Raw genomic sequence first — 57,671 nt, 5'->3', positions numbered from 1 at the left:
TCGGCGTCGGCGGCGCCTTTGCCATCGCCTGGCTGGCGAAGGGCGGGCGTTCCGGCCGGCGCTTCGTCATCGCCGCGATCCTGTGCGGCCTCGTCGCGGCGCCGTTATCGCTCGGCTTGCAGGGACTGGACGCGCTCGGCGCACCGTTCGTCCGGCTGGCGCAGCCAGGCGTCTGGCAGGCCGGGCTCGGCACCAGCTTCGGCTGGACAGTGCTGGTCGCGCTGGTGGCGCTCGGGCTTGGCCTGCTGTCGCTGGTCGGGCCGCGCGGCGGCGCAAAGCTGTTTGCCTTTGCCGGCCTGGCCGGTGTCGGCGCCGCCCTTGCCGCCAGCGGACATGCAAGTGCTGCCGAACCGCAATGGCTGACAAGGCCGATGGTGTTTCTGCACGGCGCCGGCATCGCGTTCTGGGCCGGGGCGCTTGCGCCGCTCGGTCTCACTATCAGGCGGAAGCCGGCCGAGGCCGCACCTTTCCTGCATCGGTTTTCCCAGGCGATCCTACCTGTCGTGGCCGTGCTTGCGACCACCGGCTTCGTGCTGGCTGTCATCCAGGTACAGGCGCCCGCAGCTTTGCTCGAGACCGCCTATGGCCGGCTGCTGCTGGTCAAGCTGGCGCTGCTGTTGTTTCTGTTCATTCTGGCCGCCATCAACCGCTGGAAGCTGACCGGTCCCGCGGAAGCGGGAGAGACGGAAGTACAGAAGAGGCTGGTCCGCTCGATCGGCATTGAGATGCTGATCGTTCTGGCGATATTCGGCGTTGCCGCCGGCTGGCGCTTCACGCCGCCGCCACGCGCCCTGGCGATCGCAGCGGCGCAGCCGGCTTCGGTGCATATCCACACGCCGAAGGCGATGGCCCACCTCAGCATCACACCCGGCCATGTTGGGCCGGTTGCCGCCTCGATCGTCATCATGACCGGAGATTTCGGCCCGCTCGACGCTGAACAAGTGACGCTGGTGCTGTCAAAACCCGATGCCGGGATCGAGCCGATCAAGCGCGCGGCGAAAAAACCAGGCGACGGCACCTGGCGCGTCGACGGTCTCGTCGTCCCGGTTCCCGGCCGATGGACAGCACGGCTCGATATTCTCGTCTCGGATTTCGAGATCGTGAAGATAGAGGCGCCGATCGACATCAGGCCTTGAGGACCAGCCGGCAGTCTGCGCAACACATTTCGGCGAGGCGGTTGACGCGGCCTTGAAGGCCCGTCATTCATTTCGGCAAGATTGGCATCTCGACAAGAATGGCATCCCAAGAAGAATGGGCACCGCTACAAATCGCGCCTCAACAAAAGATCCGAAAGCAGGGAAGAAACGATGGAAAAAGCCGAAATCGGCCTGATCGGCCTCGGCACGATGGGCTCCAACCTGGCGCTCAACATCGCCGAGAAGGGGCACCGCATAGCCGTTTTCAACCGCACCGCGGCACGTACCGACGCCTTCGTCGAGAATGCCGGCGCGCTGAAGGACATGGTTGTTCCCTGCTACAGCCTGGAGGAACTCGCCGCCGCCATCCGGCCGCCGCGACCGATCATCATCATGGTGCTGGCCGGCAAGCCGGTCGATGAGCAGATCGCGGCACTGCGCGGCGTGCTGTCGGCCAACGACATCGTCATCGATGCCGGCAACGCCAATTTTCGCGACACGATGCGGCGCTTCTCCGAGCTTTCCGATTCGGGTCTCACCTTCATCGGCATGGGCGTGTCCGGTGGCGAGGAGGGCGCGCGCCATGGACCGTCGATCATGGTCGGCGGCACGGAACAGTCCTGGAAACGCGTCGAAAAGGTGCTGACCGCAATTTCGGCCAAGTTCAGGGATGAGCCCTGTGCCGCATGGCTTGGCACCGATGGCGCCGGGCATTTCGTCAAGACCATCCATAACGGCATCGAATATGCCGACATGCAGATGATCGCCGAGATCTACGGCATCTTGCGCGACGGGTTAGGCATGGGGCCGAAGGAGATCGCACAGGTGTTTGCCGGCTGGAACAAGGGCCGGCTCAACTCCTACCTGATCGAGATCACCGCCAAGGTGCTGGCCGCCGACGATCCGAAGACAGGCAAGCCGGTGGTCGATATCATCCTCGACCGCGCCGGCCAGAAGGGCACCGGCAAATGGTCGGTCATCGAAGCGCAGCAGCTCGGCATTCCGGCCACCGCGATTGAGGCCGCGGTGGCGGCGCGCGTGCTGTCGTCGATCAAGGACGAGCGGCTGGCCGCCGAAAACGCCTATGGCAAAGGCGGCGTGACCACCATTTCCGGAGACAAGGACGCGCTTCTTGGCGATCTCGAACTGGCGCTGTTCGCCGGCAAGATATCAGCCTATGCGCAAGGCTTCGCGGTGATGAGCGGCGCGTCGAAGGAATTCAACTGGAACCTGCCGATGCCGACCATCGCCAAGATCTGGCGGGCAGGCTGCATCATCCGCTCGCAATTGCTGGACACGATGGCGGAAGCCTTCGGCACCGGCGGGGCGGCCACCAATCTTTTGATGGCGCCGGCTTTCATTGCAATGATGCAGGAAGCGCATCCATCGCTGCGGCGCATCGTGGCAGGGGCGTCGGAAGCCGGCTCACCCGTGCCGGCGCTGTCGTCGGCGCTTGCCTATTTCGACAGCTACCGCCAGGGCCGCGGCACCTCGAACCTGATCCAGGCGCAACGCGATTTCTTCGGCGCGCACGGCTTCGAACGCATCGATGGGCCGGGCGCTTTCCATGGCCCGTGGGGCAGCGGAGCGGCAGGTTAGCGCCGCATGCCAGTCGTAGAAACGAGACTCTCCGTGGTCTCAAAGCAGACGTCCCGGTTCAGCGGCAATCGCTCTAATTGGCACCTCAGCTTTACTTCGATAGACGCGGCTCAAGGGTCTCATTCCAGGGACACGTCAAGCCGACTACTTTTCCATCGAATACCGATATTCGCCCCAAGCGTCGACCAAAGTGAACTCGCCGGCCGCCTTCGATGTTTCGTTCCTGCTGCGGAAGACGGCCGCACAGTTGGGTCCCGTGTCTTTCCAGCGATAGCAGATCAAGGAGTTGCCAAGATACTGGATGGTCGCGGTATCCTGGCCAAAGTCCCCCGAAGATTGGATCGTCCCGTTACTGGCTATCACGTCCGTGAAGGATGAGCCGGACCGCATGTCCTTTGCGCGGAGCGTATGCCCGAAGGTCATCGCCTTGATCTCCTCCAAATTCAGCCGATCTACCAACTCGCCATCATATCCAAATGGTAGTTCCGGCAGTCCTGCAGCGGCGAGGTCCTCGAGCTGGCGCTCGAAGACAGCCGAATCCTTGTAAGGTCTTTCAAGATGATTATTCCGTTCGTTCAGTTGGCTCCATTGCGGTTCAGCCTCGAGCGCTTGCTTGAGCGCCCCCCGCGCATCCTCCATGCGGCCGAGGCGGACATAGCTGGTAACCATGTAAAAGCTGGCATCATCACCGAACTGGCGGCTCAGTTCCTGATGTTTTTTTGCGGCCTCTACCGATTTCTCGTACTCGCCAGTCAAGTAGTAAATCCAGGCCAATATGCGTGTGGTCCTTTGGACGGTCGGCTCGATGCGCACGGATTCTTGCACCCATTCCAAGGCCCGGGTCGTGTTGCCTGACGCGGCCTGCACCCGAGACAGGAAGGATAAGGTGTCGGCATCGTAGGGGGCGAGGGCAACGGCGGCTTCGGCGTCCGCAACAGCCCGCTCGAAGTTGCCTTCGAGCCAATGGATGTAGGCCATGAGCTTGCGGCCGCTCCATTGGACACGCGGCGACGTATTCTGTTCGGCAAGAGCTTCTCGTGCGAGTTCCCCGGCTCGCCGATAGTCTGCCGCCCTTTTGTCGGTGTTGAAATTCCAGGGGCGGAAGAAATGATACCAAGCCAGCGAGACGCGCAGCAGCCCGGAGGTCGGGAACTTCTCAAGTCCTTCCCGCCAAATCGCTCCCGCGCGGTCGTGCTCTTCTATGCTTGCAAACCGAGCGAAAATCTCGTGACCGCTGAGGAAGTAGTCGTATTCGCTGAAGTCGGTTTTGTCCTTGCCTTCGGTCCGCTTGTATTCGTATCTCCTGATTGCTCCGCCTTCGCTCGCCAGCGCGTTTGCGATCCTTCCAATGGCCCCGTCCTGAAGGTCGGAGGCTTCGCGTCCGTCGTACCGCTCTGCCCATACGTGGGCATCGGTAGAAACATCGGTCAACTGGGCATTGATGGCCAGCCCACTCCCCTTCTTCTGCACGCTGCCTTCAACTATGTAGTCGACCTTCAAGTCCTGCCCCGGAGTCACGTCGGTAGCATCAAAGCCAAAGCTCGAGTTTTGTGAGAGCACCGTTATGTCGGGAAATCGGGACATTGCGGTAGTGAGGTCCTCGGCGATGACGCGGCCATATGAATCGAGCCCAGGGTCGCCGCTGAAGTTTTGGAAGGCCAGCACCGCTACGGACGGAAAGCCGTCCCGGGCCGGCCCACTCCGTTGCCACTGCCAAAACGCCAGACTGGAAATGACCGCCAACAGCACCGCGCCGATAGCGGCGACGCGGCTGGACCTTCGCGCCAGTGCGTAAAGCCGGCTGGTGATCGGCCGCGGCTTGGCCGCGTCGCCGACGAGAACGCGGTAAACAGAGATTGGCGATGCGATATTCTTAACCCGATGCTCGCCCATAGACTCCAATTTGAAACTGACCTTGCTCGTAAGCTGATCGTAAACGTTGCGCGAGACACAGATCCCGCCAGCCGCCGCAAGCTTCTGAACACGGTCCGCTATATTGACGCCATCGCCAAACAAATTGCCGCCCTCGGAGACGACGTCACCGATGTGGATGCCAATGCGAAACTGTAGCTGCTTATCCAAGGGGACGAGCTCGTTGCGTTGGGCCATATCCTGTTGGATTTGGACGGCGCAAAGGCTCGCTTCAACGGCACTTGGGAATTCGGCGACGACACTGTCCCCGGCACTGTTGAACACCCTTCCTCGGTGGGCTCCAATCAGTGCGTCAATGATCTCGCGATGCGAACGGAGCGCCTCCAGCGTGGCGTCCTCGTCGGCACCCATCAGACGGCTGTAGCCGACAACATCGGCAGAGAGGATTGCAGCCAGTTTGCGTTCCATGGAAGCCTGTCGCCCGCCAACGGCCTGGAAGATAACCCTAAAGATATCATACAAGCAGGGGATGAGCACCGCTGAAGCGGATGACTATGCTCCTTTGGAGTACGGAGCGAGCCGCTCACCCACGGCAAGACCACCCCGCTCAAGCAAGTCCGCCGTGACCCCGCACGACTTACGTGGGGCAATTCGCGACCTGTGGCCGAGCAGGTTGAACGTCTAGATCCTGGTTGCGAAGCCAGAAGCTGGCAGTCCGCTCTCGGCCCCAAACTGGAACGGCTATAAGGCTCCACCCGGGGGGCGAAGCTGACGCTATAGTTACCTTCCCCGTCAGATCAGGCGAGTATTCTTGTATCAGGCTTGCCTCGGATACCTGGTCAGTCTTCCTTCAAATCTTCGGCTTCGTCCTTCAGCTTCTGCCAGTCGGCACCGTGCTTGCGAAGCAGTGTTCGCGCCTGTTTCGGTGTCACGTCTGACACTTCCGTCAGGTGCTCAACTTCAAGATCGGCCCCCTTCTTAACCCGGCTCGTTTTGGTCGATTTTTTTCGGGCCATCTCTGCGTCTCCTCACCAATCGATCATAGGCAACGGGCACTGTCCATTGCGGTTCCCGTCCCTTGGAACAAACCGCCGTCCGTCGGGTTACTGAGCCGAAGCAGACCCCTATGCTTAGATTCTTGATCGGCCTTGGCGCGCTGTTCGCGGCATTTCAAATCGGCCGTGAGTTCGGTCGCACCGAGGCGGAGGTTATGCAGCTTCCGCCTATCGATGACGAGCGTCGCCCGACGGCAAGAAACGAAGCAGAATTGGGCGAGCCGACCTAGGCGTTTGCTCATTGTCATTCACCGGCTTCAGGTCAGGCCGAATCTTCCACAGTTCGGCCCAACTGATGCGGCGCTTCTGTTTCTGCGGCTTTGCGGCACCTTGAATTTCTCTACACACGGCAGCGTGCGGCACTTACCCCACAAGGAAGGAGATTGGAGGTTTCTATGTAGCCGTTTCCACGGTCCGCATTATAATTTTCCACGCTGACGCACACGCCTGCTTCCATACCCCTGGCCGATGACAGCCTCGAAGAAGTCTTTCGAGGGCAGGAACATTTCGAATCGTCAATCATCACCGACTCGAGGCAGGGCGCCTCTGGGCAGCGCAATGCCGCTGCGCGGTCTTTTGGCCGCGGCCGGCGCTACGACCGCGATGGCATTCGGATTTGGCAGCCTAGCTCTGACATCCGTCTTCATCAGACCGCTTGAGGCGGAGTTTGGCTGGTCGAGAGCCGACATCAGCCTTGCCTACACGCTGTCAAGCATCGGCATGGCGGTGGGCGGGCTGCTCTGGGGCCGGCTGTCGGATCGCGTGAGTATCAAAACCCTGCTATTCATCGGCTCGGCCGGCATGGTGATCGCGCTCGCCGCGCTTTCCTTCGCCTGTTCGCTCTGGCAGATCTATGCGGCCAATTTCGTCTTGGGCGGGATAGGCTTTGCGTGTCTCTACGCGCCGGTACTTGCCGTAACCGGGCACTGGTTCGACCGCCGCCGCGGCCTGGCGATAGGGATCGTCACAGCAGGCGGAGCCTTGGGTCAGGGCATAATGCCCTACGCCGCAAATGCCCTGATCGACGGCGTCGGCTGGCGCCTCGCATACGCGATCATGGCGGCGGCGACGCTGGCCGCGCTGGCGATCTCCATGCCGGCGGTGCAGGCGCCGCCCGTCGATCGTGTGGTTGCCGCACCGGTGCAGTCTTCAGCAAGACCAGGTTTCCAAGGTGGCCGGCTTTCTCCGATGACGCTGCTATCTGCCGCAGCCTTTCTCTGCTGCGCCTGCATGGGCTTCCCGCTGATACACCTCACAAGTTTCGTCACGGCCGTGTGCGGGTCTTCGGACGTCGGATCGCTTAGTCTGCTGATCGCCATGCTGTTCGGCGGCATCGGGCGGATCGCATTCGGGCTCCTCGCCGACCGGGCAGGCAATCTTGCCGCCTATGCCCTCGCGTCCTTCATTCAGACGGCATGCGTTGCGATTTTTCCAGCGCTGGACCAGCAGCTGAGCCTACTGGCGCTGTCGTCGGTTTTCGGCTTCGGCTTTGCCGGAAACATGACGTGCCTGATCCTTTGCGTGCGCCAATTTGCGCCAGCCGAACGCTTTGGCCAGTCACTCGGCATCGTCATGCTGATCGGCTGGGTGGGCATGGGCGTGGCCGGTTATTTCGGCGGCTTCGTCTATGACAGCTTCGGCAGCTATGGCCCCGCGTTCCTGGGGGCATTTGTCGCAGGCGCGGCCAATCTCGTGATTTTGGGCGTATTGGCAGCGTCATCCGGCGCGAGAGCGCAGATACCATGCGGCCGACTTCCGAACCCTGCGATGAGCCTTTGATTCAAACGTCGAAATCCACTTAATTCCACGGTGGTTCGAACGCTGCAGACCACGGTCGTCCTGCCAACCTCAGAGATCGATGAGACTGGCGGAGCAGCGTCGTCACCAATCAAGGACCAGCTGAGATGAGCAGTATCTACGACAGCATTCTCGACACGATCGGCGATACGCCGGTCGTTCGCCTTTCCCGCATCAACAACGGCACCGCTTCGCTCTATGCCAAGATCGAGGCGTTCAATCCTGGCGGCTCGATCAAGGACCGTTTTGCCGCCGCGGTCATCGAAGAGGCGGAGGGTTCCGGTGCACTTCGGCCTGGCCAGACGGTGATCGAGGCGACGAGCGGCAACACGGGCATAGGACTTGCCATGGTTTGTGCGAGGAAAGGCTACCCGCTCGTCATCGTCATGCCGGAAAACGCCAGCGTCGAACGCCGCAAGCTGATGCGTTTCTTCGGTGCCAAGGTCGTGTTAACCCCTGCCGTCGAGCGCGGCAGCGGCATGCTTGCCAAGGCGGTCGAGTTGGCCGGATTGCACGGCTGGTTCCTCTGCCGGCAATTCGAGACGCCCGTCAACGCCGATATCCATGCCCGCACGACTGCGCTCGAAATCCTCGCGGCATTCCAAGACCGTCCACTCGACTACTGGGTTACCGGCACCGGGACCGGCGGAACGCTTGCCGGTGTGGCGCGAGTGCTCAAGCGCGAGCGCCCGGAAACGCGGATCATCGTCTGCGAGCCTGACAATTCGGCGCTGCTGTCGAGTGGCATTCCGCAAAGCTTCGACGAACAAGGACTGCCGACACGGGCGCATACTCGCTTCCGGCCGCACCCGATGCAGGGGTGGAGCCCTGATTTCATTCCGCAGATCGTAGGCAAAGCTATGGCTGACGATCTCGTGGACGAAATCCTGCCCGTTTCAGGCGCCAGCGCTCTGAAAGCCGCGCGCCGGCTTGCGACGGAAGAAGGAATACTGGCTGGCATCTCCGGCGGGGCAACCTTGAGCGGGGCACTGGAAATCGCTCGACGCGTCGGCCCGGACCGGAACGTGCTGTGTATGTTGCCTGATACGGGGGAGCGGTATCTCAGTACGATCCTCTTCGATAACATCAGCGAGGAAATGTCGGCAGCCGAAGAGGCGATCTCTCACTCCACACCCGGCTACCGCTTCGACCGGCCGCCGTCCTTCGTCCTTTCATCGGCACCCGTGAACGAAATCCAAATCGAACCGTCGGCGCATGCGCTAGTCGATGAGGCGATCCATGATCCGGAGCGTCCGGTGGTCATGTTCGCTCTGACATGGTGCGAATTCTGCTGGACGGTAAGAAAGCTCTTCGACCGTGCCGGAATCGCCTACAGGTCCATCGAAATCGATACTCCGGAATTCCAGAAGAACGGCCTGGACGGGGAAATCCGCAAGGCCCTGAGGGCCCGGATCGGTTCGCCCACAATCCCGCAGGTCTTCGTCGGCGGCGAGCATATCGGTGGCTGCATGGATACGCTTGCGGCCTGGCGGGACGGCACGCTCGCCGCCCGGCTGGAGTTCGTCGGCGCACACTACACGTCCGGCGCATGCGCAAATCCCGAGAGCCTGCTGCCCCGATGGGTGCGCGCGGCAGCGTGAGATCCCGCCTCCCGGCTGTTTGGAGCGTCGTCGTCATCACCAAAGCGAGTCGAAACGGGCGTGATCCCGTTCGGCTCGGCTTCACCTGCACTTGTCGGTGTCGGCTTCCCCACAAACAAAAGAGCAAATCAGAGCGCAAGCGGAAACCTCGCGCTTCTGAAACGAACGCTCTCTGCAGCGGCACGGACTTGATACAATCCATCGCTAATTTAGCAGGCGCACTGGGATTGGCAAAGTGTCGCTCGAAATTCGCGTTCTTGGAGATCTGACCGTCCTTCGCCATGGCGAGGTCGTTTCCTTGCCGCCTTCGAAAAAGACGCGGGCGCTGCTGGCCTATCTTGCGCTCGTAGAGCGCCCGCAGCGGCGCGAGCGCCTTTGCGAAATGTTCTGGGAGGTACCGGACGATCCTCGCGGCGCCCTGCGCTGGAGTCTCTCCAAGATAAGGCAGGTCGTCGACTTCGGGAACAGCGGAATTCTGGAAGCCGACCGCAGCGTAGTTCGCCTGAACACCAGCGAAATCGTGCTGGACATCGCGCCGCTCCGCGGCCTCAATGTTCGTGACATAGAGGCTCTCGATCGGGAGAAACTGGAGGCCCTCGCTGGGGCGTTCCGCGGATGTTTCCTGGATGATCTCTCACTGCCGCGCTGTCCGGAATTCGAAGCTTGGCGCATTGCGACCGCCGACGAACTGCACGTGACGCATCTGCGCATCCTTCGGGTGCTCGTCGACAGGCTGGCGGATGAGCCGGCGCGTGCTCTTACGCACGCGCATGTCCTGCATGGGTTGGAGCCCGAGGACGAGGCTCTTCGGGCGGACATCCGCCGGCTGAGCGAGGCAGCACGGCAATCCGCCATGGTCCAGAGCCGCGCTTTGAGAACCGACACCGGGACCGCTCCCACCGGTAAGACCGTCACTCCGCCGGTTTGGCCGGCGGCGGAGATGGATCTCTCCCCTTTGCCGGAGCGGGCCCTCGCGCAGGAGATCCGCCGGTGCACCACTCCGGACGGCGCGCGCCTGGCCTATTCCTTGAGTGGTCAAGGCCCTCCTTTGGTAAGGGCAGCCCACTGGATGTCCCATCTCGAGCTCGAATGGGACAGTCCGGTGTGGAAGCATTGGATCGAGGGCCTTTCCTCGCACTACCAGCTGATACGCTACGACCAGCGCGGCAACGGCCTGTCGGACCGGTATCCGGCCGACCTATCCTTTGATGCCATGGTCGCCGACCTGGAGAGCATCATCGATGCGGCCGGTCTGCGCCGCGTTTCCCTGCTCGGCATTTCCCAGGGGTGCGCCGTTTCGATAGCCTATGCCGCCCGGCATCCCGAGCGCGTCGCGGGGATGGTGCTGTATGGCGGATTTGCCAAAGGCTGGCGCAAACGGGGCAGTCAGCGCGAAATAGCGCGCCGCGAGGCCATGGGAGCGCTGATACAGGAGGGCTGGGGCCAAGACGACCCGGTGTTCCGGCAGATGTTCACCTCCCTCTTCATTCCGGAAGCAACGCCGGAACAGAGGAACTGGTATAACGAACTGCAACGCAACACCGTCTCGCCGGAGATTGCCCATCGCATCTTCGAGGAAGGCGCAGTAATCGACGTGGACGAGCTGTTACCGCGGATTCGCGTTCCAACCCTGGTGATGCATGCCACGAGGGACGCGGTCATTCCGTTCGATCACGGCCAGGCGATGGCCGGCAAAATCCCCGGCGCCCGTTTCGTCGCGCTCGACAGCGTCAACCACGTGTTACTTGGCCATGAACCGGCATTCGCAACCTTCGTGGACGAAACGCGTCGTTTCCTTGCCGACCCCGAACAGACGCAGCAACTGGCAGGCCCTCCGGCGTCCTTGGGGATCAACCGCTCGCGGCAGTACATCACAGTGCTGGCCACGGAAGTGATCAGTCCCATGCATCTCCTCGAAACGGAGGACCCAGAAGTGGCAATCCGCGAATTCCAGCCCGTCGAGGATCGCGTGATACAAGTCGTGGAGAGCCATGGCGGCGTCGTCACGTCGGCTGCTGACGGGACAATCACCGCAGCATTCGGCCTCGCTCGCGCCACCGAGGACCACGCTTATCTTGCATGCCGCGCCGCGCTTGCGGCCAAGCTAGCTGTGGAGGAGCTTTCCCAGGGCGGGATCCAGTTGAGGGCCGGAATAGACACCGGCGAGGTGATCGTACGGCAGCAATGGACGACCGAAGCCAGCAAGGTTGAACTGGCCGGAGCCGCGCCGCGTGCAGCCAACCGGCTGATGCGTGCCTTGCACCGTGCGACGATCGCCGCAACAGGCCGGGCGCGCGCCGCCGCCGGGGGCTATGTGCAGATGCACCGCTTAGCGCATTCGGAGTATCCGCAACTTGGCCGCGACGAACGCATTTACGAGCTTTTGGGCGAAAATCACGCTCTGTCGCGCTGGCACCTGAGGGCCAACCGCGGCCTTACCGGACTGGTGGCGCGCGAGCTCGAGCTCAAAATCCTCCTTGCAACCTGGCGCCGCGTCCGGGAGGGCCACGGCCAGGTCGTCGGGATCGTCGCCGACCCCGGCATCGGCAAGTCGAGGCTTGCCCATGAATCTCTCTCCCTCGACGAGGTGGCCGGTTTTACTGTGCTTGAATGCGGCGGTCTGGAGTTTGATTCGTCAGTTACTCTGGGCGCCGTAAAGAAGCTGCTGCTCTCGGCTTGTGGCATTCGCGGCGAAGACGGCTTGGCGGAAGCCCAGCGCCTGTTTGCCTTCAAACAGGCGGAACTGGACCTGGATCCACGTCATACGGCGCCGCTTTGCTTCCTCGCGGACCTGCCGATCAACGATTCTTCCTGGCCGCATCTCGATGCGCGGGAGCGGACCTCACGGGTATCCGAGGCGATGAGCGCTTTCCTCGTTGCCTTGAGTCAGGCCTCGCCCGTGGCCGTTCTTATCGAGGATCTGCACTGGATCGATGCCGAGAGCGAGGCCGTAATGAACAGGCTGGTCGAGGTCATGGGCGCCAACCGTATCATGCTGCTCGCCACCTACAGGCCGCAGTACCGGCACGAATGGAACCGCCGCGGCTATTTCCAGCAGGTAAGGCTGGAGCGGTTCGCGCGGGACGAAATGGAGCAATTCCTTACCGAATTGCTGGGATCCGATCCTAGCCTCGGGGAACTTCGGCAATCGCTTGCCGAGCGGGCCGAGGGCACGCCGCTGTTTCTGGAGGAAATGGTGCGCGGACTGGTTGCGGATGGTGTCCTTGCCGGCCAGTCGGGCTGCTACGAGCTCAAGAGACCCGTGGAATCCATCACCATCCCGTCGACGGTTCAATCGCTCATCGCCGCACGCATCCAGCAGCTGGGTGACTCGGAAAGGCAGATACTCCAAGTCGCTTCGGTTATCGGCAAGAATGTTCCGTATCCGCTGCTGAGGGCGCTCTCGCCGCTACCGGCGGCCGAGCTGGAGGCATGTCTGGCCAAACTGCAGAGTTTGGAATTCCTGTTCGAGGTCCAGAGCTATCCTCACGTGGAATATACGTTCAAGCACGCGTTGACGCTCAAGGTGACCTACGAATCGCTGCTGGCGGAGGACCGAAAAAGGCTGCATCGGGCTGCATTGGTTGCAATGGACAGACTCTATGCCGGATCGCTGAATCACCACATCGAGGAACTGGCCGAACACGCGCTTCGTGCCGAGGCATGGGAACCTGCCGCGGATTATCTGCTGCAAGCGGCGGGTCGGGCTGAGGAACGCTCGGCCTATTCCGCCGCGGTCCAGTTCCTCGAAAACGCCCGCAAAGCAGTCACCGCATTGCCCCGGAATCCCAAAACTCTCGCCCAGGCGATCAACCTGCGGGTGCGGATGCGGCCCGCCTACGGCGCGCTTGGTGCCTACCGGAAGGCGCTGCCGCAGCTGTTGGAAGCGCGCGAACTGGCCATGGAACTGGGCGACCCGCAACTCATCTCCGACGTGTTGCTCCACTTGAGCTATCTAAACAGCTCCCACGGCCGCTACGAGGAGGCGCTGGAACCGGCCGACACACTCAAGCGCGGCGCGATGGCAAATGGCGTGCAGCGCTGCATAAGCGAGTCGGATCTGGCCACCTCACAGGCGCTTCTGATCCGCAGCGAGGCGCGGCAGGTGCTGGAGCGCCTTGTTCCGCATGAGGAGAGGTTCACCAAAGCCTGGCGTCTGGAGCGTTTCGGACAGCTCGGTGCGCGTGCGGTTTGGTATCTGGGGCATCGCGCGCAGGCGGAAGCGCGCCTTGGCCGGTTCGACGATGCGGAGCGTTCGCTTGCGGGATTGCAGAAGGTCGCCGCCGAAGTGGCGCGCCCGATCGACAGCTGCGCGGCCGCCTATTTTACCGGTGTGGTGGGCGTCCTGCGCGGGCCCGATCCGGCGCTTGTCGAGGCGCTGCAGTTTTGGTCCTCCGAAGCCGCGACCAGCGCATTTATCCTACTCCGGCCATGGCTGTTGACTGTGCTCGGGCATGCGGAATTCCTGCTCGGCCGCAACTACGACGCGGGCGCCACCTTGGAAATGGCAGTGACCGAGGCTGAGCGGCTCGATCTTGCCCATTTCGAATGTCACGCGCGCGCGGTGCTCGCATGCGTGCGTACGCGCCTCTGTGAGCCGGAAGCTGCGGCCAATCTCGGCCATGCGCTCGAGCTTGCGCGCGGACGCGGCGACCCGTGGAGCGAGGTCATGGTACTGCGCGGCCTTGCGGAACTCAAACCTTCCAGATCTGCCATTAACTGGCTCGAACAGGCCTGCGATCTTGCCCGGCGGGTTGAATTACGGCCGGAGCTTGCCCGCTCCTTGCTAGCTCTCGGGCTGGCGAAGCGGCGCGGTAAAATCGCTGGTGCGGATGCCACTCTCGCGGAAGCGAGCAAGCTATACGCCGAAATGCAGATGCGGGAAGATTTCTCTGACACGGAGGACCCGGCCGGAAATATCGTGCGCGATCGCATAGCCGCTACGGTGTGATTCCTCCGCATCCAAGGATCTGCTTCGAAGGTTTGCGCTGCCTAGGCGAGCAAGCCGCGGTCACGCAGCTCGCGATCCTGCGGTATCATGGAACAATATCTGCCGGACCAAACGATCCGCCACCAGGTCTGCGTGGGTCAGCGGCCCCATGTGTCCGGCGCCAGGAACAATCGCCCCGATCGCGGCCGGAACGCGAGAAACCAGTTCGCAGGCGATGAGCCGCGTCGGAACTGGTGCAAATTCGCCACGCAGTATCAAGACCGGAAAGCCAAATCGGGCATATTCGCTCGCCGGCGTCGACTCGTGGATCAACGCGTGGAAGTCGAGGCTGGCCTTCGGCAGAAACCGCACGAGTGCCGCCTGAAGTTCCGGCTTCATCGCGTCGAAGGTGCCGGCTCCGCTCCAGTAGTCGATGAAACGAGCTGTCGCGGCCAGGTAGCTACCGTTGATCAAGCTGTCGTGTATCGCGCCTGCGATCGACGAGATTTCGCCGAGCGCCTCGTGGCCCTCAGAGTCCAGCTGGCGCAGCAGGTGAAAGGCAGACGGTTCATAAAGGGAGAGGCTGGCCAGTCTGTCTGGACGCATCGCTGCTATATGCAGGGCCAATCCACCACCATAGGAATGGCCAACAAGATGCACAGGCCCGTCATGGTGGTCGATCATCTCCAGGATCCCGGCGGCTTCGTCGGCCAAACGGAAAGTGCCGGCACCATTACAGGTGCCGGCGCCCGGTGCCCCGATCAAATCGGGTGCGATGAACCGGTAGCTGTCATCGAGCCGCTCCGCCAGGTTGCGCCACTGCCGTCCGCTGCCGCCGGAGCAGTGCAGGGCGATGACAAGCGGTGCGTGGCACGCTTTATGCGAGACGCAGAACGTCGATGCGGCGCTCATCGGACGACCTCCTTCGTGCCGGCTCAAGGCCGGGTGCGGCGGCTGGGATCACGCCCGGCAAAGGAGGTGATCGAGTTGATCTCGGAGCGGGTGATGCCGACGTCGCGCAGGATGTAGTCCGGCAACTCATAAAGCTGTCGACGGTCCCGCTGGATGCGAATGGAACGCCAGACTGCGGCCAGCATTGTTCCGCCAGCCCAGCGCAAACCTCGCGTTGTGGTGAGGGACAGGGATGGGTTCACCATTGCACTCATTTGATTTTCTCCATGGTTGCGGGCGCTGACTGCGGCGCCAGTGGAGCCCCTTGTCGTGGTCTGCCGTGAGCGTCACCGTTGAAGGCAACGTCGATTTTTGCCGCGCCAGCGTTGTATTCGGCGGTCAGGCCGCGGCTCGGCGGGAGGCGTTGAGAAACATTGCCACGTGGGCCGCCAGCGCCTCCGCATCGCGGCCGACGCCGTCAAGGAAGCTGGAGCTTCGATGGCGCATGAAATTGAGGCCGAGCACGTAAAGTCCCGGATACGCGCAGACGCCACCATCGTTCTGAATTTCGCCCCGGCCATCGAACACATCCAGTTTCAGCCATGGGTATTCCCGGCGATAGCCGGTGGCCCATATGACGGTCTCGATACCTTGGTCGATGAGATCGATTTCGGTCGGTTCGGCGCTCAGGATCAGGCTCGGAATGGAACCGGGACCGATGGAGTAGCGGCCCTCGCCGGCGGCCGCGCGGTCTATATTGGCCAGCACGCGCCTCAGCGTACGTTCCGCCGCCATGGTCGTGTCGGCGAGATCGCCATTGAACCGAATGCGTGTATCGTAAGCGGCAACCGCTCGACCAACAAGACGAACGCCTTGCTCCCGAAGGCCGGCGAGGTCGAGCGACCTGCGCTCGGGTGTACCTATTAGCTGCAGCGACGGCTGCCGCCGTGCCGCAGCTAGATCCGAAACTTCGGCGACGGGCTTGGCAAGCATTCCCAGCCGGTCGAGCCACCACAGGATGTCGTGCCCGTGGTAAAGCCTCGGCAGGCGTGTATGACTGCCGACCGACAGGGTTACCGGGCGCCCGGAGCGATGGATCTCCTCCGCGAGTTGTATTCCCGTCGCGGAGGCCCCGGCCACGAGAACGCCGCCCTGAGCCAGCTGCCGAGGATTGCGATAGTCCCGCGGCACGATCTGCCTGACACGGGAGGAGATCTGCTTTGCGATTGGCGGAATCCGCGGCCTGTCACTGTATCCGGTCGCAACTACCACCGCACGCACGCTCCATTGACCGCGATCGGTCAGCAGCCGGAAGCCTCCGTCGATCCTTTCGGTCGAAAGCACCTCTACACCGTCCACTACCGGCGCGGTGATCGAGCATGCGTAATTCTCCAAGAACCCGACGGTCTCAGCCATTGTCATGAAACCGTCGGGATCGGCCCCGCGATAGCCGCCGCCGGGCAGGCGCGTCATCCAGTTGGGCGTCAGCAGGCGGAGGGAATCCCACCGTTCGCTGCGCCAGCGCTCCGCGATCCGGCCACGCTCCAGCACGACGTGGCAGACCCCGCGCTCTGACAGGCACCGGCTCATGGCTAGACCCGCCTGTCCGGCACCAATAATGGCCACGTCTGTACATTGCATTGAATTCGCGCCTTGTAAGCAGGGGGCAACAGATCGCCGGCGCCATCCTTTCCAGGACAAGGCCGGCGATATTGCACTTCCGACCAAAGTCAGCCTTTCACGGCAACCGAGACCGGCACGCCGTTGGTCAGCACGTCGAACACCGCGGAACGGGCGCGCGACTGCATTACGATTTCCTCGAGCTTCTCAGCCGGAGCATCGCCCTTGATCTTGAAGGAGATACGGATGCCTTGGTAGCCGTTGCGGACCTCGTTGGAGATGCCGAGGATGCCGCGAAGGTCGATGTCGCCTTCGACGGTCGATTCCACCTCATGCAGCGTAACCCCGCGCACGGCCGCGATGTTCGCGATGCCGGCCGTGAGGCAGGAAGCAAGCGCGTGGAGGAGGTATTCGACCGGCGTCGGGCCGTTGTCTGTGCCGCACAGGACCGCTGGATGGTCGCTGTCGGCCTGGTAGGCCATCATGTGAGACTGCTCCGCGCCGGCGCCGAAGAAGTTGGCCATCGTGCTGCTGCTGTGGGTGCCGGCAATCCAGCGGCTCTTGGCACGGAATTTGAACTGGGCAAGCTCCGGCTGCCCCGCGACGGCGTTGATGGTGGCCAGAAGGGTGGGCGTGTCGACGCCGTTCCTCGGCTCCCGCGGCGCCTTCTTAACGGGAGGCTTTTCCATGATCATTGTATCATCCTGCATGTCATTCACTCCTGGGTTCGAATGTTGCGCGACCGGGATCGCCCCGGACGGCTAAACCTCGGCCGGCAGCGTTTGACGTGCAGTGGGAACGACAGTGTGAAATCGAGAGGTTTTTGCGTCAGAACGGCTGTGGACGCCCTGCCGGTCGGGTCTGACAAAAACAACGGGCGTTCAAACGCTTGCTTCCCTGCGAAGCTGCGATCTCCGCAAGTGCGCCAAGAAGGCGCCACAACCGAAACCACAGGAGATCAGATCATGTCTCGTTCATTTGGGATGGATACCCGCCCGTCGTCGACCGACTGGGCGGTCATAGTTCGCGGGCCAAGCAAGGCCGAGGTGCTTGCCCATACAGCAAAGATTCACACATACGCGAGCACACTGAAGCGGCCCCCGGCGGCGGTGCCGATCAGCCCCGTCTGAAATCTTGCGGGAACGATGTTTCTCGGTTGACTTCCAACCGGGCAAAGAACGGGCAGCGGCCGAAGAACGTACGACGAAGTCGGAGATTTCCGGTCTCGCCCAACGCCCGCTTCGAGGAGCTTATTCCGCACTCGGGAATGTCCGCCTTGGTCAATTTGCGTCGTCCCAGGTCCCGCCCAAAATACCTGGAGATGCTCGGTGCCCAGCCTGAGCTTCCCACCTCTGTCCGGTTTCAACTCCGCCACCCGGATGGAGGCGGCTGTCCCAAACGCCGAGGTCGTTGCATCGGCCCGCACTTGCGGGCCGATGCAAGCGCATCAGCCGCTGTGAGCGCAGCTAACACTGCGGTTGTTGTCCGCCATCATGCCGCTGGGATTGGAGCGCCAGTGCCAGACGTGGAGCTCATAGTATGGATCCACCGGGTGAACACCGACCTTGGACTTGAGCTTCAGCTCCTGACCTAGGAAACTCGGTGCCTCCGAACCCTGCCACTGTGCCTTGAACACGATGTACTCGAGCGCTACCAGATGCATCGATCCGTCGGCCTGCGGCTCGTACATAATCACATCCGGCTGATCCAGAACCAGCTTTCCGTCCATGGCGTAGCCCTTATTGATGTAGTGCTGGCCCATGGCCCCCTCGGCGCCCGCGTCGGTGCAGTCGAAGAGCGGCTCGTAGCCGGCTGCAGTCGCGTCGGCGAGGTCGTAGTAAGCTTCTGCGGCGGCCCGCGATTGGGCAATAGCCGTGGGGTCGCCACGTGAACCCAGTTCGTGAGCCTTAACGGGCTGGCAAACGGCACCAGCCGCGAGGGTGGCGACCAGCAAGGTCGTCTGTGGGAAATTCATTATGTTCCTCCATCTGAGGGGTTGAGGAGCACCCGCGGAGCTATGGCCCCGCGGGGCTAATGGGTCATGCTGCCGCGGCTTCTACAGCCGGGTCAGCCCGCACGATCACGGTGGTGGCGACCGGATAGAATTCCTCGCCGGGCATGCCCACGCGATGGGCATGTTCGCGGATCGCCGCACCGTCCTGCGCCTGGTAGATGCAGAAGGTGCCGATGCGACCGTCGGGCTCATGCACGACGTAGCTGCGGATCCACCTGACCCTGTCAGGCATTTCTTCGTTTCCGATCCGTGCTGACTTGGCGCCGGCGGTTTCCAGTTCGGCGAGCGACGCCCAGGCGCTCGGCCGACGAATAACGTAGAGTTGCATTTCCAATTCTCCCGATTACGGGCGCCCAGGTTCGACGCCCACCATTGCAATGGCCATGCGGGGTTGCATGACTGGGCCAGAGTTAGCGCCGGCTGCCGCAGATCGTCCTTACCGTCGACCTATCCTGCGCTTATCTTTTGCCGATCAAGGGACAGCGAAAGCCGTTAAGTGCCGCTTGGTGCGATCATGAGGTGTTCGCTCTCGCCACGCTGCTTCCCGTGAGCCGGGATCGGTGCTGGAGCCAGACTTGCAGCCATGCTCATGAGCCGAGGCGATCCGATACGCGCGGCGGTGCGCTCGGCAGCTGCCAGTTCCGAGGTGCCGCCGCTAACGTCACCCATGTCGAAGAAGCGACGCGCCAAGTCGATCCGGAGACGTGCCGCGTGATACTCTACGCCGGCACTTGTCCAAAGCTGACGGGCGAGGAGACGAAGCTGCATCGCCTGGGGGTCATCGGCGGGGAGGAGAGCGGCGCGGGTTTCGGCGATCATCGCCCGCACCGCAGGCTGAGGCCAGCGCTCCGGGGAGGCGTCGATTTCCGCGAGGAAACCGGCGGCCAATTCCGGCCGACCGCCCAGGGCGGCTAGGCGAGCGGCATTGACCAAGAGCAGTCCGCGACGCTGCAGGTGAAACCAAGAGAGCCCCTCTAGAGCACGGTGAAGCGTAGCAAGCGCAGCCTCCACGTCGCCTGTCTCAAAGAGCAGAACGGCATTGCCCGGTTCAGCGTCCCATCCAATCGAATACGCCATTGCATAGTCCGACTTCGCCTGGGAGAGGTCGCCAATCATTGCGTGAATGTCCCCTCGGACGCGGTAGCCCTCGCCCAGAGACCAAGCCTCTTCGTCCGCCAGCTTCGGAATCGCTGCCTCAATGTTAGCCAGGGCCTCGCCGAGCGTTCGCTGCGCTCCAACTATTTCCGCACGATGCAAACCGCAGGCGCCTGGGCTTTCCGCGAAACTGGCTTCACACCAGCTCTCGAAGCCTTCGCTCCATTGCCTTGCACGGGGCCAATCGGCGAAAGTGCGACAGCTCCAAAGGATATTGCAGTAGACCAAGCTGCCGGTGATCGGGTCGACCTGACTGGAGAGTGCGATGGCGGCGGCGTGGTTCTGCTGCTCACTGCCCTCGTTCACCCTGCCGAGGGAGAGGTTGTAGAAGCCTTTGTAAACCAGCGTCAGTGCCCGAAGTCCCTGATCGTCGGTCTGCTCGGCCAGCTCGAATGCCTTCGATGCGAGCTCAAGAGCTTCCTTCGGTCGGCCTCCGAAAGTGGCAAGGCGCGACTTCATCCACAAAAGATAACCCATCGTGCCGCTGTCGCTCAAGCCGGTCAGCAACTGGCCGCCCCGTTCCAGCCAGCCGATGGCTGCGTCCGCCGCCCCGCGTTCGAGATGGATTTTTGCCAATGTGATGGCTGCTCGTGCGGCCCGCACCAACTGACCTATCCGCATATGAGCCGCGACCGCACGAGAAAGTATTGGGATCGCCGCGACGGGACGGCCGCAACACTCGACCGCCAGAGCCCAGAGATCAAGATCGCCTGGGTCCAGCTCCCGCGTCCGGGAGATGGCGTCGAACCGCTCGGCCGCGCCCGCCCAGTCCCGCTGGATCGCCAGGTCTCGTGCGGCAGAAATCTCCAGATCGTCGCTAGCCTCAGTCGGCGCAATCTGGCCGAGGAGGGGGTCGTCGATCCCAAAGCGATAGCCATGCTTGACGAAGCTGCGGATGGAATTCGCCAACCCTCCGGCTGCAAGCGCGCGACGGGCCAAGCTCACGGCGCGCTGCAGGGAAGCTTCGGTAACCGTAAGGTCCGGCCAAAGAGCATCCATGAGCTCGTCCTTCGGCACTACCCGACCTGCATTCCTTACCAAGTAGGCCAAAAGGTCAAAGACGCGCGGCTGAATCTTCTGTGCCGCTCCACGCAGCCTCAGCGAGCGCGCCTCCTCATCGAGTTGGAATGGTCCAAAGTTTTGCAACATCGCGGCTCTGGGAGAAATCGAAACGGCGACCATAAGCGAAAGATCAGCAGATGGTAAGGACCGGCCTAGTGCAGGGCCGTATTACGAAGCGCTCCCGGCTACACGGCCGCGGGGACAGCGCCGCGGCGCCCTAAGGGCTGCACTCAAAGCTATAGCAGAAGGACCAGCGCCTGCCATGCCCGCCATAAACAAGGCAAGCTCAACGCCCTGACCCGCGTGCTCGCGGCAGAGCGCATCGTCTGAGCCGAGACCTTGCCGAACTATGGCCCGACCGGCGGCTTCTTCCGCGACGGCCAACGGCTTGCGTGGTGACAACGGCTGCTCGACTCTGCATTTCTGGCCGCTTCGCGCCTGATATCGGCCCCTAAAGTCAGCTTTGCCACCGCCTGAAAGCCGACATTGTCAGCGGCCACGGTGGAAATCGTGGTTGCGCCATATGGAGCAGCAGGCCAGGTTGATGCCAGCGCAACGGCGCCCGAGCCGCGGCGATCGAGGATTTGCATTCGCGGCAAGCGGACGCGATACCTGAACAGCATGCGCCGCTCTTGTAGATACCGCGCCGTGATGAAAGCGCCGGGGTGGCGCCTCGTCGCCGTCCAAACATTCGCGCGACCCAGCGAAATGTCGCTTCAATCGAGGCTGGCCGGCGACGAGAACGGCCGATTGGCATCCACCACGAAGATGGCCAACTGATCGAGATCGGTTGTTCCGGCGTTGAACACTTCCATAGGAGTATCGGCGCCATGCCCGACCATGATCGTTTCGGCTTCGGCATAAGCCACGCCGTGGGACGTCCTCTGGCCGAGCTTGCCGGCCAGGACATAGAAGGCCTCCGGTCCCGGATGTGAATGGATCGACGACTTGGCGCCGGGCGCGCCGCCGGCACGGTTGATGCGCAGCAAGTATTCGCTCGCGCTGACCGATGGGAGGGGACCAATCTCAGTTACCTTGGTTCCGCCGGCAGTGGCGCCGTCCTTCGGCCCAAGCGTGAACAGCCAGACCTTGCCTGCGACCTCCGCCGCAAGCGAGGTGGAGCCCGCAGCGCCCTGGGCCTGGGCCAGGGTGGGGAAATTCTCCAACCGCCAGAACAATGGTCCGGGTGGCAGTTCCTTCACCTTTTTCTCGACCACCGGCTCGACGACCAATTTGGCATCCGCGGCCATCGGCGCTGAGGGAATGAGCCCGAGAGCACACAGTGAGAACACAAGTATGCCGATACGACGTGCGTTGACTGATCGCGGCTTCATGGGTGGGTCCTCCTCTCGATGCAACGAGTTTGTGGTTGGGCGGCTGTTCGGGACAATGCCGAAGACGTTGCCATGAGGGTGAGCCGAAGGGCTTGTCGAGTAACGAATGCCGTACGATCTTTTGCCGAAGAAACGACGATCGGGCGACAGTCCAGGCGCCGAAAACTATGGTAAGAAGCGAGGCAGGCAAGACAGCGACATTGAGATAGCCGATGAACACCCCGGCGCCGACCAGGCTCCTTATCAATGGGGTAGTTGCGGACCTGAGCAACGAAACGCTGAGCGACGGGCCGGGCAATCCGATTGATCTCAGGCCGCAGGCGTTCGCGGTGCTCCGCTATTTGTCGAACAACCCCAACCGACTCGTCACCAAGGGTGAGCTGATGCAGTCGGTGTGGGCGGGAACGGCAGTCACTGACGACAGCTTGGTGCAATGCATCCACGAGATCCGACGCGCACTGAAGGATGACGGACATGCCATCCTGAAGACCAAGTCGCGGCGCGGCTACATGCTGGCGCTGCCGGAGGCGAATGCGGCTGCGATGCCCGCCACGAGCCGGACGAGTAATCGCGCGCTCCAGCGACCGCTCGCCGCCTTTGTGGGGTCGCTACTGATTGTGCTTGCTGTCGCCGCTGCTGCAGGGTGGATGCTGCGGCCCCTCTCCCCTGGCGGCAAGCCTTTGGTCGCGGTGCTGCCCTTCGACGTGTTGGGTGAGGAGACGTCCGCACGCCGACTGGGCAACGGCCTGACCGAAGAAATCATCACCGATCTCGCACGTTTCCCGGAATTTCAAGTAATCGCGCACGACTCGACTGAAACATATGCCGGAAGATCGATCGGTTTGGCCGAGATCGCCAAAACGCTCGGGGTCGGTTTCGTGGTCGAAGGCTCGATCCAGCGCCAGGCCGGCCGGCTGCGCATCACTGCGCAGCTCCTCGACGCGGCAACCGGCAAACATCTATGGTCGGACCGCTGGGACCGGCCCGACGAAGATCTGTTCGCTATCCAGACGGAGATCTCCGAGCAGGTCTCCAACCGCCTCGGCGGCGGGCACGGCGTGATCGAGGTTGCAGGCCGGATTGCGGCGCATCGCAAGCCGCCAAGCGACCTTACTGCCTACGAGCTGTACCTGCTCGGCACGGAAAAGCTTGCGAAGATGAATCGCGCCGATGTCGAGGAGGCCATCAAGCTCCTCAAACGCGCCGTCGAATTCGACCCGGGGCTCGCGCGCGCCTGGGTCGAGCTCTATCACGCGTATGGCGTCATGCCCAGTTTCGGCGCCGATTTCGAGGCCAACTTCCGACTGGCCGCCGAGGCTGCCGAACGTGCGGTCATGCTCGACCCGAGCGACGCGGAGGCGCACGCCGTGCTGGGCTTCAGTTTCGGCGACAGGAATGATCTTGCACGTGCCAAGATGGAATTCGACACGGCGCTACGCATGGCGCCGAACCAGTTCGAAATTCTGAGCTTCTACGCTTTCTTGGCATCCAGCTTCGGCGAGCCGCAGCGCGGTGCCGAGATGGCCGATCGGGCAATCCGCCTTAACCCGAACTACCCGATGGCGAGTACGAGGCTTTTTGCTGCTGCCTATTTCATGGCCGGACGCTATGAAGACGCGCTTCGCATGCAGAAGCAAATGGGTCCGGAGAACTACGGTCGACGGATGTGGGTATATCGCCCAGCTGCGCTGGCCGCCTCCGGCCGAACGGCGGAAGCGAAAACCGCGCTTGCGGAAGCACTGAAATGGTTTCCCGATCTTACCATAGAGGGATTTGTTAGCCTTCCTGACACAAATGAAGACGACAGGCGGCGGCTCATCGAGACCATGCGGCTCGCCGGTTTCCCGCCCTGTGCAAAGGCAGAGGCGGTGGCCCGTTTCGAAAAGCCTGTGCACCTGCCAGAATGCGTCGAGCGCTGAGTGAATCTTGAGCCCGTAGGGCGGGAGCGGCAACGTCGAAGTGTCCTTGCGGCCGCGCGTCTCACGACGATGCCCGCGCCCAACGTATATGTCCGCTCTGGACGATTTGCAGACCGAAGCTGCCGGTCTGTTTTCGGCCCAAGGCTGCCAGTCAGCAGCGCGCATTTTGCAGCCAAGTGGAATCACTCGGCGTCGCAGAAATGCGGCTAAGACAAATAGATGGAGCGGGATGGCCCAGCTCAATTTGACCGCATCCGCTCTAGTCGGGACGGCGATAGGCCATAACCCCGGTCGGCTTGCTCAGGCTCTGCAAGGAGCCGGGTGCCGCGCCGCCGATCCAGCCCAGCACCGAGCGGGCGAGCTCCGCGCCGGCCAGCCGGAAGTTCTCGTTGACGGCCAGCAATTCCCTGCGGAACAGGTGCAGCAGGTCGGACGACTGCTTGGACACCGCGTCGACGTCCCGGCCGAGCCTGAACCTGGTCATTCCTCGACCGCCTTGGTCGTAGCGAAGAAGTGCCAGCGCAGTCCACTGCCGGATTGCCTTCAAGGAGACAACCGGCAGTGGTCTGCGGAGTCGGAGAGAAACACTCTCGAAACAAAACCGCCGGATGAGCCATCCGGCGGCCGTATTTTCGTTTATGACAGCTTAAAGCTCGAAATGTCCGCACACGGCGCGTGGCCGAACTATTGCGCCTCGACAGATCCCTTGCGGGCAGCTTCGTCGATCACGTCAGCGACGACCTTTGGCTGAGTCATAAAGACCGCATGGCTTGCCGCGACCTCCGTGATTGTCGCCCCGATGCGCTTCGCCATCGCTTGCAACATACGCTGATCGAAGGCTTTGTCGTCGGTAGCAATCACTGCCCAGCTCGGCTTGCTTCGCCAGGCGGCATGCTCGAGCCTGGTTGCGAAGGCGGACATGTTTATCGGCACCTGAGAGTCCCGCATGAAAGCGGCATCCGCGTCCGTCGTGTCGTTAGCGAAGCCAATCTTGAACCGGTCGGGAGAAACGAAGCCGAAGCCGTCCGCGGTAGTTTCGATGACGAATTCAGGCGGGCTCTGATAGCCTTCGTACTGCTGCGCAGTCGTCTCTCCGGCATCTGGCGACAACGCCGATACGTAAACCAGGCCTGTGACGTTTGAGTGGGTACCTGCTTCCGTTATCACGGTGCCGCCCCAGGAATGTCCCACAAGGACCGCAGGTCCATCCTGACGGTCAAGAATGCGTTTGGTTGCGGCAACGTCGTCCGCAAGCGAGGTAAGCGGGTTCTGGACGATCGACACACGGTAGCCGCGGGCGGTCAGTTCGTCATAGACGCCGCGCCAACCCGATCCATCAGCGAACGCGCCGTGCACCAGCACCACGTTCCGGACGGTCTGGTTGTCGGGAATTATCTCGGCAGAGTGAGTGGCCGTGGCTGCGGCAATTCCTGCGACGGCGGCGGTTGCGGCCAGAAGATTGGTCGTCCTGGAAGTCATGCTGATCTCCTCTTATTCACCCGATAACAATTATCGCGATATCTTTCTCTACGGTTCCAGCCGCGATATGTCCAGCATAATTTTTATCGCGATATTCTTTTTTGGGATCGGGTACGCTATATCGGGGTCCAAGGAGAGCACCCATGCCAGCGAAAAAATTCAACGACCCATTGCCGCTCGACGATCAGCTCTGTTACGCGATCTACTCTGCCGGCATGGCGATCCAGAGGGTGTACAAGCCACTGCTGGACGATTTGGGCCTGACTTATCCCCAATACCTCGTACTCAATGTCCTCTGGCGCGAGGACAAGCTGACCGTTGGCAGCATCGCCGAAAGGCTCGCGCTGGAGTCGAGCACTCTGACGCCCTTGCTCAAACGGCTCGAAGCGGCAGGACTTCTGCGCCGGACGCGGAATCCCGCGAACGAGAGGCAGGTCGTGGTTGCACTGACTGATAAGGGACGCGAACTCAGATCTCGTGCAGGCTGCCTTGCTGACGCTCTGCTTTCCTCCTCAGGACAAAGCCCAGCGCATCTCAACCAGATCAACCGTGACGTCAGGGAGCTACGTGACGCGATCTATGAACATACGGGGGTCTGGAGGAGCACGGCCTAAGCCGGCAAGCATGGGCCTTTTTTACACTGTAGGCACGGTTCCTCCGTCGATTGTGTACTCCGCACCCGTGATCGAAGAGGCACGATCGGAAGACAGAAAGGCGACGAGATTGGCGATCTCGGCAGGGCTTGAGGGGCGACCGAGGGGGATTCCACCGAGGGAGTCCATTATGATGTTCATGCCGCCTTCGACGTCGGTGCCTGCCTCATCCGCGAGACGTCGGGCGAGCTCGACGGAGGCCTCGGTTTCAATCCAGCCTGGTGACACGCGAACGACACGCACGCCTTTCGGCGACACCTCCTTGGAGAGGCTTTTGCTGTAGGTCGACAACGCCGCCTTCGCCGCGGCGTACGCGGTCGTGGCTTCCGGCAGGGGAAGCAGCCTCTGGATGGAAGAGACGTGGATCACCACGCCGCTTCCCTGCGCGATCATTCCCGGTATCAGTTCTCGGTCGAGCCGCACGGCGCGCCCAGCGCCGAGAAGCCGCCTGCCGGCGAGGAAGAACCGCCGAGCATGTGAACGATAATGTCGACGCCGCCCAACTTACCCCTGACAGCTTCGGCCACCGTGAAGCAGCCTTCGCTGGTGGAAAGATCGGCAGCCACGAAAAGCTCCGCCGAAGAGTTCGCGGGGAACGAGCGGGCCGTCGTCAGCACACGCGCGCCGAGTTTGCGGAACAGGTCGACGGTTGCGGCACCGGCTCCCTTTGTGCCGGAAGTGATCAGGGCGCGCTTGCCTGACAGGTTCAGGAAGTCGCTCATGCGCCGATCTCCAAGGCTGCGATCTTGTCGCCCATCAGACGGAAGATGTAGGTGAGATTTGCAGGGCTGCCGGGAAACTCGCCAGTGACTTTGGCGATCACCTTCGTCCCGTGCTCGTCAGTGAGGGCTTCGAGCGGATCGGCGACGTGCCGATACCTGGCTTTCGACCATTCCCACCAATTGCCGATGGCATAGTGCCCGGAGTGGGAGCGGCCCTCGTCATGGATAGCGGCGCTCGGCGCGAAACAGGCCAGCAGAGCCTCGCAGTTGTTCTTCCGATCCGCTTCGAAATAAGCCTGGATCGCCTGAGGCAGTTGCATCTCTCATCTCCTCTGGGGAATTGTTCGCTCCACAAGTAGGCGTATTTCGATGTTCGGATAATTGGGATAAGTATGGATGTCGAATTGCGGAAAGTGGGATAATGGCGAGACCAGGCCTTCACGATCTGGAAGCTGTCGTAGCCGTTGCTCGCAGATCCTCTTTCCGCGGCGCGGCGCTTGAACTGGGAATGTCGACGACTGCCCTTAGCAATGCCGTCGGCAAGCTGGAGGCCCACCTTGGCGTTCGCTTGCTCAACCGAACCACCCGCAGCGTATCTCTGTCGGATGCCGGTCGCCTGTTCGTCGAGAGCGTCCGTCCAGCGTTGCAGGACATCCATGGTGCCATGGATGAAGCGCGCTCAAAGCAGGCAAACCCCACGGGAACGCTCCGCATCAATTCCTATGCCACTGCCGCGCGAGAAATCCTTTCACCCCTGCTTCTGGAGTTCATCAGGCGTTACCCGCAGGTCCATATCGATCTGGTCACCGAGGGACGGCTCTTGGACATCGTCGCGGAAGGATTCGACCTGGGCGTGCGTCGCGCCACCCTCGTGCCGAGTGACATGATTGCGATCTCGCTGGGTCGGCCGCAGAGAAATGTGGTCATAGGCTCGCCCGACTATTTCAAAAGCTATGGTACGCCTTCCACACCGACTGACCTCCTTCAACATCGGTGTATCCGTATCCGGCTGCCGAATGGCGCGCTCTTTCGCTGGCGCTTCGAGAAGGATGGGGAACCGCTATTGATCGATGTGAACGGACCGATGACTTTGGATGAGGCAAGCCTGTCCCGCGGCACAGTGCTCGAAGGCGTGGCGCTGGGCTACGTAATGGAACGTGACGTGCGCGAGGATATTGAGGCAGGGCGGTTGATCAGCGTTCTGAAGGAATGGCTGCCGCCTTCCGACGAACTCTGCATCTATTACCCGGGACGACGGAATCCATCCGCGGCGCACAGAGCATTCGTTGAGCTAGCACGGGAACTCGGATCAAAAGCCCGAAACACGGCTTAAGCGCCGTTCCGCTTTGCGCCGCAATGGGCGTCGTTCGAGCTGTCGATCGCCTTCCAAAAGCAGACATAGTTGTGTTGCCGAAGTTCAGCCGAATATTTCGGCGCATGCGTTCGAACACTCCGTCCGCCACTGACAAACCAACCTACACCACCTTCCGTCAGCTGGCGCGCGAGAACTTGTTCGCCGCCGCCTTCAGCGCAGCGGGATCGACTCCCATGCAGCGCAACGCACGTGCCGCCACTCCCTGCTCCATCGCTGCGACTATAGCCACGACATGCGCACCCAGCAGTGGACGGTGATCGTTTCGGTTGGCCGCCAATTCCTTCATCACCTCAGCTCCCGACGGGGCTGCGTCATAGAGGCCTGCCGCTCCCTGAAGCGGTTCTGGGGCTAAACCCCCGGATTTGTGTTCGCCGGCGTTCACCCCAACGGAGCGCAGGGCTTCCCAATATTGAGCGCCGACCGCGTCGCGGAAGCCAGCGGCATCCGCCCCAATTTCGCGGAATGCGAGACGGGCGGTATTGTCGGGAAGATCGATGGCCGCCAGCAGGAAATGTTCGGCGCCGGCCTGTCGCTGCTGGTCCTTTAAAGCGTAGTTTTCGGCACTTTCGCACAGTGTCTTGATGGTGCGGACGTTCGATAGACGGGTTTTGATGCCGCTGAGCATGATCGTCTCCTATGGCGGATTATCCTGGGCGTTGATGTCGGACAGCCGCTTATGGGCTGCCTGTTTGGAGATGCCGAGTGCCTGGGCAATCTTCGCCCAGGACCAACCTTGCTTCAGGGCCGCCCTGACCGCTCTACGCTCCAATAGGTCAGCCGCTCGCCGAAGCGCAACGACCGCAGCCAATGCTTCCTCCGGCTGGTCAGGTGTGGGCAGTTGGCGGACATCGATCATGCGTCAACATTAGTTGACGAAATCGTCTCGTGTCAACATATGTTGACGGGACGATGCATTCGGGTCGGGTTCCAGAGAACCCGGGGCAGAGCGGCCGCCAGGCACGCATCTGTGACTTCTGGTTTGGGAAAAAATCCGATGCTTGAACAAAAAGATCAGTCAGGAGCGCGATAGGCCAGAACCCCCGGTCGGCTTGCTCAGGCTCTGCAAGGAGCCAGGTGTTGCGCCGCCGTTCCAGCCCAACACCGAGCAGCCGGAGCCGGACCCATTGCGGTCATTGGCACGCGCTGACGAATCTTTGTGCGCCCGAGCCTACGGACTCGAGTCGATCCGGGCACAAGCCGAACAAGCAGGGCAGCCCAATCCGCCGCTGCTCGGTTTTGATGGGCCACGGCCCAATCGCCGATCGGGGAAGATCCACGTTCGAGATCGGGTCATTGGCAGGAAAGTGCGATCTCGCTGACGCGCCTCCTGGTTCGTTGTTACTTGGCAGCCCGGGTGGTAGAATGACGATGAGTTCAGGCAAAATAGCTTTATCATTTTCGAGCGCCATGACTTTCGTGCCGCGCGCTGCAGCCGCTGCGATGAGTATCTTATGGAGAGGACAGTCGTGACAGTCCCAGAGGACGATTTTTTCGTCCTCTCGAGCTTGCCGCCAAGTCAGGCGCAGAAGCAGCTCGCTCTCGTTTTTGTGCTTGGCCTGTTGGCCGTCTACGTGTTGATCACTGTTAGTCCGCTCTCGGGCATCCATCTGAGCCGGGTCGACGCCTTCGTCCCTGCCTATGCGACAGCGATGTTCGTGAACGATTCGATCACCGCAATCCTCCTGTACACTCAGTTTTCCATCCTGCGCTCACGTGCCACGCTCCTGATTGCAAGCGGATATCTCTTTACAGCGCTCATGCTGATCCCGTTTGTTCTGGCATTTCCAGGTCTGTTCACGCCAAAGGGCGGCCTGGTGGGCGGCATGCAGAGTACGTCATGGATCTACTTTTTCCAGCACGCTGGCTTTCCCCTATTTGTCATAGGCTATGCCCTCTCAAAGGGCTCGAACCCCAGCAAACGATTTCGACAGGGTACCGTGCGGGGGCAGATCGCTGTCAGTGTCGCCCTGACTGCAGCTGTGGTCTCGTTAGCGTCTTTTCTTTTCATAGCGGGCGAAGCGTCGTTACCGCGCGTGACCCTCGATTCCACTCGCCTTAGCCCGGTGTGGCCCTATGTGGGTGCGCCGGTCGCGTTGTTGAGTATCGTCGCCATCGTCGTGCTCTGGATCCGGCGACACTCAATGCTCGATCTTTGGTTGATGGTCGTCATGATCTTATTCACGATAGAGATGCCTTTAAGCTATTACCCCGATCCGGCCCGCTTCAGCCTTGGCTGGTATACCGTCCGCATCTTCGGAGTTCTGTCCAGCGGTCTCGTCCTTATGGTTCTGCTTCATGAGATAACAACCCTTTATACGCGGCTTCTCGGAGCGGTCCGTGGCCAGCGTCACGAGCGCGAGGCGCGGCTGGTAACCGGCGACGCAGTCGCGGCCACGGTTGCGCATGAAGTCAAACAACCTCTATCTGGCATGATAACGAGCGCCGATGCGGGCTTGCGCTTTCTCGGTCGCTCGATGCCCGATCTGGAGGAAGCAAAGGAGGCATTCAAGCAGATTATCGCCGGTGGTCATCGCGCGGCTGCGGTGATCGACGGAATTAGAACGATCTTCAAGAAAGAAGACCGCAAGCGAGCTCCGCTCGACCTCAACGGCCTTATCGGGGAAACACTCACCCTGGTGCGAGAGGGTCTGGCGAAACACCGGATAATGGTCGAAGCCGAGCTGGATGAACGCCTGCCGCGGGTAACAGGTGATCGAATCCAGCTACAGCAGTTGCTTGTAAACCTGATCACGAACGCCATCGATTCCATGGCTGCGGTCGGCGGGGCGCGGGTGCTGTCCGTGAAATCCAAGTTGCATGACGATGGCCACGTAACAGTTTCGGTTGCGGACACTGGAACAGGAATTGGTCCGCAAGACGTGGATCGAATATTCAACCCGCTCTTCACGACAAAGCCCGACGGCATGGGGATGGGCCTGTCGATCTGCAGATCGATCGTCGAAGCCCACGATGGGCGGTTGTGGGCGGCCCCGAACACGCCCCGGGGTGCCATATTTCATTTTAGCGCAATTCGCTCTGTCTCCGCATGACGAGGATCCGTCTGTGATCAAAGTCGCACCGAACAGTTTGCAGCCGACGACAGAAGTCGAGCCTGCTGTCTATGTGATCGATGACGACGCCGGAATCCGCGACGCGCTCGGCCTGTTATTCCGCTCGGTCGGTTTGCGCGCCGAACTATTCCATTCGGCGAACGAACTCATGCAAAGCAAGCTGCCTCCGATCCCGAGCTGCCTGGTTCTCGATGTTCGGCTACCGGGGTTGAGCGGCTTTGAGCTTCATGCCGAGTTGACCAAGGCCGATGTCCATATTCCCATCATCTTCATCACTGCACACGGCGATATCCCCATGTCCGTACGGGCTATGAAAGCCGGCGCCGTCGACTTCATCACCAAGCCGTTTCGCGACCAGGATATGTTGGATGCCGTCACCGCCGCGATCACCCGCGACCGGGCCAGACTGGATGCCGATCGCGCACGGCTCGACTTAAAGGGCCTGTTCGACAGCCTGACGTCGCGCGAACAGGAGGTGATGGCGCTCGTCGCTACTGGCTTAATGAACAAACAGATCGCCGCTCACATCGGCCTCAGCGAGATTACGGTTAAGATTCATCGCGGCCATGCGATGAAGAAGATGCGTGCGAAATCGCTCGCGGACCTGGTCAAAATGGCCGAAGCACTCGGTATCGGCCGGGAAATGTCCTCGTAGCCTCATATCTATGTATGACTTTCGAACACAGCCGACTCGTACCATTGTCGGTGTGCATAGATGGGCCAATCGCTTGCCAGACACCCCCGTTATTTCAATCGTCGACGATGACGAATCCATCCGAAGCGGAACTGCGAGTCTTGTACGGTCGCTTGGGTTTGTCGCCCACGCGTTCCCATCCGCACGTGCGTTCTTGCACTCGGAACAACTGACTCAAACCTTGTGTCTGATTTCAGACATCCAGATGCCGGAGATGAGCGGAATCGAGTTGCACGATGTCTTGCGCTCGCGTGGACATAAAACGCCCATCATTTTCATCACGGCCTTTCCCGATGAAAAGGCGCGCGCTCAAGCGCTGGTTCGAGGCGCCGTCTGCTTTTTGAGCAAGCCTTTTGACGGCGACACGCTGTCTCGCTGCCTCGACGTTGCATTGAAAAACAATGCCGGTGAGAGCGACTAGCGCGTCGCCGATCGCTGGGCACGATCAGGCTCAGCAGACCGCAAAGTCCAATCGTCGAAGCGCATCCGTTCAACCGAGGGACGCTCGGGCCCGTCGAGGCCTATAAACCTAGGTATGACCGCCATAAACGAACACGCGGTCACGACCAACCTACGTCCGATGGAGCGCGCACTGGAGTGAGAGCACAACTAAAGTGTTCAACCCCTCTAATGGCATCGCGCAACGAAGGAGACTGATCATGTCCACGGCATCACCGGCGCCAAATCGGCGCGACTTTCTTGCCACATCGGCCACCGCATTGCTTGCCACTTCGGCAGGTGCTGCCGCGTTCAACTTCACCTCGTCTCAGCCGGCGGCCGCGGCCGATGCCGGTTCAATCCGCCCCTTCACCGTCAGCTTCCCGCAGGAGGAGATCGACGAGCTACGCCGTCGCATCGCCGCCACGCGCTGGCCCGATCACGAGTTGGTGTCCGAAGCAGCTTCTCGGCGGACTTCGGCGACGTTGGCGGCAGGCGACACACAAGGCGTGCAACTCGCGACGATGCAGAAGCTCATTCAGTACTGGGGAACGGAATATGATTGGAGCAAGTGCGAGGCGCAGCTGAAGTCGCTGCCGCATTTCGTCACCGAGATCGACGGGCTGGACATCCACTTCATCCACGTGAAATCAAGCCATCAGGGTGCGCTGCCGGTCATCATCACGCACGGCTGGCCCGGTTCGGTCATCGAGCTGCTGAAGGTCATCGATCCGCTCACGAACCCCACGGCGCATGACGGAACCGCGGCCGACGCGTTCGACGTGGTGATCCCGTCGATGCCGGGCTACGGCTTTTCCGCCAAACCGACCCAACCCGGTTGGGATCCGGCGCGCATCGCGAAAGCGTGGACCGTGCTGATGAAGCGCCTGGGCTATAACCGGTTTGTTGCACAGGGCGGCGACTGGGGGGCTCTCATCACCGAACAGATGGCTCTGATGGCGCCTCCCGAGCTGATCGCCATCCACACCAATATGCCAGCGACCATTCCGCCCGAGATTGTGAAGGCGCTTGCCGCCGGCAGTCCGCCTCCCGCCGATCTCGGGCCCGACGAAAAGCGCGCCTACGAGCAGGTCGCCTTCTTTTACAAGTTCGGCCTGGGCTATGCCAACGAGATGGCGCTTCGTCCGCAGACGCTTTACGGGCTCGTCGATTCACCGGTCGGCCTGGCGTCATGGATTCTCGATCACGATGCGGACAGTTATGCACTGATAGCCCGCTCCTTCGATGGGGAGCCGGAGGGCCTTACCCGCGACGACATCCTCGACAACATCACGCTCTATTGGCTGACCAACACGGCCATCTCGTCGGCCCGGCTCTATTGGGAACACCGGCAAACGGCGAAGGCGGGCTTCTTCGACGCCAAAGGCATCACCATTCCCGTCGGCGTGAGCGCGAACCCCAGCGAGATCTACACGGCGCCGAAGAGTTGGACCGAGCGCGCGTTCCCGAAGCTCCTGCATTACGGCCACCCGCCCAAGGGCTGCCACTTCGCGGCATGGGAACAGCCGAAGTACTTCACCGACGACGTGCGCGCATCGTTCAAGACGTTGCGGACGGCGTGAAGTGTTGAGCGGGGATGGCGCGCCGGACGTGCGCGTCATCCTCCGCCTGGCGATTAACCCCCAGCGCATCTCCAAAAGGAGAGAATGCAATGAACCTTCTCATCCAGACGCTCACCGCACTCGCGGCTTGCACCGTGTTCGCCACGGGTGCGTTCGCCCAGAGCACGGTCGTGCCCATCGACAACGAGCCCGCCCCAAAGCTGATCGTGGAGCCGCCGCTTCCGGGTCCGTTGGCCGGGGGCGTGGTGTTCATCCCGTACCGGGTGGAGAACCTGCGCATCCTGCCTGTCGGTGGGCCGGCCGCGCGCAATGTGTCTCCGCGCGTCGGGCATCTGCACCTCACCGTCGACGACCTGCCCTGGGCGTGGGCGGACTACGGTCAGAGCGACACCATCATCCTGGTGGGCATGCCGCGCGGACAGCACAAGGTCCTAGTCGAGGTGGTGGACGCCGAAGGTAACGTCTTCACCAAGCAAACGGTGACGTTCCACTCGCCGGGCAAGGAGATTCAGCCATGAAGCTCCACAAGTTGGCGACCGTGCTGGCATTCGGGCTTTGCATCTTTTCCGCCTTGGCCAACGCCAGTGCGGCCGAAGATCGCTCGATCCGGCCCTTCACCGTCGGCATCCCGCAAGCGGCGCTCGAAGACCTTCGTCGGCGCATCGCCGAAACACGGTGGCCGGATCGCGAGACGGTCGATGACCAGTCGCAGGGCATACAGTTGGCGAAGCTGAAGCCGCTCGTCAAGTATTGGGGCACCGGCTACGACTGGCGAAAGGCCGAGGCCAAGCTCAACACCCTGCCTCAATTCATGACAACGATCGACGGCGTGGACATTCACTTCATTCACGTCCGCTCGAAGCATCCCAATGCTTTGCCGCTGATCATGACGCATGGCTGGCCCGGGTCGGTGTTCGAACTGCTCAAGACCGTGGGCCCGCTGGCGGATCCCACAGCTCATGGCGGACGAGCGGAGGACGCGTTCGATCTCGTCCTGCCTTCGATGCCGGGATATGGCTTCTCCGGCAAACCGACAGAGACGGGTTGGGGACCGGATCGCATCGCGCAAACCTGGGCGGAGCTGATGAAGCGCCTGGGTTACACCCGCTACGTCGCACAGGGTGGCGACTGGGGCTCCCCCGTCTCCAGCGCGATGGCGCGCCAGGCGCCGACAGGTCTGCTCGGCATTCATATTAACTTGCCGGCGGTGGTGCCGCCCGAGATTGCCGCGGTGCTCGCCGTCGGCGGGCCAGCGCCAACGGGACTCACGGATAAGGAACGCGCAGCGTTTGACGCGCTCAGCGCTGGTGCCAAGATGGGGAACAGATCCTACGCTACGATGATGGGCACCCGGCCGCAGACGATCGGCTACGCCATCAATGACTCTCCCACAGGCCTCGCGGCGTGGATGCTCGGACATCCGGGCTTCTCGCGCTGGACATACGACAACAGCGATCCCGAAAAGACCCCGGACGAGGTGCTGGACGACATTACGCAGTACTGGCTGAGCAACAGCGCGACCTCAGCAGGGCGGCTGTACTGGGAGTACGGTGGACGCAGCGTTGTTTTTGCGGCCGTGGAGCGGACCCTCGAGATCGCGCTGCCGGTGGCCATCACGGTCTTTCCGGAGGAAACTTATCTGGCCCCGGAGACGTGGGCCCGGCGCGCCTATCCAAACCTGATTTACTTTCATGAGGTCGACAAGGGCGGTCATTTCGCCGCCTGGGAGCAGCCCGAACTGTTTTCCGCCGAATTGCGTGCGGCGTTCCGACCGCTCCGACAAGATTTCTGAGGCGCGCGTACCAGGCCCCAGCCCGGACGCGTTCAACGCTCAACAGGTTAAACCTAAGGAGATCGACATGAGCAGCACCACTCAGACGCATAGCGAAAAACCGATCGAAACGCGGACGCTCGACATGAAGCTCGAGGCCGTGGTTATCCCAGTTTCGGACGCAGCACGCTCCAAGCAGTTTTACGAAGGCCTGGGCTGGAGGCTCGACGGCGACTTCGTCGTCGGCGACGCGTTCCGGGCGATGCAGTTCACGCCTCCGGGCTCGCCGGCCTCGATCCATTTCGGCACCGGCATCACGCCGGCCGCGCCCGGCTCCGCAAGCGGGCTTTTCCTCGTCGTGTCGGACATTGACGCCGCGCGCGCCGAACTCATTGGCCACGGCGTCGAGGTGAGCGAAGTGTTCCACCGCGCCGGTCCGGGCAAACCAACGGTCAGCGGCAGGCATCCGGAGCGGCAGAGCTATTCCTCTTACGCAACCTTCAAGGATCCAGACGGCAACGAGTGGCTGCTGCAGGAGGTCACCACCCGGCTCCCTGGCCGGGTCGATTCCAATACGACGGACTATGCTTCGGTAGCGGACCTTGCGGCCGCAATGTGGCGCGCGGGGTTAGCCCACGGCGAGCACGAGAAGCGCAACGGCGGCCAACGCGATGAGAATTGGCCGGACTGGTACGCCAAGTACATGGTGGCGGAGCAGGCGGGCAAGCCGCTGCCGCTTTAAGCAGCAACCGAAATTGGGTGAGCGGGACGGGTCACCGTCCCGCTGCCAAACTTAGCCGGCGATCCAAGCCAGGTTTGCGGCTGATGGTTTGACGCGCAGTTGCCAGCGCAATCGAATGGGAGAGCAATCATGACGTATTCCAAAATGGGCATCGCGATGGTGACCGGCGCTTCCGCCGGGATTGGAGCGATCTACGCCGACCGGCTCGCGCGCCGCGGCTATGACCTCATTCTCGTGGCGCGCAGCCTGGAGAGGCTGGACAAAGTGGCCAGGCACATCGCCGGCTCAACGAATTGCAGCGTCAGCACCGTTGCGGCTGACCTCAACGACAAGGCGGATCTGGGCCGGATCGAGACCTTGCTCGGCGCCGATCCCGCCATCACGATGTTGGTCAATAACGCTGGCATCGGCGCTGTCGCGCCGCTCCTGGAATCCGACATCGACAAGATGCAAGCGATGATCGGGCTCAACATCACGGCGTTGACCCGCCTGACTTATGCAGCGGCTCCGGCCTTTGTGGCGCGAGGCGGCGGCACAATCATCAACATCTCGTCAGCAGTCGCCATCGCGCCGGAAATCCTCAACGGTGTCTATGGTGCGACGAAAGCCTTTGTGCTCGCTTTCAGCCTGTCGCTCCACAAGGAGCTTGCGGACAAGAAGCTGCGCATCCAGGCGGTTCTGCCCGGCGCCATCGCCACCAATTTCTGGGACGTATCAGGAGGTTCACTCGACGATCTGCCGAGCAAGGCGATCATGCAGTCCGATGACCTCGTCGACGCGGCCGTTGCCGGCCTCGACCAGGGCGAGTTGGTGACTATTCCCTCGCTTCCCGACGTCGCCGACTGGCACGCCTATGAAGCGGCGCGGCAGAAACTCATCCCAAATCTTTCGCTCAACGCCTCGCCGGCGCGGTACGGCATCGCCGTGGCCGCCTAACCAAGCGAAAACTCAGTGGGGCAGCCTGGTAACGCGCCAGAGGAGAATCAAATGGACAAGCTTTTGACGGCGGTTCTAGAGGCGCATGGCGGTTTGCAGAACTGGGGTAACGTTACAAGCATCACTGCGGAAATGTCGCTCGGGGGCGTATTTTGGGCTGCAAGGGGCTGGCCGGACATCTATTCCAAGCAGACGGTCACGCTCGATCCACATCGCGAGCGCATCGTTTTTGCGCCCTTCACAGCGCCAGACCGTATGTCCGTGCTGGATGTCGGTCCCGAACGGATCGCTATCGCTACGCGCGACGGCCGCATCATCGAGGAACGTTTCAATCCACGTGGCTCATTTCCGCTGCCCTTTCTGGATGGCAGCACACCCTGGGATGCGATCCAGGTGGCGTACTTCACGAGCGCCGCCGTATGGAACTACCTCACGGCGCCGTTCGTCTTCACCCTGCCCGGTGTCGAAGCACGAGAAATCGCCCCCTGGAGAGAGGGCGCGCAAACGTGGCGACGGCTGGCCGTCACGTTCCCTAAGACCATCGCCAACCATAACGCCGATCAGGTCTTTTATTTCGACGATGCGTTTATGCAGCGGCGCATGGACTATTCGCCCGACGTCACGGGAAACCCGCCGGTCGCACACTACGCTTATGACCACAAAACCTTTGACGGGTTCGTATTCCCGACACGGCGGCGTGTGCTCCTGCATGACGCCGAGGGGGTCGCAAACCAAGCATTCGCACCTATCACGGTCAACGTGTCCGATGTGGCAGTCGACCGAAGATAATCCTCCACCAGGCACCATGCCTTATCAACGGATACAAACCACTATGACCGAACAGATCGACCTCCATCGACGCCACTTGTTGGGCGTGGCCGTCACCACCGTTGCGGCCGCTCAGTTTGCCATGACGGGCTCGGCAAATGCGCAGTCCAGCATTACGAAACCGGACGCCAGCACAATCGAACCACAAGCAAATACGTCGTTCGGTCCGTTGAAGCAGGTTCAAGCTGGCGTGCTCGACATTGGATATGCCGAGGTCGGTCCTGGCAAAGGGTTGGTCGTTATCCTCCTGCATGGATGGCCGTACGACATCCACACCTATGTCGACGTTGCGGCGATCTTGGCGTCGAAAGGCTTTCGGGTCGTCGTTCCATATCTACGCTGCTATGGCACCACGCGGTTCCTCTCCGACAAAACGCCACGCAATGGCCAGCAGGCGGTGGTCGCGATTGATGTCATTGCGCTGATGGATGCACTGCAAATCGATAAGGCGATCGTCGGCGGTTGCGACTGGGGCGCACGCACGGCCAACATCGTCGCGGCGCTGTGGCCGGAACGCTGCAAGGCCCTTGTCTCGGTCAGCGGCTACCTGATCGGCAGCCAGGAGGCCAACAAGTTGCCTCTGCCGCCAAAGGCCGAGCTGCCATGGTGGTACCAATATTACTTCGCCACTGAGCGGGGCCGCGCTGGCTACGGGAAATACACGCGGGATTTTGCCAAGCTGATCTGGCAACTCGCTTCTCCGCAGTGGAATTTCGACAACGCCACCTTCGAGCGCAGCGCCACCGCCTTCGACAATCCGGATCATGTCGACATCGTAGTACACAACTACCGCTGGCGGCTTGGGTTGGCGGAAGGCGAGCCACAATATGACGAGTTGGAGCAGCGACTTGCGAAAGCTCCGGTCATCGCAGTGCCGACGATCACTCTGGAGGGCGACGCCAACGGCGCGCCGCATCCCGACCCCAGCGCCTACGCCAAGATGTTCTCCGGCAAATACGAGCACCGGCTCATATCCGGCGGCGTAGGGCATAATCTTCCTCAGGAAGCACCGAAGGCATTTGCAGACGCCATAATTCAGGTGGCGAGTCTAGCCTGAGCAAAACGGCCATGCCACGATACATGATCGACCATGCCCAAGGCAAAAACTGATGAAATCACACCCGGGGCAATCCCTCCGATACGAAATGAATATTTGGCGCGGCCGGGACCGCTTTCGTCGCCCTTTGCAGTGGCTCCTCGCACCCATTGTGGGGGCAGTAGCGGGCTTGGCCTACGCACTGATGTTCGATGTCGAAGCACTGCACTCCGCAGTCAGGGGCGTGTTCATCGGCACGCCTATTCTGTTGTATGAGCGCGGCTTTATCTTGCGCCGATGGCGCAATGTGATCCGGCAAGCGGCAACGCCGGTCTTCGTCGTGGCTACGATCGCAACCTACGTATTGACGATCTTGATCGGCAATGCCGCCGCTGGCACAGCGCTTCACCATCTCCTCGGCTATATGAGCACCGCTCGCGAAGCCATGGTGATGTCGGAGTCCGGTCTTCTGTATTCACTCGGCGTCTCCACCCTCGTCGCATTCGTGTTCCGAGTACGTGACCTTATCGGGCCAAGCCTGTTCACCAGCCTGCTTCTCGGTCGTTATCACCGTCCCATCAAGGAGGAGCGGATCTTTCTGTTCCTCGATGTCAGTGGCTCCACGCACTTCGCGGATCGGTACGGAGATCTGGAGACCCAGGCCTACCTCGGACAGATATTCAACGCACTTGCGTCTCCTGTTCGTCGCTCCCACGGCTCTATTGACGACTACATCGGGGATATGGCGGTGGTCACCTGGCCCATGGATCGCGGCATGCGGGACGCCGCGTGTCTTCGTTGCGTCTTCGACTTCGCGGCGGTCATAAGGGATCAGGCGGCGGCGTGGCAAGCGCGTTTCGGACAGGTGCCGGAGTTTCGCGCCGTCCTGCATTGCGGCCCGGTCGTTGCCTTGAGCGACACAAGATCGCGTATTTCGGCGATGTCGTGAACACCACTGGACGTCTGGAGTCGCTATCCAAGGCTCTCGGTCAACCTATCCTGGTCTCCGCAGATCTTCTCGCCGGTATCCGTGTTCTACCTCCACATGTCGTCGCGGAGAACCTCGGATTTCATGTGATTAGAGGCCGAGATGAACCGCTTCAGATCTCAGCCGTAAGGCTAGCATTGGGAAGCTGATTGGAGTGGCCCCATCATCTCCGTGCATCCACCTATCTTCGATGCCCCATTTTACGGCAGTCGCCGTCATCCCTGTCCGCTTTTGAAGGTCCAGGTTCCGCACCTGCCGGTCCGTATCGTCGGCCCCAGGCCAGTCAGCAGCGCGCATTTTTTTGCAGCCAGTGGAATCACTTGGCGCCGCAGAAATGCGACTAAAACAAATAGATGGAGCGGGATGCCCAGTTCAATTTGAAGGTATTCGCTCTAGTCGGGACGGCGATAGGCCGTAACCTCGCCAGGCTTGCTCAGGCTTTGCAAGGAGCCAGGTGTTGCGCCGCCGATCCAGCCCAACACTGAGCGGGCGAGCTCGGCGCCGGCCAGCCGGAAGTTCTCGTTGACGACCAGCAATTCCCTGCGGAACAGGTGCAGCAGGTCGGACGACTGCTTGGACACCACGTCGACATCGCGGCCGAGCTTGAGGCCGGCGTCCTCGATGCCGGCGACGATGGCGAGTGTCGCGGCAGCGGCACTGCTGACGAAACCGTCAGGCCTGACGTCGCGGCGCATCAGCTGCGCGGTCCTCATCCTGATCTGATCGATCGAATGGTCGACCGAAACGGTGTTGAACGGGATCTCGCTGGCGCCGACCTCGCTCAGCGCATCGGTGAAGCCGTTCAGCGTATGACTGTGGTAGGTCAGTTCGACTGGAGGCGCCAGCAGAGCCAGCCTGCGGCGGCCGATGCCGGCCAGGTGGCGCACAGCCTCGGTCGCGAACGCGTAATTGTCGAAATCATGATAGGGGTGGATCAGCCCCATGTCGGTGCGGCCATGCGTGGCAAAGGGAATGCCACGCTCGAGCATGTAACGGGCCCTGGGGTCATTCGGCTGGGTGCGCGAAATGATGACGCCGTCGGCGGAACCGGTTTCCACCAGATAACGTATCGGGTCCAGGGGATCCTGAGAGCGTGAATAGGGCGTGACGATCAGGTGATAGGGTGTGTCGGCAATGACTTCCGAGACGCCGTAGATGATGTCCGAGACAAAGCTCATGATCTCGCGCTCGGTGTTAAGCACGAGGCTGATGACGTTGGTCTTGCCGGTCCGCAGCCGCACACCGGCGCGGTTGGGCCGGTAACCAATCTGCCTGGCGACGAGCTGGACGCGTCGCCTGGTTTCGGCGCCGATCTCGGGCGCGTCCTTCAACGCCCGCGACACGGTGGTGACGCCCAGCCCGGTCATGAAGGCAAGCGTCTTCAATGTCGGCCGGCCCGAGCCCTCGTCGTCCTTTTCCGTCTGATCTCTGTCCATTCATCCCGCCCGTCAGGCGCATAGCAGTTGCCGTGCAGGTCGGCAATCGGTGATGAACACCCTATATACTGAAACGTTACAGATTGCCACTTGCCATCGCGCAGCGGCCAGTAAAAGCTAGCCTGGATGAGCGGCGCTCCGTTCGACGCAAAGTCGGTGTGCGTCGGCAAGGCTTGCCGCTGAGCACGGTTTTGCCGAATTTCACGCATTGCAGCATCATCTTTGCAAGGCAACCTGCCTTGCTGCGGTGCAGTAGGCGGGCATTGCGCGGCGGGTTTGTTCGCGGCTCGAAAAAATGCCGAGCTGCTCCTGTTCGGGGGTTGCGCGTTTCCAACAATTGCCGTATCGAAAATCTGTAACGTTTCAGATTCTGGGAGGAGCCGAAATGCGATACCAATTCATGTCCGCTGCGTTGGCAGTGACAACCGCGCTGCCATTCGCCGGCCCGGCGGCAGCGACCGATCTGGAAGTCACCCATTGGTGGACTTCGGGCGGCGAGGCGGCGGCGGTCGCCGAATTCGCCAAGGCGTTCGACGCGACAGGCAATCATTGGGTCGACGGCGCTATCGCCGGCTCCGGCGGCACGGCGCGGCCGATCATGATCAGCCGCATCACTGGCGGCGACCCGATGGGCGCCACCCAGTTCAACCACGGAAGGCAAGCGGAAGAATTGGTGCAGGCCGGTCTGATGCGCGATTTGACCGAGCTCGCCACCAGGGACAAGTGGGCGGAAATCGTGCAGCCGAAGAGCCTGCTGGACGGTTGTACCCTCGACGGCAAGATCTATTGCGTGCCGGTCAACATTCACTCCTGGCAGTGGCTGTGGCTGTCGAACGCGGCCTTCGAAAAGGCCGGTGTGCCGGTGCCGAAGAATTGGAATGAATATGTCGCGGCCGCCCCCGCGCTGGAGAAGGCAGGCATCATACCGCTGGCGGTCGGCGGGCAGCCTTGGCAATCCTCGGGCGCCTTCGACGTGCTGCTTACGGCGGTCGGCGGCACGGACGCTTTCTTGAAGGTCTATCGCGACAAGGATGCCGAATTCGCCGCCGGGCCCGAGGTCGCGAAGGTATTCAAGGCCGCGGACGATGCCCGCAAGATGGCGAAGAACACCAATGTGCAGGACTGGAACCAGGCCACCAATCTCGTCATCTCCGGCAAGGCCGGCGGCCAGATCATGGGCGACTGGGCGCAGGGCGAGTTCCAGGTTGCCGGGCAGACCGCCGGCAAGGACTATACGTGTCTTCCCGGCCTTGGCCTGAACGAGGTCATCGCCACCGGCGGCGATGCCTTCTACTTCCCGCTGCTGCAGGACGCGGAAAAGTCCAAGGCGCAGGAAGCGCTGGCCGAAACGCTGCTCGATCCCAAGACGCAGGTCGCCTTCAACCTCAAGAAGGGCTCGCTGCCGGTCCGCGGCGATATCGACCTCAAGGCGGCGAACGACTGCATGAAGAAAGGGCTCGACATCCTGGCCAAGGGCAGCGTCATGCCCTGGACGGACCAGCTGCTGTCGCAAGACACCCAAAAGCAGAAGGAGGACCTTTTCTCCGAGTTCTTCGCCAAGCCGGACATGACCGTGGAAGAGGCGCAAAAGCGCTTCGCCGACATCGTCGCCTCAGCGGACTGACGATCGACGAACCGCTCGCTCCCGGCCCGCGACCGCGGGGCCGGGAGCTCCGGGTCAAGTCTTGACCCTTGGCCCTGACCCTTCGGCCTTACCCGATCCAGCCCGGCTGTGCAGATGAGCAAGAGCGAACGCCCCAACCAACTCTTCCGCAACCTTAACGCCAAGGTCGCCTCTATTCCGATGGTCCTCACCGCACTGGTGATCTTCGTCGGCGGCAGCGCGTGGACGGTGCTCTATTCCTTCACCAATTCAAAACTGCTGCCGCGGCTGAACTTCGTCGGGCTCGACCAGTATTATCGGCTGTGGTCGACGCCGCGCTGGCTGGTCTCGATCGAGAACCTGCTGGTCTACGGCGTGCTGTCGCTGGTGTTCTCTCTGGTCATCGGCTTCATACTGGCGGCGCTGCTCGACCAGAAGATCCGCTTCGAGGACACGTTCCGCACCATCTTCCTCTATCCCTTCGCGCTCTCCTTCATCGTCACCGGTCTGGTCTGGCAGTGGCTGCTCAACCCGGAGTTCGGAATCCAGGGGGTGGTGCGCGGCCTCGGCTGGGAAAGCTTCAGCTTCGATCCGCTCTACAATTCCGACATCGTCATCTACGGCATCCTGATCGCCGCGCTCTGGCAAGGCACCGGCCTCATCATGTGCCTGATGCTGGCGGGCCTGCGCGGCATCGACGAGGATATCTGGAAGGCCGCGCGGGTGGATGGGATACTCACCCTGAAGACCTATCTGTTCATCATCATCCCGATGATGCGACCGGTCTTCATCACCGCGCTGGTCATCATCGCTGCCGGCATCGTCAAGGTCTATGACCTGGTTGTCGCACAAACCAGCGGCGGTCCCGGCATCGCCTCCGAAGTGCCGGCCAAATATGTCTATGACTACATGTTCTTCGCCCAGAACCTCGGCCAGGGCTTCGCCGCCTCGACCATGATGCTGCTGTCGGTGGTGGTCGTCATCGTTCCCTGGGCCTATCTCGAATTCGGAGGCAAGAAGCGTGGCTGACCTTGCCGTTCCCCTGCCTGCCGGTACGGGCTCTATCGGGCTTGAGGCATCCGGGCCGCGAGGGCCGAAGCCGCGGCATGTGTTCTCGCGCCGCAACATCTTCCTCTACGGCACGCTGATCGTGGTGGCGCTGTATTATCTGCTGCCGCTCTACGTGATGGTGGTGACATCGCTCAAGGGCATGCCGGAGATACGCCTCGGCAACATCTTCTCGCCGCCGCTCGAGATCACCTTCGAGCCTTGGGTGAAGGCCTGGTCCAGCGCCTGCACCGGCCTCAACTGCGACGGGCTCTCGCGCGGCTTCTGGAATTCGGTGCGCATCACCGTTCCGTCGGTCATCCTGTCGATCGCCATCGCTTCGGTGAACGGCTACGCGCTTGCCAACTGGCGCTTCAAGGGAGCCGATACTTTCTTCGTGATCCTGATCGTCGGCGCCTTCATTCCCTATCAGGTGATGATCTATCCGATCGTCATCATCCTGCGCGAGATCGGCCTCTACGGCAGCCTAAGCGGCCTGGTGATCGTCCATTCCATTTTCGGCATGCCGATCCTGACGCTGTTGTTCCGCAACTATTTCACTTCCATGCCGGAGGAACTGTTCCGGGCGGCGCGCGTCGACGGCGCCGGCTTCTGGGGCATCTATTTCCGCATCATGCTGCCGATGTCGCTGCCGATCTTCGTCGTCGCCATCATCCTGCAGGTGACCGGCATCTGGAACGACTTCCTGTTCGGCGTCGTCTACACCCGCCCCGACACCTATCCGATGACGGTGCAGCTCAACAACATCGTCAACTCGGTGCAAGGCGTGAAGGAATACAACGTCAACATGGCCGCCACCATCCTGACCGGCCTGGTGCCGCTCGTCGTCTACTTCGTTTCCGGCAAGCTTTTCGTGCGTGGCATCGCCGCCGGCGCGGTGAAAGGATGATGATGAGAAGACTTGAAAATCCCAGCGTTTCGATCCAGGACCTGACGCTGAATTTCGGCGCTATCTCGGTGCTGGAAACCCTCAACATCGATGTCGCCGAGGGTGAGTTCATCGTGCTGCTCGGGCCGTCCGGCTGCGGCAAGTCGACCCTGCTCAACTGCATCGCCGGCCTGCTCGACGTTTCGGACGGCCGCATCTTCATCAAGGGCAAGAACGTCACCTGGGAGGAACCCAAGGACCGTGGCATCGGCATGGTGTTCCAGTCCTATGCGCTCTACCCGCAGATGACGGTGGAGAAGAACCTGTCGTTCGGGCTGCGCGTTGCCGGCATTCCCAGGGACGAGATCGCCAAGCGCATCGAGCGGGCCGCCGAAATCCTGCAGATCGAGCCGCTGCTGCAACGCAAGCCGTCGGCGCTTTCGGGCGGCCAGCGCCAGCGTGTGGCGATCGGGCGGGCGCTGGTGCGCGACGTCGACGTCTTTCTGTTCGACGAGCCGCTCTCCAACCTCGACGCCAAGCTGCGCGCGGAATTGCGCGTCGAGATAAAACTGCTGCACAGCAAATTGCAGAACACCATGATCTATGTCACCCACGACCAGATCGAGGCGATGACGCTGGCCGACCGCATCGCGGTGATGAAGGGCGGCGTCATCCAGCAGCTCGACGCACCGCAAAAGATCTACAATCGCCCGGTCAACCGTTTCGTCGCCGGCTTCCTCGGCTCTCCGGCAATGAATTTCCTCGACGGCCGGCTGGAGAAGGACGATGGCAACTGGCACTTCGTCGCCGAGGAAGTGCGGATCCCGCTTGCCACCTACGCTTTCGAAAAGGAGCCGGTGCCGGGAGCGGCGGTGTTCGGCATTCGGCCCGAGCATGTCGCGTTCAACAGCGGCACTGGATGGCCGTTCACAGCCACGGCAAATGTCGTGGTCGTCGAACCCATGGGGTCCGACACGCTGGTCTGGCTAAAGCTCGGAAATCAGAATTTCACCGTGCGGGTGACATCTGAGCGCACGCCAAACAACGCCGACACCGTGAGCATCGGTTTTGACCCGATGCGCGCTTCGCTGTTCGACGCTGCCACCGGCACTCGCCTGTAACACCCCGAGAATTCACCCTCCAAGCACATCCATCCCCAGAGAACGGACAGAGACGATGAATTGGTCATTCCAACTTTACAGCGCCCGCAACTTCCAACCCTGGGTAGGGGTGCTCAAGATGCTGGGCGAGCTCGGCTTCGCGCAAGTAGAAGGGTTCGGCGGCGTCTATGACGACCCCGCGGCATTTCGTGCCGAACTCGACAAGAACGGCCTCGCCATGCCGACCGGCCATTTCTCGATCGATGCGCTCGAGAACGATTTCGACGGCGTGCGCAAAATCGCCGACGCGCTCGGCATCACGCTGCTCATCTGCCCCTATCTGGTCGCCGAGAGCAGGCCGACCGATGCGGCCGGCTGGCGCGGCTTCGGCGAACGCCTGGCCAAGGTCGGCGAGACGGCTGAAAAGGCCGGCTACGGCTTTGCCTGGCACAACCATGATTTCGAGTTCAAGAAGCTTGCCGACGGTTCGGTGCCGCAGGACCACATCCTGGCGGCAGCGCCCGACATCGGCTGGGAGATGGACGTCGCCTGGGTGGTGCGCGGCGGCGACGATCCGCTGCCCTGGATCGAGAAGCATGGCAAACGCATCGCCGCCGTCCATGTCAAGGACATCGCCAAGCCCGGCGAGGGCCTCGACGAGGACGGCTGGTCGGATGTCGGCCACGGCACGATCGACTGGGCCGGTCTGATCCAGGCGCTGCGCGCCAAAAGCGCCGCCAAATACTACGTCGTGGAACACGACAACCCCTACGATATCGAGCGCTTCGCCCGCCGCTCGATCACCGCCGCCAAGACCTATTAGGAGCAAACCAGCATGGCAAGAAAACTTGGGGTCGGCGTCATCGGCTGCGGCAACATCTCGAAGGCGTATTTTTCGCTGGCGCCGCTGTTTCGCGGCATCGAGATGCGCGCCTGCGCGGATATCAACATGGATGCAGCCAAAGCGCGGGCGAAGGAGTTCAAGCTGCGCGCCGAGACAGTCGAAGGACTGCTCAAGGCCGGCGACATCGACATCATCGTCAACCTCACCGTTCCGGCGGTGCACTATGAGGTGTCGAAACAGATCCTCGATGCCGGCAAGCACGTCTATTCGGAAAAGCCGTTCGTGCTGTCGGTCAAGGAAGGGCTGGACCTGAAGAAACTGGCGGAGAAAGACGGACTGCGCATCGGCTCGGCGCCGGACACTTTCCTCGGCGGCGCGCACCAGCTCGTCCGCAACCTTATCGACAGTGGCAAGCTCGGCAAGATCACCAGCGGCACATGCCATGTGATGAGCCATGGGATGGAGCACTGGCACCCCAATCCGGATTTTTTCTTCCAGCCTGGCGCTGGTCCGGTGCTTGATATCGGACCCTATTACATCACCAACCTGATCCAGCTGATCGGGCCGGTGAAGCAGGTGGCGGCCTTCGCTTCGATCCCCTCGACAGAACGCACGATCTCGTCCAAGCCGCGCGCGGGCGAAAAAATCCTGGTCGCGACGCCGACGACCATCCACGGCGTGATGGAGTTCGAGAATGGCGCCGTGGTGACGCTCAATACCAGCTGGGACGTGTGGAGCCATGGCCATGCGCCGATGGAACTCTACGGCGAATTGGGCACGGTGTTTTTGTCGGATCCGAATTTCTTCGGCGGCGACGTTCGCTTCACCGATGCCGCCAAGCCGGTCAAGAAGCTGCCAAAGTGGAAGCATCCATTCGGCGTGGCCAACCAGATGCATTCGCACGGCATGATGGCCAACTACCGCACCGCCGGTCTCGCCGACATGGCGCTGGCGATCACGGAAGGACGGCCGCATCGCTGCTCGATGGAACTGGCGCTGCATGCCGTCGATGTGATGACCGGCATGTTGCGGTCGGGCGCGAGCGGAAAGCTCGTTGCCATGCAGACCACCTGCGAACGGCCTGCGGCACTGGGCGTCAAGGACGCGGAAGGGCTGTTGGCGAAGAAGAAAGGCCTGTTGGCAAAGAAGTAGCATAAGCGCTTCAGCGATCCCTCTCCCCATAGAAACGGCGAGAGGCTAAGGGTGAGAGGCAGAGCCGACTCACCCTTTTCGCGGTGGCAACTGCCGGGCTCGCTTTTGATTTGAGGATCTCCCATGCCCTATGTGCCCGCCGAAAACCGTTACGAGAACATGGTCTACAATCGCTGCGGGCGATCCGGCCTGAAATTGCCAGCGATCTCGCTCGGGCTCTGGCACAATTTCGGTGACGACACGCCGCACCGGACCAAGCAGGCGATCGCGCGCAAGGCCTTCGATCTCGGCATCACGCATTTCGACCTCGCCAACAATTACGGCCCGCCGCCCGGTTCGGCGGAGACGGCTTTCGGCGAAATCCTGCGGACGGATTTCTCCTCTTTTCGTGACGAGCTGATCATCTCGACCAAGGCCGGGTATGAGATGTGGGCCGGACCCTATGGCGAGTGGGGCGGGCGCAAATATGTGCTGGCCAGCCTCGATCAGAGCCTGAAGCGGATGGGGCTCGACTATGTCGACATCTTTTATTCGCACCGCTTCGACCCTGATACTCCGCTGGAAGAAACGATGGGCGCGCTCGATCACGCGGTGCGCTCGGGCAAGGCGCTTTATGCCGGCATCTCCTCCTACAATTCGCAGCGCACGCGCGAGGCCGCCGACATATTAAAGCAGCTCGGCACGCCTTGCATCATCCATCAGCCGAGCTATTCGATGCTCAACCGCTGGGTCGAGGACGACGGTCTGCTCGACACGCTGGAGGGGCTCGGCGTCGGCTCGATCGTGTTCACGCCGCTGGCGCAAGGCATGCTGACCGACAAATATCTCGGCGGCATCCCTGAGGGCAGCCGCGCCAGCCAGGGCAAGTCGCTGCGGCCGGCCTTCATCAACGACAAGACCATCGTCAACATCAAGGCGCTGAACGCCATCGCCGGCCGACGCGGCCAGACGCTGGCGCAGATGGCGCTGGCCTGGGTGCTGCGCAAGGGCCGGGTGACCTCGGCGCTGATCGGCGCCAGCCGGCCGGAACAGGTCGAGGATTGCGTCGGCGCGCTGAAGGCGCTCGATTTCAGCGATGCCGAACTCGCCGAAATCGACACCTACGCGCGCGAGGCCGACATCAATCTGTGGGCCGCCTCCGCCGAGCGCAAGGGTCCGCCACGCAAGTGATTCAGGGCAATCACTTCAGGTTTGCGGCGCCGGCACAGAAACAGTAGCAAAAAGGCCGGTTCGTCGCTATCTGGAGAGAATTGAAGCCGCTTGCATGCGGAAAATGACGAGCAACCGGCGCAAAACGGGTTGGAACAGGATCATGGCGGCAAGGGATGTGCTGACGAAAAACCAGTTGTGCGTGCTCGAGAAACTCGAGGCCGCCAGCGGGCCGCTCAGCGCCTATACATTGCTCGACCAGCTTCGCGATCGGGGTTTTCGCGCCCCGCTGCAGGTCTATCGCGCGCTCGACACGCTGGTGAAGTCCGGCTTCGTGCACCGGCTCGAAAGCCTCAATTCCTTTGTCGCCTGCGCCGAGCCGCACGACCACAGCCATTCGATGACCGCCTTTGCCATCTGCGACACATGCGGGCAGGTGACCGAATTCTCCGACCATGATGTCGGGCACCGGCTCGACGAATGGGTACGCTCGACCGGCTTCGCCGCCAAGAAGGCGGTGATCGAGTTCCGCGGCACCTGTGCCAAATGCCTGGCCGAGGCGGCTTAAGGGCCGGTTGTGCCGTGACCTAGCGGTGGAAGCCGGAGGGACAGCGCCCCCCTCTGTCCTGCCGGACATCTCCCCCACACGGGGGGAGATCGGCCATTACCGGCTTTCGCCAATCTCCAACGGAGCAAGATGGTTGCAGCGCCGAAGCTGCCAATCTACCCCTCGTGGGGGAGATGTCCGGCAGGACAGAGGGGGGCGCGAAGGATCGCTACAGATTGCAACTGGTCGGCCGCGGACATCCGCATGAGGCGCTAATGCGCCTCTTCCCAATTGTCGGCGGCGCGGGCGTCGACGTGCAGCGGCACGGACATCGACACCGCCGGCATCGCGGCGTTCTCCATCACATGACGCACGACGGGGATCGTCGCCTCGACCTCCGCTTCGGCCGTCTCGAAGACCAGTTCGTCATGCACTTGCAGCAGCATGCGGGCGGACAGCTTCGCCTTTTCCAGCGCTTCGTCCATGCGGATCATGGCGCGGCGGATGATGTCGGCCGCGGTGCCCTGCAGCCGGGCGTTGATCGAGGCGCGCTCGTTGAAGGCACGGACCGACGGGTTTGACGACCGTATCTCCGGGTAGTGGATGCGGCGGCCGAAGATCGTTTCGACATAGCCGTATTCGCGGGCATAGGCCTTGGTCGCGTCGATATAATCGCGGATGCCGGGGAAGCGTTCGAAGTATTTCTTGATGTAGGCGCCGGCCTCTTCGCGCGGAATCGACAGCTGGTTGGCCAGGCCAAAGGCGGAAATGCCGTAGATGATGCCAAAATTGATCGCCTTGGCGCGGCGGCGTACCTCCGAGGGCATGCCCTCGACCGGCACGTTGAACATCTCCGAGGCGGTGATGGCGTGGATGTCGGCGCCGTCGGCAAACGCCTGCTTGAGCTGCGGGATCTCGGCGACATGGGCGAGCACGCGCAGCTCGATCTGGCTGTAGTCGGCGGAAACCAGCTTGTTGCCCTTGTCGGCGATGAACGCCGTCCGGATCTTTCGCCCCTCGACGGTGCGTACCGGAATGTTCTGCAAATTGGGATCGGAGGACGACAGCCGGCCCGTCGTCGTTGCGGCAAGCGCGTATGAGGTGTGGACGCGCTTCGTATCGGGATGGACGAAACCGGGCAGCGCATCGGTATAGGTCGATTTCAATTTGGTCAGCTGGCGCCAGTCGACGATCTTGCGCGGCAGCTCGTGGCCTTCTGCGGCGAGGTCTTCCAGGAGCTGGGCCGAGGTCGACCATTGGCCGGTCTTGGTCTTGGAGCCGCCGGGCAGGCCCATCCTGCCGAACAGGATGTCGCCGAGCTGTTTTGGCGAGCCGATATTGATGCGCTCGCCGACGAGCTGGTAGATCTCGTCCTCCAGCCGCGCGGCGCCCTGTGCCAGCTCGCCGGAGAGCCGCGACAGGATCTCCCGGTCGACGGAGATGCCGCGCTGCTCCATCCTTGCCAGAACCGGCACCAGCGGCCGTTCCAGCCGCTCGTAGACCGAGACGAGGCCCTTGGCGGCAAGCCGCGGCTTCAGCACCCGCCAGAGCCTGAGCGTCACATCGGCATGCTCCGCGGCATAGGCGGTTGCCTTGTCGATGTCGACCTGGTCGAAGCCGACGAAGCTTCGTCCAGAGCCGGCCAGTTCCTTGAGGGCAATGGTCGAGTGGCCGAGCCACTTTTCCGACAGGGCCGCCATGCTGTGGCCGCCGGACGTGCCTGCGTCGAGCACATAGGAAATCAGCATGGTGTCGTCGAAGGGGGCGATATCGATGCCGTGGCGGCTCATGACGACGAGGTCGTATTTCAGCTCCTGAACGATCTTGAGAACCGACCTGTCCTCCAGCAACGGCTTCAGAATGGCAAGCGCATCACGGATCGGAATCTGGTTTTCGACCACTCCGCCGCCGAGCAGGTCGCCATTGCCGCGTTTGTGGGCGAGCGGCACATAGGCGGCGCGACCGGGCGCAGTGGCTATGGACAGGCCGATCAACTCGGCCTGCATCGGATCGGCTGAATTGGTCTCGGTGTCGAAGCCGACGATGCCGGCCTCCATCGCCACGGCCACCCATGCCTTCAACACTTCAGTGTCGCGGATGGAGACGTAGGCGCTGGTGTCGATCTTGCTGGCGGTGGCGTCCTCGAAGCGAAGCGCCGAGAGAAGCGATGGGGTGTCGCCTTGCGTGGGTTCCACCTTGACGGTGGCCGGCACCGCTTCCCCGGCTTCGTCTGTCACTGTGCCCGCCGCGCTTTCGGCGGCGCCCGGCACGCCAAACCCCATATCGGGACCATGCGCGGTGTCGGCGCGCTCGATCATGACGGGCATGGCCTTGACGTCAGCCGCTTCTGTTCCGGTTGCTTCCGCCACGCGGCGGGTCAGCGAGGAGAATTCCATCGTCTTGAGGAAGCCGATCAGCCTTGGTCCGTCGGGCGGGTGCAACACGAAATCATCGAGCCCGCCGTTCAACGGCACGTCGTTCTTCAGCGTCACCAGTTCACGCGAGATGCGCGCCTTGTCGGCATTGGCGATGATCGATTCGCGGCGCTTGTCCTGCTTGATCTCGGTGGCACGGGCGAGCAGCGTATCGAGATCGCCGAACTGTTCCAGCAATTGCGCCGCCGTCTTCGGCCCGATGCCGGGCACGCCCGGCACATTGTCGACCGAATCGCCGGTCAGCGCCTGCAGGTCGATCATTTTTTCCGGCGGCACGCCCCATTTCTCGATCACCTCGGGAACGCCGATCTGGCGGTCCTTCATCGGGTCGTACATGGCGACCGAAGGGCCGACCAGCTGCATCAGATCCTTGTCGGAGGAGATGATGGTGGTGTCGGCGCCGGCTTCGCAGGCAAGCCGGCAATAGGTGGCGATCAGGTCGTCGGCCTCGTAGCCTTCCGTCTCGAGGCAGGGCAGGTTGAAGGCCCTGGTCGCCTGGCGGATCAGGCCGAACTGCGGGATCAGATCTTCCGGCGGTGCCGAGCGGTTGGCCTTGTATTCGGGGTAGAGGTCGTTGCGGAAGGTTTTCGACGAATAGTCGAAGATGACGGCGAAATGCGTCGGCACGATGCCGACATCGGTGTTGCGGGCGTCCTGCGTCAGCTTCCACACCATGTTGCAGAAGCCGAGAACGGCACTGGTCGGCAGCCCATCGGATTTGCGGGTCAGTGGCGGCAGCGCGTGATAGGCACGGAAGATGTAGCCGGAGCCGTCGACAAGGAACAGATGATCGCCTTTTTTCATGGGACGAAGGGATAGCGCGGCGCGGCGTCGTGGTCCATGCCAAAGGCGGCCTCAACCACCGGTTCCGGCAACATCCCTGACACGTCGATCCGATCACGGGTATGTTACGAAAGTGTAATCTTCGTGCCCTTGAATCGCCACGTTCGGAGACACAGATAAATGCCATCGGCATTTTTCGCCGAGGTCCGGAGCAAGGCCCGTCCCCCGCCTATCCCGGACACTTGCGGCAGCCTATCCCCCCTCTCCGGGCTGCCGCATCCTTTCGAGTAAAGGCCGCCGTGGTTCCCCTCCACCACGGCGGCATTTTTTTGCCTTTCGGTGCCCGTGGTCCAACGACCGCCGGCTTTTCGTTTCTGCCTCGCAGCTTTAGGGTTGCCGCTCAGAATCGAAAGGTTTGATAAAATGTCCAGAATTTCTCCCGTCCTCGACCGCCTCGACAAAAATCTCGACGAGAGCCTGGAGCGCCTGTTTGGCCTGCTCAGGATAAAGTCGATCTCCACCGATCCATCCTATGCCGCAGACTGCCGCAAGGCGGCGGAATGGCTGGTGGCTGAGCACGAGCTGATCGGCTTCGACGCCAGCGTGCGAGACACGCCAGGCCATCCGATGGTGGTGGCGCACCATGACGGGCCGGCAGGCGCGCCGCATGTCCTGTTCTATGGCCATTACGACGTGCAGCCGGTCGACCCGATCGAGCTCTGGGAAAGCGATCCGTTCGCACCTTCGGTAAAGCAGATCGAGCCCGGCCGCCAGGTGATCACGGGACGTGGTTCGGCCGACGACAAGGGGCAGTTGATGACCTTCGTCGAGGCTTGCCGCGCCTGGAAGCAGGTGCATGGCGGGCTGCCGTGCCGCATCACAATTCTGTTCGAGGGCGAGGAGGAGTCCGGCTCGCCATCGCTGAAGCCGTTCCTCGAGGCAAATGCGGCCGAACTCAAGGCCGACTTCGCCCTCGTCTGCGACACCGGCATGTGGGACCGCGATACGCCGTCGATCTGCGTCGCGCTGCGCGGTCTGGTCGGCGAGGAGATCACGGTGAAAGCCGCCGACCGCGACCTGCATTCCGGTCTCTACGGCGGTGCTGCCGCCAATCCGATTCGCATCCTGGCCAGGATCCTGGCCGACATCCACGACAATGACGGCCGCGTCACCATTCCCGGTTTCTATGACGGTGTCGAGGAGACGCCTTCGCAGATCCTGAAGTCGTGGGAGGCGCTCGGCGAGACCGCTGAGACGTTCCTTGGGCCCGTCGGCCTGTCGATCCCTTCCGGCGAACACGGCCGCTCGGTGCTCGAACTCACCTGGGCGCGGCCGACTGCTGAGTTCAACGGCATTATAGGTGGCTATACCGGCAAAGGGTTCAAGACGGTGATCGCGGCGGAAGCCTCGGCAAAAGTGTCCTTCCGCCTCGTCCACAAGCAGAACCCGGAAAAGATCCGCGCCGCTTTCCAGGCCTTCGTCAGGGAGCGCATCCCGGCCGACTGCTCAGTCGATTTCCACCCGCATGGCGGCTCGCCGGCGATCCAGCTTTCCTACGACTCGCCATTTCTCGCCAAGGCCAAGGACGCGCTGTCCGACGAGTGGCCGAAGCCGGGGGTGACCACGGGAAGCGGCGGCTCGATCCCGGTGGTCGGCGATTTCCAGACTTATCTCGGCATCGAATCCTTGCTTGTCGGTTTCGGGCTCGACGATGACCGCATCCATTCGCCGAACGAGAAATACGAGATGAGTTCCTTCCACAAGGGCCAGCGCTCGTGGGCGCGCATTCTCGACGCGCTGACACGCTGAGAGGGCCAGACTGCAACTTTCTGTTGATTTTTCATCGGATCGCGGCGAGGACGGGATAGAGCGACGCCGCGCCCAGTTGGACGCACGAATGGGCCGCGACCGGAGAAGACGATGAGCGATATCCGCTTCCACAAGAACGACCTGCCCGGGCTCTTGCACTACGACGTCGGGGCGGTCGCGATCGACACGGAGACGCTGGGGCTCAATCCGCATCGCGACCGGCTTTGCGTGGTGCAGATCTCGCCGGGCGACGGTTCCGCCGACGTCATCCAGATCGCGCCCGGCCAGAAGAAGGCGCCAAACCTCGTCAGCCTGCTCAGGAACCGCAGCATAACCAAGCTGTTCCATTTCGGCCGTTTCGATCTCGCCGTCCTCTACAACGCCTTCGGCGTAATGCCAGAGCCGGTGTTTTGCACCAAGATCGCCTCGCGGCTGACCCGAACCTACACCGACCGGCACGGGCTGAAGGACATTTGTTTTGAGCTTCTCGGCGTCAGCCTGTCGAAGGCGCAGCAATCGTCGGACTGGGCGGCGGAGACACTGTCGCCCGAACAACTCGAATACGCAGCCTCCGACGTGCTTTACCTGCACCAGCTGCGCGATGTGCTGACGATGCGGCTGGCGCGCGACAACCGGACCAAGGAGGCCGAGGCCTGCTTCCGCTTCCTGCCGACGCGTGCGAAACTCGACCTGATGGGCTGGGATGAGGCAGACATCTTCGCCCACAGCTAAGTGGAACCAGGCGTTCGCCTCGACGTTCTATCGATCGATGGAGGGGATGAAATGGCTGCCAGAAAACCAATCGAAACAGCACCCAGGGATGGCTCCAAGGTCACCGTCTACTGGAAGGACAGCGACGGGGTGATGAACGAATCCATCGCGCAGTACAGGTCGCTCGACCGGCTGAAAGCGGCCGGCGGCGACTGGGACGAGAACGACACCGGCTGGTGGGCCTATACGGACGGTCATACGCAAAGAAAGATCGAGCCGATCAGCTGGCGGCCTGCATCCGGGGATGACGACGGCGAATGACGCCGCTGGCGGCGCCGGCTTCTTTCCAATAGGTTGGACCTGTTGCAATCGGAGGTCGATTCGGAGCTTTCCGCTCCGCGACCATTCGCTCGGGAGGGATCTGCAATGGGTACTGAGAGCCTGCTTGTCTTCATCATCATCGGCGCCATCGCCGGCTGGCTCGCCGGCTTGATCGTCAAGGGTTTCGGCCTCGGCCTGATCGGCAATATCGTCGTCGGCATCGTCGGCGCCTTGATAGCCGGCTTGCTCTTCCCAAGGCTGGGATTCGCCATAGGCGGTGGCATACTTGCCTCCATTATCCACGCCACGATCGGCGCGGTGATCCTGCTCGTGCTGATCAAGCTGGTGAAGCAGGCCTGATCCTGCGAAGCACATCAAGGCGCGCCATGAAACAGAACATGCTCTATCTCGTCATCGGCGCGCTCGTCGTCGTGGTCATCGCGCTCGGCATCTATGTCTATCGCGAGCAAACCAGGCCGGAGGGCGTGGAACTCAAGATCGACGACAAAGGCATTTCGATCCAGCAGAACTGAGCGGCGTTGGGGTGGCACGGCAGAGGTGCCGATGATCTAACCCTATCAGGCCGAGAATTGACGATTAGGCAGGGGCCGCTCCATCCTTCGATGCACCCGGATAGAAGCCAAGCCGGATATGGAATGAGAGTGACGTATCGACACATTCGCGGTATGATCTTGGTACAGGGAGTTTGGGGCCAACCCACCTACTATTAGGAGGTTGCCATGAGGCACCAAACACTGGACCAACTGCATACGGTGGCAAAGGTACACAGAGACCCAACACCTCCTGCAATGGACCGAACCCAGCGTCTCGAACGTTGGTCAAAACTTCTTGAACGGCAGCCCAACCGACTCCTCACCGCACTTATCGGGACCGAATATCGTTCGTCACCCGAGCGCGACATTATGCGCGGCGAAGGCTCGCCAATATCGGTTGCCTTCGAGGATTCGGTCCTGCGCGATGAGGGGCTGAAAGACGATACTTATGGCGAAGCAAAGCGTTTCTTCGAATTGACCGACGATGAGCTCCACGAAATTGTCTGCTACTGCCATGTGGGCGAGACGATGCAATCATCCTGGGCAGCGCTTTCCGTTCGTGCTGCGATTGGCTAACGCATGATCCCCAGTTCGCGTAACTTTGGTAACAAGGTCATGCGTAGAGTCAATGGGTTAGAGCGCGATCGAACGCACTTACCGCGCTCTAATGACGAGCATAGATTGCGGCTACCTTGCTATTGGCGGTCCGCGCCGAACGACTGCGGCTGGGCAGTTGATGCCGAAATGCGAGAACGCTCCGCCGTCTCGCGATAGACGCCATTGTTGCCGACCGCCAGGAGCAAGGAACGGAGCGGTGACGTGCCGTAACGCATTGAACTAACTTTGAACCATTTAACCCGCCCTTAAATCGCCGCATCTACTCTTCACCCCGAACGCCATGGAGCGACGTGCGTCCGTTCGGACGCACAGAGTGCGCTCTACGATTTTGAAGCTTCGCATCGGCCCGAAAATTGCGAGTTTCGGGCCGAT

Annotated in this window: 51 protein-coding genes and 2 pseudogenes (1 of these 53 running past the window's edge); 35 read left to right on the top strand and 18 right to left on the bottom strand. The window is 61.8% G+C overall.

Translation table 11 applies throughout. The features are described from left to right. Positions 1-1,136: the 3' portion of a copper resistance CopC/CopD family protein gene (locus AC0L3O_RS14780; protein ID WP_473615899.1), read on the top strand. The gene continues 490 nt to the left of window position 1, outside the view; the window shows 1,136 of its 1,626 coding nt (coding positions 491-1,626); its start codon lies off the left edge, out of view; it ends in the stop codon at positions 1,134-1,136. A gap of 171 nt (positions 1,137-1,307) precedes the next feature. Further along, positions 1,308-2,735 carry an NADP-dependent phosphogluconate dehydrogenase gene (gndA, locus tag AC0L3O_RS14775; protein WP_128169650.1) on the top strand — a complete coding sequence of 476 codons (1,428 nt, stop codon included), beginning with the start codon at positions 1,308-1,310 and terminating at the stop codon, positions 2,733-2,735. Between the two features lie 144 nt (positions 2,736-2,879). On the opposite strand, the gene AC0L3O_RS14770 is transcribed toward gndA, so the two are convergent. Beyond that, positions 2,880-5,075: an adenylate/guanylate cyclase domain-containing protein gene (locus AC0L3O_RS14770; RefSeq protein ID WP_473615897.1), complete on the bottom strand. Its 2,196-nt coding sequence runs from the start codon at positions 5,073-5,075 to the stop codon at positions 2,880-2,882. A gap of 371 nt (positions 5,076-5,446) precedes the next feature. Continuing rightward, on the bottom strand, positions 5,447-5,623 hold the full coding sequence (locus tag AC0L3O_RS14765; protein WP_084833610.1) for a hypothetical protein: 177 nt from the start codon (positions 5,621-5,623) through the stop codon (positions 5,447-5,449). 110 nt (positions 5,624-5,733) lie between these two features. On the opposite strand from AC0L3O_RS14765, the gene AC0L3O_RS14760 reads away from it, so the two are divergent. The 4 genes from AC0L3O_RS14760 (at position 5,734) to AC0L3O_RS14745 (ending at position 14,011) form a co-directional block, all read left to right on the top strand. Beyond that, entirely contained in the window at positions 5,734-5,892 is a 159-nt protein-coding gene (locus tag AC0L3O_RS14760; RefSeq protein WP_287230153.1) for a hypothetical protein, read from the top strand. Between the two features lie 346 nt (positions 5,893-6,238). Next, complete coding sequence (locus AC0L3O_RS14755; protein WP_287377467.1) at positions 6,239-7,441, top strand: MFS transporter; 1,203 nt, start codon at positions 6,239-6,241, stop codon at positions 7,439-7,441. Positions 7,442-7,566: 125 nt separating this feature from the next. Further along, positions 7,567-9,060, top strand: coding sequence for a cysteine synthase A (gene cysK, locus AC0L3O_RS14750; protein ID WP_128169653.1), 1,494 nt, complete (start codon positions 7,567-7,569; stop codon positions 9,058-9,060). A gap of 235 nt (positions 9,061-9,295) precedes the next feature. Then, positions 9,296-14,011: an alpha/beta fold hydrolase gene (locus AC0L3O_RS14745; RefSeq protein ID WP_473615896.1), complete on the top strand. Its 4,716-nt coding sequence runs from the start codon at positions 9,296-9,298 to the stop codon at positions 14,009-14,011. 60 nt (positions 14,012-14,071) lie between these two features. Here AC0L3O_RS14745 and AC0L3O_RS14740 read toward each other — a convergent pair whose 3' ends face one another. From AC0L3O_RS14740 to AC0L3O_RS14725, 4 genes are all read right to left on the bottom strand, one after another. Continuing rightward, positions 14,072-14,902, bottom strand: a complete 831-nt coding sequence (locus AC0L3O_RS14740) for an alpha/beta fold hydrolase (protein ID WP_473615895.1) — start codon at positions 14,900-14,902, stop codon at positions 14,072-14,074. Positions 14,903-14,925: 23 nt separating this feature from the next. Then, entirely contained in the window at positions 14,926-15,156 is a 231-nt protein-coding gene (locus tag AC0L3O_RS14735) for a YjiS-like domain-containing protein (protein ID WP_128169656.1), read from the bottom strand. 124 nt (positions 15,157-15,280) lie between these two features. Next, positions 15,281-16,522 carry an NAD(P)-binding domain-containing protein gene (locus AC0L3O_RS14730; RefSeq protein WP_023797381.1) on the bottom strand — a complete coding sequence of 414 codons (1,242 nt, stop codon included), beginning with the start codon at positions 16,520-16,522 and terminating at the stop codon, positions 15,281-15,283. A gap of 89 nt (positions 16,523-16,611) precedes the next feature. Continuing rightward, positions 16,612-17,211, bottom strand: coding sequence for an OsmC family protein (locus AC0L3O_RS14725; protein ID WP_473615893.1), 600 nt, complete (start codon positions 17,209-17,211; stop codon positions 16,612-16,614). Between the two features lie 255 nt (positions 17,212-17,466). Here AC0L3O_RS14725 and AC0L3O_RS14720 point away from each other — a divergent pair, with 255 nt between their 5' ends. Then, the gene (locus AC0L3O_RS14720) at positions 17,467-17,631 is read left to right on the top strand and encodes a hypothetical protein (protein ID WP_156942548.1); all 165 of its coding nucleotides are present in this window, start codon (positions 17,467-17,469) and stop codon (positions 17,629-17,631) included. A gap of 317 nt (positions 17,632-17,948) precedes the next feature. On the opposite strand, the gene AC0L3O_RS14715 is transcribed toward AC0L3O_RS14720, so the two are convergent. From AC0L3O_RS14715 to AC0L3O_RS14700, 4 genes are all read right to left on the bottom strand, one after another. Next, entirely contained in the window at positions 17,949-18,476 is a 528-nt protein-coding gene (locus tag AC0L3O_RS14715; protein WP_023797383.1) for a hypothetical protein, read from the bottom strand. A 64-nt stretch (positions 18,477-18,540) separates the two neighbouring features. Further along, the gene (locus AC0L3O_RS14710) at positions 18,541-18,843 is read right to left on the bottom strand and encodes a nickel-binding protein (RefSeq protein ID WP_023797384.1); all 303 of its coding nucleotides are present in this window, start codon (positions 18,841-18,843) and stop codon (positions 18,541-18,543) included. A 164-nt stretch (positions 18,844-19,007) separates the two neighbouring features. After that, positions 19,008-20,852, bottom strand: coding sequence for a winged helix-turn-helix domain-containing protein (locus tag AC0L3O_RS14705; protein ID WP_128169657.1), 1,845 nt, complete (start codon positions 20,850-20,852; stop codon positions 19,008-19,010). A 596-nt stretch (positions 20,853-21,448) separates the two neighbouring features. Further along, the gene (locus AC0L3O_RS14700; RefSeq protein ID WP_473615892.1) at positions 21,449-22,066 is read right to left on the bottom strand and encodes a cupin domain-containing protein; all 618 of its coding nucleotides are present in this window, start codon (positions 22,064-22,066) and stop codon (positions 21,449-21,451) included. A gap of 212 nt (positions 22,067-22,278) precedes the next feature. Here AC0L3O_RS14700 and AC0L3O_RS14695 point away from each other — a divergent pair, with 212 nt between their 5' ends. Then, complete coding sequence (locus AC0L3O_RS14695; protein WP_128169659.1) at positions 22,279-23,985, top strand: winged helix-turn-helix domain-containing protein; 1,707 nt, start codon at positions 22,279-22,281, stop codon at positions 23,983-23,985. A gap of 259 nt (positions 23,986-24,244) precedes the next feature. Here AC0L3O_RS14695 and AC0L3O_RS14690 read toward each other — a convergent pair. Together AC0L3O_RS14690 and AC0L3O_RS14685 are read right to left on the bottom strand one after the other, a co-directional pair. Next, positions 24,245-24,457, bottom strand: a pseudogene (locus tag AC0L3O_RS14690) (LacI family transcriptional regulator); the annotation flags it as partial. A gap of 212 nt (positions 24,458-24,669) precedes the next feature. Then, positions 24,670-25,464, bottom strand: coding sequence for an alpha/beta fold hydrolase (locus AC0L3O_RS14685; RefSeq protein WP_287260446.1), 795 nt, complete (start codon positions 25,462-25,464; stop codon positions 24,670-24,672). Between the two features lie 143 nt (positions 25,465-25,607). On the opposite strand from AC0L3O_RS14685, the gene AC0L3O_RS14680 reads away from it, so the two are divergent. Further along, positions 25,608-26,078, top strand: coding sequence for a MarR family winged helix-turn-helix transcriptional regulator (locus AC0L3O_RS14680; RefSeq protein WP_128169661.1), 471 nt, complete (start codon positions 25,608-25,610; stop codon positions 26,076-26,078). Between the two features lie 21 nt (positions 26,079-26,099). Here AC0L3O_RS14680 and AC0L3O_RS14675 read toward each other — a convergent pair. Together AC0L3O_RS14675 and AC0L3O_RS14670 are read right to left on the bottom strand one after the other, a co-directional pair. Then, positions 26,100-26,839 (bottom strand): annotated as a pseudogene (locus tag AC0L3O_RS14675) (SDR family oxidoreductase). After that, on the bottom strand, positions 26,836-27,159 hold the full coding sequence (locus AC0L3O_RS14670) for a nuclear transport factor 2 family protein (RefSeq protein ID WP_473535440.1): 324 nt from the start codon (positions 27,157-27,159) through the stop codon (positions 26,836-26,838). The pseudogene AC0L3O_RS14675 and the gene AC0L3O_RS14670 overlap by 4 nt, the downstream one beginning before the upstream one ends. Positions 27,160-27,260: 101 nt before the next feature. Here AC0L3O_RS14670 and AC0L3O_RS14665 point away from each other — a divergent pair, with 101 nt between their 5' ends. Beyond that, positions 27,261-28,172 carry a LysR family transcriptional regulator gene (locus AC0L3O_RS14665; RefSeq protein WP_473535439.1) on the top strand — a complete coding sequence of 304 codons (912 nt, stop codon included), beginning with the start codon at positions 27,261-27,263 and terminating at the stop codon, positions 28,170-28,172. A gap of 157 nt (positions 28,173-28,329) precedes the next feature. Here the strand turns inward: AC0L3O_RS14665 and AC0L3O_RS14660 are convergent, their stop codons facing one another. Next, complete coding sequence (locus AC0L3O_RS14660; protein ID WP_473615891.1) at positions 28,330-28,839, bottom strand: Clp protease N-terminal domain-containing protein; 510 nt, start codon at positions 28,837-28,839, stop codon at positions 28,330-28,332. Positions 28,840-28,848: 9 nt separating this feature from the next. Then, on the bottom strand, positions 28,849-29,070 hold the full coding sequence (locus tag AC0L3O_RS14655; RefSeq protein ID WP_128184758.1) for a helix-turn-helix domain-containing protein: 222 nt from the start codon (positions 29,068-29,070) through the stop codon (positions 28,849-28,851). Positions 29,071-29,680: 610 nt separating this feature from the next. Here AC0L3O_RS14655 and AC0L3O_RS14650 point away from each other — a divergent pair. The 11 genes from AC0L3O_RS14650 (at position 29,681) to AC0L3O_RS14600 (ending at position 40,262) form a co-directional block, all read left to right on the top strand. Beyond that, complete coding sequence (locus AC0L3O_RS14650) at positions 29,681-31,264, top strand: MASE4 domain-containing protein (RefSeq protein WP_473535438.1); 1,584 nt, start codon at positions 29,681-29,683, stop codon at positions 31,262-31,264. A gap of 13 nt (positions 31,265-31,277) precedes the next feature. Then, the gene (locus AC0L3O_RS14645; RefSeq protein WP_473535437.1) at positions 31,278-31,940 is read left to right on the top strand and encodes a response regulator transcription factor; all 663 of its coding nucleotides are present in this window, start codon (positions 31,278-31,280) and stop codon (positions 31,938-31,940) included. A gap of 10 nt (positions 31,941-31,950) precedes the next feature. Further along, positions 31,951-32,400, top strand: coding sequence for a response regulator transcription factor (locus AC0L3O_RS14640; RefSeq protein WP_473535436.1), 450 nt, complete (start codon positions 31,951-31,953; stop codon positions 32,398-32,400). Between the two features lie 238 nt (positions 32,401-32,638). Beyond that, positions 32,639-34,000, top strand: coding sequence for an epoxide hydrolase family protein (locus AC0L3O_RS14635; RefSeq protein WP_473535435.1), 1,362 nt, complete (start codon positions 32,639-32,641; stop codon positions 33,998-34,000). A gap of 89 nt (positions 34,001-34,089) precedes the next feature. Further along, positions 34,090-34,518: a DUF6130 family protein gene (locus tag AC0L3O_RS14630; RefSeq protein ID WP_077380650.1), complete on the top strand. Its 429-nt coding sequence runs from the start codon at positions 34,090-34,092 to the stop codon at positions 34,516-34,518. Next, complete coding sequence (locus tag AC0L3O_RS14625) at positions 34,515-35,792, top strand: epoxide hydrolase family protein (protein WP_473535434.1); 1,278 nt, start codon at positions 34,515-34,517, stop codon at positions 35,790-35,792. The genes AC0L3O_RS14630 and AC0L3O_RS14625 overlap by 4 nt, the downstream gene beginning before the upstream one ends. Before the next feature lie 67 nt (positions 35,793-35,859). Further along, on the top strand, positions 35,860-36,513 hold the full coding sequence (locus tag AC0L3O_RS14620) for a VOC family protein (protein WP_473615889.1): 654 nt from the start codon (positions 35,860-35,862) through the stop codon (positions 36,511-36,513). A gap of 129 nt (positions 36,514-36,642) precedes the next feature. Further along, positions 36,643-37,449, top strand: coding sequence for an SDR family NAD(P)-dependent oxidoreductase (locus AC0L3O_RS14615; RefSeq protein ID WP_473615888.1), 807 nt, complete (start codon positions 36,643-36,645; stop codon positions 37,447-37,449). A gap of 51 nt (positions 37,450-37,500) precedes the next feature. Continuing rightward, a complete protein-coding gene (locus AC0L3O_RS14610) occupies positions 37,501-38,238 on the top strand; it encodes a hypothetical protein (RefSeq protein ID WP_473535431.1) in 738 nt (245 codons plus the stop codon). Between the two features lie 43 nt (positions 38,239-38,281). After that, positions 38,282-39,334: an alpha/beta fold hydrolase gene (locus AC0L3O_RS14605; protein WP_473615886.1), complete on the top strand. Its 1,053-nt coding sequence runs from the start codon at positions 38,282-38,284 to the stop codon at positions 39,332-39,334. A gap of 169 nt (positions 39,335-39,503) precedes the next feature. Beyond that, complete coding sequence (locus AC0L3O_RS14600; RefSeq protein WP_473615885.1) at positions 39,504-40,262, top strand: adenylate/guanylate cyclase domain-containing protein; 759 nt, start codon at positions 39,504-39,506, stop codon at positions 40,260-40,262. 431 nt (positions 40,263-40,693) lie between these two features. On the opposite strand, the gene AC0L3O_RS14595 is transcribed toward AC0L3O_RS14600, so the two are convergent. Further along, positions 40,694-41,737, bottom strand: coding sequence for a LacI family transcriptional regulator (locus AC0L3O_RS14595; protein WP_473535428.1), 1,044 nt, complete (start codon positions 41,735-41,737; stop codon positions 40,694-40,696). Positions 41,738-42,122: 385 nt separating this feature from the next. On the opposite strand from AC0L3O_RS14595, the gene AC0L3O_RS14590 reads away from it, so the two are divergent. The 8 genes from AC0L3O_RS14590 (at position 42,123) to AC0L3O_RS14555 (ending at position 50,089) form a co-directional block, all read left to right on the top strand. Continuing rightward, positions 42,123-43,361 (top strand): ABC transporter substrate-binding protein, encoded by a 1,239-nt coding sequence (locus tag AC0L3O_RS14590; protein ID WP_473535427.1) that lies wholly within the window; start codon positions 42,123-42,125, stop codon positions 43,359-43,361. A 114-nt stretch (positions 43,362-43,475) separates the two neighbouring features. After that, entirely contained in the window at positions 43,476-44,369 is an 894-nt protein-coding gene (locus AC0L3O_RS14585) for a carbohydrate ABC transporter permease (RefSeq protein ID WP_473615884.1), read from the top strand. Continuing rightward, positions 44,362-45,297, top strand: coding sequence for a carbohydrate ABC transporter permease (locus AC0L3O_RS14580; RefSeq protein WP_023797406.1), 936 nt, complete (start codon positions 44,362-44,364; stop codon positions 45,295-45,297). Before AC0L3O_RS14585 ends, AC0L3O_RS14580 begins: the two co-directional genes overlap by 8 nt. Before the next feature lie 2 nt (positions 45,298-45,299). Continuing rightward, entirely contained in the window at positions 45,300-46,397 is a 1,098-nt protein-coding gene (locus AC0L3O_RS14575; protein ID WP_473615919.1) for an ABC transporter ATP-binding protein, read from the top strand. A 55-nt stretch (positions 46,398-46,452) separates the two neighbouring features. Further along, the gene (locus AC0L3O_RS14570; protein WP_473535424.1) at positions 46,453-47,199 is read left to right on the top strand and encodes a sugar phosphate isomerase/epimerase family protein; all 747 of its coding nucleotides are present in this window, start codon (positions 46,453-46,455) and stop codon (positions 47,197-47,199) included. Between the two features lie 12 nt (positions 47,200-47,211). Then, positions 47,212-48,372, top strand: a complete 1,161-nt coding sequence (locus AC0L3O_RS14565) for a Gfo/Idh/MocA family protein (protein WP_473535423.1) — start codon at positions 47,212-47,214, stop codon at positions 48,370-48,372. A 123-nt stretch (positions 48,373-48,495) separates the two neighbouring features. Then, positions 48,496-49,542 (top strand): L-glyceraldehyde 3-phosphate reductase, encoded by a 1,047-nt coding sequence (mgrA, locus tag AC0L3O_RS14560; protein ID WP_128173478.1) that lies wholly within the window; start codon positions 48,496-48,498, stop codon positions 49,540-49,542. 142 nt (positions 49,543-49,684) lie between these two features. Next, a complete protein-coding gene (locus AC0L3O_RS14555) occupies positions 49,685-50,089 on the top strand; it encodes a Fur family transcriptional regulator (RefSeq protein ID WP_023797411.1) in 405 nt (134 codons plus the stop codon). 251 nt (positions 50,090-50,340) lie between these two features. Here the strand turns inward: AC0L3O_RS14555 and polA are convergent, their stop codons facing one another. After that, complete coding sequence (polA, locus tag AC0L3O_RS14550; RefSeq protein ID WP_473535422.1) at positions 50,341-53,307, bottom strand: DNA polymerase I; 2,967 nt, start codon at positions 53,305-53,307, stop codon at positions 50,341-50,343. Between the two features lie 402 nt (positions 53,308-53,709). Here polA and AC0L3O_RS14545 point away from each other — a divergent pair, with 402 nt between their 5' ends. From AC0L3O_RS14545 to AC0L3O_RS14520, 6 genes are all read left to right on the top strand, one after another. Continuing rightward, the gene (locus tag AC0L3O_RS14545; RefSeq protein WP_473535421.1) at positions 53,710-55,095 is read left to right on the top strand and encodes a M20/M25/M40 family metallo-hydrolase; all 1,386 of its coding nucleotides are present in this window, start codon (positions 53,710-53,712) and stop codon (positions 55,093-55,095) included. Positions 55,096-55,206: 111 nt separating this feature from the next. Beyond that, on the top strand, positions 55,207-55,827 hold the full coding sequence (locus AC0L3O_RS14540; protein ID WP_023797414.1) for a ribonuclease D: 621 nt from the start codon (positions 55,207-55,209) through the stop codon (positions 55,825-55,827). A 51-nt stretch (positions 55,828-55,878) separates the two neighbouring features. Then, positions 55,879-56,127, top strand: a complete 249-nt coding sequence (locus tag AC0L3O_RS14535; protein WP_023797415.1) for a hypothetical protein — start codon at positions 55,879-55,881, stop codon at positions 56,125-56,127. 105 nt (positions 56,128-56,232) lie between these two features. Next, positions 56,233-56,487 carry a GlsB/YeaQ/YmgE family stress response membrane protein gene (locus AC0L3O_RS14530; protein WP_023797416.1) on the top strand — a complete coding sequence of 85 codons (255 nt, stop codon included), beginning with the start codon at positions 56,233-56,235 and terminating at the stop codon, positions 56,485-56,487. A 26-nt stretch (positions 56,488-56,513) separates the two neighbouring features. Further along, positions 56,514-56,660: a hypothetical protein gene (locus AC0L3O_RS14525; RefSeq protein ID WP_023797417.1), complete on the top strand. Its 147-nt coding sequence runs from the start codon at positions 56,514-56,516 to the stop codon at positions 56,658-56,660. Positions 56,661-56,867: 207 nt separating this feature from the next. After that, entirely contained in the window at positions 56,868-57,257 is a 390-nt protein-coding gene (locus AC0L3O_RS14520) for a hypothetical protein (protein WP_023797418.1), read from the top strand. The last annotated feature ends 414 nt before the right edge of the window (positions 57,258-57,671 follow it).

The organism is Mesorhizobium sp. WSM4810 (assembly GCF_055811235.1).
This window is presented reverse-complemented; position numbering and strand designations above follow the sequence as displayed.

Bases quoted from the DNA above. Each gene is read 5' to 3' on its own strand.
- AC0L3O_RS14685 (WP_287260446.1), bottom strand. From the start codon at position 25,464: ATGACTTCCAGGACGACCAATCTTCTGGCCGCAACCGCCGCCGTCGCA.
- gndA (WP_128169650.1), top strand. From the start codon at position 1,308: ATGGAAAAAGCCGAAATCGGCCTGATCGGCCTCGGCACGATGGGCTCC.
- AC0L3O_RS14540 (WP_023797414.1), top strand. From the start codon at position 55,207: ATGAGCGATATCCGCTTCCACAAGAACGACCTGCCCGGGCTCTTGCAC.
- AC0L3O_RS14695 (WP_128169659.1), top strand. From the start codon at position 22,279: ATGAACACCCCGGCGCCGACCAGGCTCCTTATCAATGGGGTAGTTGCG.
- AC0L3O_RS14720 (WP_156942548.1), top strand. From the start codon at position 17,467: ATGTCTCGTTCATTTGGGATGGATACCCGCCCGTCGTCGACCGACTGG.
- AC0L3O_RS14595 (WP_473535428.1), bottom strand. From the start codon at position 41,737: ATGGACAGAGATCAGACGGAAAAGGACGACGAGGGCTCGGGCCGGCCG.
- AC0L3O_RS14530 (WP_023797416.1), top strand. From the start codon at position 56,233: ATGGGTACTGAGAGCCTGCTTGTCTTCATCATCATCGGCGCCATCGCC.
- AC0L3O_RS14640 (WP_473535436.1), top strand. From the start codon at position 31,951: ATGTATGACTTTCGAACACAGCCGACTCGTACCATTGTCGGTGTGCAT.
- AC0L3O_RS14575 (WP_473615919.1), top strand. From the start codon at position 45,300: ATGAGAAGACTTGAAAATCCCAGCGTTTCGATCCAGGACCTGACGCTG.
- AC0L3O_RS14635 (WP_473535435.1), top strand. From the start codon at position 32,639: ATGTCCACGGCATCACCGGCGCCAAATCGGCGCGACTTTCTTGCCACA.
- AC0L3O_RS14730 (WP_023797381.1), bottom strand. From the start codon at position 16,522: ATGCAATGTACAGACGTGGCCATTATTGGTGCCGGACAGGCGGGTCTA.
- AC0L3O_RS14705 (WP_128169657.1), bottom strand. From the start codon at position 20,852: ATGGTCGCCGTTTCGATTTCTCCCAGAGCCGCGATGTTGCAAAACTTT.
- AC0L3O_RS14545 (WP_473535421.1), top strand. From the start codon at position 53,710: ATGTCCAGAATTTCTCCCGTCCTCGACCGCCTCGACAAAAATCTCGAC.
- AC0L3O_RS14740 (WP_473615895.1), bottom strand. From the start codon at position 14,902: ATGAGCGCCGCATCGACGTTCTGCGTCTCGCATAAAGCGTGCCACGCA.
- AC0L3O_RS14770 (WP_473615897.1), bottom strand. From the start codon at position 5,075: ATGGAACGCAAACTGGCTGCAATCCTCTCTGCCGATGTTGTCGGCTAC.
- AC0L3O_RS14535 (WP_023797415.1), top strand. From the start codon at position 55,879: ATGGCTGCCAGAAAACCAATCGAAACAGCACCCAGGGATGGCTCCAAG.
- mgrA (WP_128173478.1), top strand. From the start codon at position 48,496: ATGCCCTATGTGCCCGCCGAAAACCGTTACGAGAACATGGTCTACAAT.
- polA (WP_473535422.1), bottom strand. From the start codon at position 53,307: ATGAAAAAAGGCGATCATCTGTTCCTTGTCGACGGCTCCGGCTACATC.
- AC0L3O_RS14655 (WP_128184758.1), bottom strand. From the start codon at position 29,070: ATGATCGATGTCCGCCAACTGCCCACACCTGACCAGCCGGAGGAAGCA.
- AC0L3O_RS14665 (WP_473535439.1), top strand. From the start codon at position 27,261: ATGGCGAGACCAGGCCTTCACGATCTGGAAGCTGTCGTAGCCGTTGCT.
- AC0L3O_RS14555 (WP_023797411.1), top strand. From the start codon at position 49,685: ATGGCGGCAAGGGATGTGCTGACGAAAAACCAGTTGTGCGTGCTCGAG.
- AC0L3O_RS14765 (WP_084833610.1), bottom strand. From the start codon at position 5,623: ATGGCCCGAAAAAAATCGACCAAAACGAGCCGGGTTAAGAAGGGGGCC.
- AC0L3O_RS14520 (WP_023797418.1), top strand. From the start codon at position 56,868: ATGAGGCACCAAACACTGGACCAACTGCATACGGTGGCAAAGGTACAC.
- AC0L3O_RS14585 (WP_473615884.1), top strand. From the start codon at position 43,476: ATGAGCAAGAGCGAACGCCCCAACCAACTCTTCCGCAACCTTAACGCC.
- AC0L3O_RS14715 (WP_023797383.1), bottom strand. From the start codon at position 18,476: ATGAATTTCCCACAGACGACCTTGCTGGTCGCCACCCTCGCGGCTGGT.
- AC0L3O_RS14700 (WP_473615892.1), bottom strand. From the start codon at position 22,066: ATGAAGCCGCGATCAGTCAACGCACGTCGTATCGGCATACTTGTGTTC.
- AC0L3O_RS14660 (WP_473615891.1), bottom strand. From the start codon at position 28,839: ATGCTCAGCGGCATCAAAACCCGTCTATCGAACGTCCGCACCATCAAG.
- AC0L3O_RS14525 (WP_023797417.1), top strand. From the start codon at position 56,514: ATGAAACAGAACATGCTCTATCTCGTCATCGGCGCGCTCGTCGTCGTG.
- AC0L3O_RS14610 (WP_473535431.1), top strand. From the start codon at position 37,501: ATGGACAAGCTTTTGACGGCGGTTCTAGAGGCGCATGGCGGTTTGCAG.
- AC0L3O_RS14735 (WP_128169656.1), bottom strand. From the start codon at position 15,156: ATGAGTGCAATGGTGAACCCATCCCTGTCCCTCACCACAACGCGAGGT.
- AC0L3O_RS14760 (WP_287230153.1), top strand. From the start codon at position 5,734: ATGCTTAGATTCTTGATCGGCCTTGGCGCGCTGTTCGCGGCATTTCAA.
- AC0L3O_RS14625 (WP_473535434.1), top strand. From the start codon at position 34,515: ATGAAGCTCCACAAGTTGGCGACCGTGCTGGCATTCGGGCTTTGCATC.
- AC0L3O_RS14620 (WP_473615889.1), top strand. From the start codon at position 35,860: ATGAGCAGCACCACTCAGACGCATAGCGAAAAACCGATCGAAACGCGG.
- AC0L3O_RS14725 (WP_473615893.1), bottom strand. From the start codon at position 17,211: ATGCAGGATGATACAATGATCATGGAAAAGCCTCCCGTTAAGAAGGCG.
- AC0L3O_RS14680 (WP_128169661.1), top strand. From the start codon at position 25,608: ATGCCAGCGAAAAAATTCAACGACCCATTGCCGCTCGACGATCAGCTC.
- AC0L3O_RS14605 (WP_473615886.1), top strand. From the start codon at position 38,282: ATGACCGAACAGATCGACCTCCATCGACGCCACTTGTTGGGCGTGGCC.
- AC0L3O_RS14590 (WP_473535427.1), top strand. From the start codon at position 42,123: ATGCGATACCAATTCATGTCCGCTGCGTTGGCAGTGACAACCGCGCTG.
- AC0L3O_RS14630 (WP_077380650.1), top strand. From the start codon at position 34,090: ATGAACCTTCTCATCCAGACGCTCACCGCACTCGCGGCTTGCACCGTG.
- AC0L3O_RS14670 (WP_473535440.1), bottom strand. From the start codon at position 27,159: ATGCAACTGCCTCAGGCGATCCAGGCTTATTTCGAAGCGGATCGGAAG.
- AC0L3O_RS14570 (WP_473535424.1), top strand. From the start codon at position 46,453: ATGAATTGGTCATTCCAACTTTACAGCGCCCGCAACTTCCAACCCTGG.
- AC0L3O_RS14710 (WP_023797384.1), bottom strand. From the start codon at position 18,843: ATGCAACTCTACGTTATTCGTCGGCCGAGCGCCTGGGCGTCGCTCGCC.
- AC0L3O_RS14565 (WP_473535423.1), top strand. From the start codon at position 47,212: ATGGCAAGAAAACTTGGGGTCGGCGTCATCGGCTGCGGCAACATCTCG.
- cysK (WP_128169653.1), top strand. From the start codon at position 7,567: ATGAGCAGTATCTACGACAGCATTCTCGACACGATCGGCGATACGCCG.
- AC0L3O_RS14615 (WP_473615888.1), top strand. From the start codon at position 36,643: ATGACGTATTCCAAAATGGGCATCGCGATGGTGACCGGCGCTTCCGCC.